This is a genomic window from Brevibacterium daeguense, assembly GCF_021729135.1.
GTDB classification, from domain to species: domain Bacteria; phylum Actinomycetota; class Actinomycetes; order Actinomycetales; family Brevibacteriaceae; genus Brevibacterium; species Brevibacterium daeguense.
In genome coordinates, this window is record NZ_JAJTWW010000004.1 from 283,846 (window position 1) to 338,726 (window position 54,881).

Consider the following 54,881-nt stretch of genomic DNA (forward strand, 5'->3'; position numbering starts at 1 on the left):
AATATGGCAGACGAACGATCCACCGCAGACCATCCGGACGAGCCCGATGAGAGCACCCCGGGGCTGGCTGCTCTCATCGAGCAGAAGAACAGGCAGCGATCGCTGGTGCCGATCGGGCTGGCCGGCGCAGCCGCTGCCGCCGTGATCGGGTTCGTGATCCTCGGCGGGACCTGACCCCCGGCATCGCGCGACCTGACCGGCATCGCGGGGGCTGACCCCCGGAGTCGGGGCCGGCCCTACGCGCTCAGAGCGTAGTGCTTTCCGGTCACCGCATCCATGATGATCTCCATCTGACGGCCGCGATTGCTGCCGGTGATCCACCAGTTCGGCTTGCCGAAGCACAGCAGCGGCCCGACCCGCTGCACCCGCCCCGGCCCGCCCAGCCGACGGGTGCGCAGCAGGATGCTCTGGACCAGCCGCCGGGCGGCGGCCTCTCCCTGCTCGTCGGTGAGGGTGCGCGCCGGCGCGGCGATCGTCGCGCTCTGCCCAGCCGTGCCGAGCGGTTCGAAGGCGACCCGGTTCCACGGCTCTGCCGCGTACGCACGTCCCCCGACGAGGTCGACGATCACATGGACCCTCTCCACCGGCTCGACGCCTCGGCGACTCTCGAACACGACGCCGAGCATGGGCGAATGATAGAGCTCGGCACGGATGTCGCGAGCGCCGGAGAGCTTCCGGTCCACCCAGCTCAGCGCCTGCTCACGGCTGATCTGGACGGGCCAGGCGACGGTGGGCGCAACGAGGCCCGCCGTCGCCGCTGCGGCCTGCGTCACGAAGCTCCGTCCCCTGCCCGCGAATCGCGGTCAGCGGTCACCGGCCGCTGCGTCGACAGGCGCTCGTCCTGGCCGATCACCAGGTGCTTGGGGATCGGGGCCACACGCATCGACTCCTCGACGGCGGCCAGCACCCGGGGCGGGACCGGATGGGACTTCTGGGTGGCCAGCGACACCACGATGATCGCCAGCACGGACGCGATGATGCCGAAGCCCATCGGGTCCAATCCGATCGAGCCGGCGGTGTCGAACAGCTGAGCCGCGACCGCACCGGCGGCGCCGGCGAGGATCGAGGCGATCGCCCCCGGTGTATTGGCCTTCTTCCACCACACCGCGCACACGTAGGCCGGGACGAAGGCGGCACCGAGCACGGAGGTGGCGAAGACGACGATGTCGAACACGCCGGGCGGCTGGATGATCGCGATGATGAGTCCGACGATCGCGAGGACGAGGATCACCGCGCGCGAGATGTTCACGGCGGTCTTCTCGCTGAGATTGCGCAGCAGCGTGCCGCCCAGGTCCTGGGAGGCGATGGTGCCGGCCTGCAGCAGCAGCGAATCCGCGGTCGACATGATCGCCGCCATGATCGCGGCCATCACGATGCCGACCGCGAACGACGGCAGCACCGTCTGGGCGACCTCGAAGATCGCCAGTTCCGGGTTGTCGATGTTGGGGACGATGAGCAGGCCCATCATGCCGACGAGGTAGGCCCCGGGGATGAACAGCAGGTTGAAGCCGGTGGCGTAGAGACCAGCCTTGCGCGCGATCGAGGGCCGGCGCATCGACATGTGACCGACGTTGACGTGCGGGTAGCCCATATAGCCGATCGAGAAGATCAGCAGCGCGCCGATGATCACGCCCCACTCGCCGAAGTACTGGCCCTCCGCGCCCCACATCGTCAGCAGGTTCTGGTTGAGCGCGCCCAGCTGCTCGTGGCCGGACGTGAGCCCGCCGACGTGCTGCAGGGTGGCGATGACGATCCACAGCATGCCGATGACCATGATGATCGCTTGGAAGAACCCGGTGTAGGCAACCGCGAGGTAACCGCCGAGGAACGTGTAGATGAGGATGACCGACACGGCGACGATGAGGGCGACGTTGAGGTCCATCCCGGTCACCGAGGCCAGGCCCTGACCGCCGGCGAGCAGCTGGGCGAGGACGTAGAGGAAGATGCAGATCAGCGCGATCGGCGCGGCGACGAGCCGGGTCCAGATCGAGGGATAGCGCCGTTCGAGGTAGCCGAGCGAGGTGATCGCGCCGAGCAGGTGGGACAGCTTGCGCATCCGCCGGCCGATCACCGACAGGCTGATCACGCCGCCGCCCAGATCGCCGAGCGCGTACCACATGGAGTAGTAGCCCTGGCTGTACCCGAGCCCGCCGGCGCCCAGGAACATGTACCCGGACATCGAGGTGCTCTGCATCCGCAGAGCGGTGACCGGTGCGCCGAGGCGCCGACCACCCAGGAGGTAGCCTTCCCGATCCTTGGAGCTCGTCTTGGTGACGGCGATGCCGATCCCGATGACGATGGCGAAGTAGACAAGGACGAAGAACAGTTCGACAGTCATCGGGCCTCCCCCTTCCCGGTGAGCGGATCAGCGCCGGGTTCATCGACCGAGCTCGTGGAGTAATCGGCGTCCTCGACCACCCAGTCCGCCGTCCGCAGATAGAAGACGATCGTGTAGACGACCCAGAACAGCATCACGCCGCCCATGATCAGGGTCGTACTGAGGGGAAGTCCGAACATGCAGTGCTCCTTTGCGTTGCCTGTGACGGGTCCAACATACCCGCATCGACATCTCAGGCAACTCGCAGGCCTGTTGATCTCATCAGGCGAGCCGATGGAGCGCCCGCAGCGACTTCAGCTGCCGGCCGGCAGCGTCGAAGTTCGCCGGGTCGAGCCAGTCCTCGAACGCCGCACGGACTGCGGGCCAATCACGGTCGATGAGCGCATACCAGGCGGTGTCCCGGTTGCGGCCCTTGGTGACCACGGCCTGCCGGAAGGTGCCTTCGTAGGTGAAGCCGAGCCGTGCGGCGGCCCTGCGCGAGGGCGCGTTGAGGCTGTCGCACTTCCACTCGTACCGGCGATAGCCGAGCTCGAAGACGTACCGCATGAGGAGGAACTGCGCCTCGGTGGCGGCCGGCGTGCGCTGAAGTGCTCGCGACAGCGCCACCCAGCCGACCTCGATGACCCCATTGGCGGGGTCATGCCGCATCAGGGCGAGGGTGCCGAGCGCACGGCCACTCGCGTTGTCGACCACGGCATAGTGCCGGGGGTCGCGGCTCTGCGCCGCCGCGGCTGCCCAGCCGCGGTAGGACTCCGGCGTGGGGAAGGGGCCGACGGACATGTACGTCCAATCCCGGCCTTCGGGGGCGGCAGCGTAGGCGGCATGGAGATCGGCCGCGTGCCGCCCCGGATCGAGGCGTTCGAGCGTGCAGTATCTGCCCGCAAGCACCTCGGCGTCCGGAAGCGGGACCGGCACCCAGCCGGGAACCGGATCACCGATCGGCTGCTCGTACTCGTTCGTCCTCGTCATCGGCGCTCCTGGTCTGTCATCGGCGTTCCTGGTCCGTCAGCGACCATCGGCGCTTCCGGCCGGAGCGGCGCGACGGGCCGGTGCGGCGTCATAGGTGACCCAGTCCGTCCGCGTCGCGACCTTGTCGTAGAGCAGCTGCGCCTGCTGGTTGTCCTCCGCGGTGATCCACCGGACGATCGAGCGTCCTTCTGCCCCTGCGATCTCGGTGAGCCGCTGGATCAGCGCCCGTGCCGCCCCTCTGCCGCGGTCCTCGGCATCCGTGAAGAGGTCGTCGAGCCAGATGCCGACCGTGCCGGTGGAGGGACGCGAGAAGCGGCGGAAGTGGGCGATCGCCACGATGCCGGGCTCCGCCTCGGCGACCAGGCCCTGACACTCATGCGTCGGGTCCATCAGCCATCCCCACACCCGCGACACGACGTCCTCGGACTCTTCCAAGCGGTAGAAGTCGCGGTAGCCGCGGAAGAGTTCGCGCCATCGTCCCTCATCGGCGTACTCGAGCGGACGTACGGAGACGGTCGGGGCCTGCGACATGGTCGGACCGCGCCTTTCTGGGTTGCCGGAGGATCTTCTGGGCTGCGAAGGACAGGAGTGCGAGCGACGCGCCGGACGAAGTCGCCTGCATTCACGGTATCCGGGCGAGGGGTCGCGGCAACCCTGGCGAGCTGATTCAGTGGGGTGCGTCGCCGGATTCGGCTGCGGTCCGGAGCTTCACCATGTCGACGCGGCCGTCCCGGAACGGCACGCCTTCCGCTTCGAGCAGCGCCCGAGCCTGTCCTCCGCGGCACATCGCCGGCGTGCCGTCTGCGTAGACGACCCGCCACCACGGCACGTCGCCGTCGAGCAGGGATACCGCCCGGCCCGCCTGCCGAGGACCGAGGCCCACTGCCCGCCCGACTTCGCCGTAGGCCGCCACTCGACCTGCCGGAATCGTCGCCACCACGGACCGAACTCGTGCCACCACGTCCATGCTCATCCTCCTTCTGATCCCAGTATCCAAGGGGTCCTGCCGAGTGCCGGACCGAATCAGTGCAACATCGACCGAGGAGGCCGTAACCCCTGCTGAAGTCGTCCGTCTGCTTCGGGTGATCGACGATGCGCTCGTTGCAGCCCAACATTAGACGGGCTCCGACTTATCGAAACGCTGTTCTCACAGGTCTTGTTGGCTGAACTCCGCCGTTCGAGGTGCCCGGCGCTGTGAAATCCGGGGAGCGGCCGAGATCTTGAGCTGCTTTCCACACGACCTGAGCCCTCCAGATCTCCTGGAGGGTATCGGGAACCCGGGTCGGGGAATTTCAGGGCAGCTTCGACACCGTCTTTGCGCTCTTTGATGCCTTCACCCGCACCGAGCAGGGCCACCATGCTGACGAGCGGCACATTGACGAACCTGAGAAAAATCTCTTCAAAAACTTTTTGACAGTGATTTGACAACCTGTAACTGAAGAATTAATAATAGTTTTACTGCGGTACCGCAGTTATTATTTACATTGAATCTAAGGAATCTTCATGGCTTCTGACGCCTCATCCTCCTCCTCTCGTTCCCGCCGTCTTCTGGTGCCGCTGGCGGTAATGGGCGCTGCCGCTGCTATCGCCGTCGGGTCCGGCGCGAGCTTCACCTCGACGACCTCCTCGGCCCCGAATGTTGTCACCGCCGGCGCGTTCAGCCAGACAAACACCGCCGAGGGCTCGGCGATCTTCACCCTCGACGCGGCGATGCCCGGTGACACCACCACGGGCACCGCGACGGTGACGAACACCGGCGACTTCGCCGGTGAGTTCACCCTCGTCGAGAGCGACGACACGACGACCTTCCCGGCCGGCACGCTGGACCTCGTGGTCACCGACACCACCGATTCCGCCTCCCCGGTCGAGGTGTACAACGGCGATCTCGGCGGACTCGAAAGCCAGACGCTGGGCACCATCGCCCCCGAGGAGTCGCGCACCTACACCTTCGATGTGACCTTCGATGAAGCCGCCGGCAACGACGCCCAGGGCGCCCAGGCGTCCGCCGCCTACACCTGGAATGCCGTCCAGACGTCCTGATCGTCCCTGACGATCAGACGGCCGGGCCGACTGCGAGTACCTTCCCCCTCCCAGTCGGCCCGGCCTGCCCTTCCTCTCTTCCCCACCCATTTCTTCCCCGCACCCGAAATTCCCGGCACCGGAGGACATCGTGGCCCACACCACCGCATCGCGCCGCACGGACCCTGCTCGGTCGACGATGCGCGTCATCGGTCGCCGGTTGATCGATGTCGCAGCCGTTGCCATGCTGGCGATCGCGCTGGTGCTCATCGTGCCCGGCTTCTTCGGCATCCAGCGCTACGTCATCACCGGCGGATCGATGTCGGGATCCTTCGAAGTCGGCGCGGTCGCCTTCGCCCGTCCCGTCCCGGTCGAGGATCTCCAGGTCGGTGACATCATCACCTACCAACCACCCGCCGAAGCCGGCATCTCACAGTTGGTCACCCACCGCATCAGCCACATCGAAACCGACCCCGACCACGGCCAGATCTTCACCACCAAGGGCGACGCCAACGCCGCCGACGACCCCTGGCAGTTCCAGATCGACTCGCCCACCCAGCCGACCGTCGTCCACGCGATCGACTACCTCGGCTGGCCGATGATCTGGCTGGCCGACCGCACCTGGCGCACCATCCTCATCGGCGCACCCGCCGCCGCCATCTTCCTCATCGCCGCCAGAGAATTCCTCGCAGCCCTCCGCCGGCCCGCACCCGCTACTGCACACCCAGACCGAGCATGAGGGCCGTGCGAACCGCCGGCCTCCTGGCGATCGTCCTGACCGTCGCCGCCGCCCTCCACCTCGGCCAGTTCTCCGACGCCACCTTCACCTCGACCTCCAGCAGCGCCACCAGCACCGTCAATGCCGCAACCGACTGGACACCGCCCCAGCTGACCCTCGCTCACCCCGGCTCCCCAGTCACCGGCACCATGACGCTCAGCGCCACCGCCAACGACCTTGAAGACCCCGACGTCACCATCAGCATCGACCTCTCCGCATCCGGCGCGAACGCCTGGTCGCAGCTGTGCAGCCCATCCCCATCGCCGGTCACCTGCACCTGGGACACCACCGCCCATAAGGACGGCACCTATGACATCCGCGCCACCGCCACCGACACCTCCGACAACGCCACTGTCGAAACCATCACCATCGAAACGATCACGAGCGAACCCGCCACCACGGCGGCCGAACCTGCTACCAGCGAACCGACTCCCAGTGCGCCCGCCACCAGCGAGCCCGCAACAGACGAAACCTTCGCTGGCGAGAACTCCGCTTCCTGACGCCTCGCCCGAGTCCGGCACGCGATACCCCGCAGGAAAACTCTTGAACAAGAGTATTGTTAAGACGCATTGCAGGGATTATGTGAAGGTCTTTCAACCGAGGCAGAGAGGGTTCGACAATGACATACGAAGAGCTGAGAGCACAGGTTCAGGACAATCACGGCGTGCTGACCGTGGAGGCATGGGTGCTCCGTGATGCCCAGGGGGCAGGCCGACTGACCCGCGGAGTCAACGAAGCGATCTGTGAGACCTTGGCTGCCCACGGCATGGGCGCCATACCTCACACCCCTGACCTCATGCCCACCAACCAAGACGACCTGGTCCGCGTGTACACCAAGGAATCCGCGGTCGGGAAAGTGCTCGAGATCGCCAACATCCCCGGAGAGGACAACGACCGACTCATCATCGAGAGCGTCGACGACCACGCTTCCGACATCGTCCAGAAGATCCGCATGCTCGTCGCCTGAACGTGCGCATCTCGCTCAAAGGGGTGACGAGCTGGAACTCGCGTCCCTCTGCGATACGGTCACGTGGACGAGCTGGCTGCGCAACAGGCTGGCGAACTCCGGGTACTTTAACGCCTGCTGAGAGTCTTGTGCCCCGAAGCGGTCGTGCGCCCGTGGATTCCGGACCCCCAACATCGACCCCGGAAGATGTCCGCGAAACCTTCTTGTTCGTCCTTACCGCTTTGACCCGGCGCTTTGGCGACAGAGACCTGCGGAGCCGAACCGCCGAAAGCCTCGCAGATGAGCTTGACGTGTGATTGAGCCCAACCCGTCATCGTCCGCACTCGAACCTTGACGTGATCCACCCCTCTCCCGATACGAAATTGCAGGGGCGGGTCTACTGCCGGAGTTTCCGGCGCTGAATCTTCCCGGTCGGAGTCATGGGCAGTTCGTCCACGAATTCCAGGATGCGGGGGTACTGATAGAAGGCGAGCGTGGCCTTCACGTGCGCCTGCAGCTCTTGGCGGAGCTCTTCCGTGGGAGTAATGCCTTCGCGCAGGACGACGTAGGCCGCGACGACCTCGCCGCGGGTCTCGTCCGGCTGGCCGACGACCGCAGCCAGGGCGACGTGAGGACTCTGCATGAGAGTCTCCTCGATCTCGCTCGGACCGATCCTGTACCCGGCGGAGGAGATGACGTCATCCGTGCGTCCGCTGAAGTAGACGTTGCCGTCCGCGTCCATCGACCCCAGGTCGCCGGTGCGCAGGTAGTCCCTGTGGTACTTTTCCCGGGTCTTCTCCGGCTGGTTCCAGTAGCCGAGGAACTCCCCCGGGTTCGGTGTGTGCACGCAGATCTCGCCGGTCTCCCCGACTGGAGTCGCGGTCCCGTCGGGATTCAGGATGCGCACGGAGAAGCCCGGCACGGCCCGTCCCATCGACCCTTCGGCGGGCTGCCAGCGGGAGCGGTCCTGGCCGATAAAGATGTTCATCTCGGTCTGGCCGTAGAACTCGTTGATGTGGCAGCCCAGGTGCGTCCTCGACCAGACCTGGAGTTCCGCGCCCAATGATTCTCCGCCGGAGGCGAGGCTCCTGATCTGCCCGCGGCCGATGGACACGCCGGCCGCCCGGAGGTGCTTCAGGGCAGTCGGCGGCATAAAGCTGTTGCGTACCTTGAGTGTGCCGAACATGTGCCGGGCGAGCTCGGGAGTGAACTTCTCCTGGCAGGCCACCACGGGAACGCCGCACGCGAGGCTGGGGAAGAGCACATCGAGCAGGCCGCCGATCCAGGCCCATTCCGCCGGGGTCCACATCCGGTCGCCCGGTTGCGGGAAGTCCTCGTGGGTGGAGCGGACGCCGGGCATGTGCCCGACGAGCACGCGGTGAGCATGCAGGGCACCCTTGGGATTACCGGTGGTGCCGGAGGTGTAGATCAACAGAGCCGGGTCATCCGGGTGCGTGTCCTGCGGCGCAAAGACACCCACCTCGCCGCCCGCCAACGCGTCGGACATCGGGAGGATGGCTTTCGTCGACTCCTGGCCGAGATCACCAGGGTCATCGCTGCACACGACATGGGTGAGGTCGGGGGCGTCGCTCCAGCCCGAGGAGACCCGGGTCAGGTCGCCGCGGCGGCCAAAAAGCACCCGGGAGGATGAGTCCTCGAGGCGAAAGCGCACGGCATCGGGACCGAACTTCGTGGTCAGCGGCACCACTACGAGCCCGGCGTAGTACGCGGCGCAGTGCGCGACGACGAGCTCCCAGCACTGGGGCAGGAAAACTGAGATTCGATCGCCCTTAGCCAGCCCCTGGCCTTGCAACCATGCTGCCAACGACCGGGAGCGGTCCCGCAGTTCCCCGAAGCTCACCACCAGGTCCCGTGTACCGGTCTCGATGATGGCCGGGGCGTCGGCATCCTGGGAGTCCAGGCTGTCGACAGCGATGTTGAAGCGCACCGGGACGTGCCAGGCGAAATCCTCTGCATCCAGGTCCTGCCACCAAGCTGGTCTCTTCATCCGCAATACCCGCTTCTAGTTTTCGTTCTCGTGTCCCGAGACCGCAAGACGCCGTTCAAAGTTGGTTCTGGAACCAGGCCAGTGCTTCTCCGCTGGACAGTTCGAAGGCGTCCACATAAGCATCGAAGTGTCCACCGGGCAGAATGATCATCTTCTTTGGTTCAAATGCCTTTTCGTAGGCGGCAATCGCGAATCTGGTGGGGGCAAGAACGTCGTTTTCGGCTGGCATCAGGAGCAGCGGCGTGGGACTGACTTTGTCGATGAATGACTCGGGGATGTACTCGGAGAGGTATTCCAGGCTTCGTTGGGTGACCTCGTTGCGCCAATTGGGTGCTCGCGTCTCCCCAGTTTTCGTGAACCATTCGTAAGAGTCTGGCGTGGGAAGCGCTGACGAGGCCAGAGGATCTTCGTCCACGACAGGGACCATGACCGGTTCTTCGCCTCGGAAGCGGTTGAGGCGGTCCTCATCGAACGAAGCCCGAAGCCCATCGATGAAATCGGGCCTAACCAAAGCGCGAAGGTTTTCGTACCCATTGATGAGGGGAACTTGGCTGACGACGGCCTTGACGCGACTGTCGATGGCACCGAGCACAATAGCGTGACCGCCGGAGAAACTGGAGCCCCATACCCCGATTCTGCTGGGATCAGTTTCCTCCATGGTGCATGCGTAGGTGATCGCGTCCCGGTACCCGCGCACCTGGAGCCAAGGATCGATCTCCTGGCGCGGCAATCCGTCACTGTCGCCGAAGGACTTGTTGTCGTGGACCAGCACGTTGAGCCCGTTGGCCGCGAAATGCTCCGCATAGCGGTCCAGATACATTTCCTTCACGGCAGAAAACCCGTGGGCCATCACCACGGTGGGCAATTTTCCATTGGCATTGTCTGCAGGATAGAACCACCCGCGCAGGGTGGTGCCCTCGGACGTGAACTCGATATCTCGACGAGACATAACTGGCCTCCTAGCCATGGATGGGTGATGAGCGATGAAATGCACTCGTTTGGTGGTGGTGATGCCGCTGATTGCGTAGCCGTCGATGGAGCTGCGTTGACTGACGGTTACGATGCTTCGGCGCGTACCGCGGAGGGCGTGCGCCCGAACTTTTCTTTGAACAATCGGCTGAAGTGGGAAGAGTCGGCAAAGCTCCAGCGCTGGGAGATCAGCCCCACCGACTCTGTGCTGAGAGCCACATCGGCATATGCGCAATCGAGTCGGCGTTGGCGCACGTGGTGGGTGAAAGTCTCTCCGACTGCCGCGAAGAGACGATTGATGGTGCGCACTGAGACGTGATGGATCCGCGCTACCTTCTCAGGACTCAGATCCGGATCCCGCAGGTGCTGGTCGATGTATCGGACCACAACGGCGAACAGCGCTGACCCGGTCTCCTCGGTTGCATCGCGCACGGCCAGGTCTGGTCGAGCCGCGCCTAGGAACAATTCCAATGCTGCCCGTCCCGCGTTTTCCCGAGCACCAGCCTCCAGACGCGTGCCAGTCCTGCTCAGGATGTCCACGTAGTCGATGAACAATTGCACACCGGGGGCGCGTCGTTCCATGGTGTACCCAGTTCGCGCCGCGTAGGGCTGCTTCGTGCCCTCCAAGATCCGCCGGGGAATGAACAAACTGCGCTTGACATACCAGTCGTGGACTTCGAACGTCGCGGGAGAACTGGTATCCCAGACAACGACGTCACCGGGAGTCAAGGTGAAGACGTTCCCTCCCTGGGATACAGATTCCCGGCCAAAGCGATTGACCAGTACCACCACGTAGTCCTCATCCGACGAAGCAATTTCGCGAGCGTCTCGTCTGCCGGCGCTCGGCCCGCATTCAAAGTCCACCAGCGTAAGATCACCGAATTCAGTCCGGGTGGCCCGACCAGATTTCGCCCAGCCGTCCCGCGTGGTGATCCTCGTGCGGAAGGTCAAGTGGGTTTCGTTGAGCATGCTGCTGAACCCATCGGCCAACTCGTGGTCAAGGTCGACTGTCCACGTTCTCGTCGGCTCATCCATTTCAATCTCGTGCAATGGTTCGCCCCTTCCTGCACGCTGCGCCTCGGTCGGCCAGAGCTGGACTCTCCCCAAAGCGCGAGGCGGCGTCCTCCGGTACAGAGCAATGCGCGTCTGGCAACCGCTTGCCTTCAGTCTGCTAAGAGTATGCCGTAAATCACATAACGCCTGCGACGCCTCGATGAACACACGCGACACCGATGGATCCCTCCCCTCATGACCTGCCGTCGTGGGAGACATGGGGGACTATGCCCAGAGCGGTATCGGAGGTGCCAGAATGACCGTCCAGCTCGATGGGGTCCGAAGATCAGCGACCGCCGGTTCAGCTTCTGGGTATGCTGATGGTGACAGGTGCGAACGGCCTGCCTTCAACGACGAAGGAGACGACATCATGTCGACGATCACGCGTGCCATCGAATCCATCGAGGCCAGTAAGCGGCTGGATCCGATCGCCGGACGGATATCCGGGTGGGTTCAGAAGGCAACAGCATCATCAGTGGTCAAGAGCGGTCTGTCCGGGACTTGGATCGGCCACCCGCTTCACCCACCCCTGACCGACCTGCCGATCGGTGCGTGGACCATGGCCAGCCTGCTCGATATCACCGGCAGGGGATCGATGGAGGCCGCCGCCCAGCGCCTCGTCGGCGTCGGTGTGCTCGCCGCTGTGCCGACGGCCGCCTCGGGCGCTGCTGACTGGTCCGACGCGTACGGCAAGGAACAGCGAGTCGGCCTGGTCCACGCCGTCGCCAACTTCGCGGGCACTGCATTGCAGGCGGCATCATGGGTAGCCCGGCGCAACGGTCGCCACCGGCTGGGTGCAGCACTGTCCCTGGCCGGGCTGTCCTCGACAGCGGCCGGCGGCTACCTGGGCGGCTACCTGTCGTTCGGTCTGGGGCTCGGGGTCGATCACACAGCCTTCGAGCATCCGACTGCCGAATGGACGGATGTCGCGGCGACCACGGAGGTGTCCGAGGGCCAGATCATCAGGGTGGATGCCCAGGGCACACCGGTGGCGCTGACCCGCCGTGACGGTCAGCTCCGCGCGCTGTCCGCCACCTGCGTCCACGCCGGCGGCCCCCTCGACGAAGGCCGCATCGACGGCGACTGCCTGGTCTGCCCATGGCACGGCAGCAAGTTCCGCCTCGCCGACGGCACGCCGGTGCGAGGGCCGGCGACGATGAAGCAGCCCACCTGGCAGACGAGAAGCACCGACGGCAGGATCCTCGTCAGACGAGAGGGCTGACCCGAGCGCCGGACAGCTGAACCCGGCGGCCCGGCGGCTTACCCGGCCACCCGGCAACTCACCGGCGGCCCAACGGCTGGCCCGGCGGCCCGGCGGCTCACCCGGCCACCCGGCCGCCGGGCGTCAGACGAAGGCTGCGGACGCCTCGGCGAGCTGTGCCACCTGCTCGTCGGTCAGCCGCAGTGAAGCGGCCGCGAAGAGCTGATCCAGCTGAGCGAGCGTGGTCGCGGCTGCGATCGGCGCGGTGATCGTGCCGTTCGCGACAGCCCAGGCGAGTGCCACCGACGCGGGATCGGTGCCGTGGGCTGCAGCGATGTCGTCGAGCACGTCCAGCACCTTCAGGCCGGCCGGGGTGAGGTAGCCCTTGACCGCGCCACCGCGGGCGCGGCCCTCGGTGTCGGCCTCGGAGCGGTACTTCCCGCTGAGGAAACCGCCGGCGAGCACCTGGTAGGGGAAGACGGACATGCCGTGCCGCTCAGCGGCACCGGCGAGCTCCTGCTCGTACTGGCGGGTGACAAGGGAGTACTGCGGCTGGAGCGCGACGGGCTTGGCGAAGCCGTTCTCCTCCGCCGCGCGGAACCACTCGTCGATGGCCTGCGGGGAGAAGTTGGACAGCGCGACGGCACGGATCTTGCCCTCGGTCACGAGCTGGTCGAAGGCAGCAGCGCTCTCCACGATCGGAGTCTCGTCGTCCTGGTTGTGGGCGTAGTACAGGTCGATGTGATCGGTCTGCAGGCGGCGCAGCGACTCCTCTGCACCCCGGACGATCGTCTCCGGCTTCAGCCCGAGCAGGTCCGGCTTGCCGGACACCTTGGTCGCGACGACGATGTCGTCGCGGTTGCGCCGCGACTTCAGCCACTGCCCGATCACCGTCTCCGATTCGCCGCCGGAGTTGCCCGGCACCCAGTAGGAGTACATGTCGGCAGTGTCGAGGAAGCTCCCGCCGCGCTCGACGAAGCCGTCGAGGACGGCGTGATATTCCTCCGGTGCGGCCGGGTCGTTGAACGTGTTGGTCCCCAGGACCAGCGGGTGGATGCCCAGCTCGGAGCCTCCGATGCGGACGGTGGCGGTCGATGGCGCAGTCATATGGTCCCTTCCCTGTCGTCGTGGACGGCAGCCGGCGGGCCCGTCTGCTCGCCCCACGCGCACGTGCACTCGGTGTTCCTTCAGCCTAGATGCGCCGGGTCCACCTGGGCGTACTCGCCGATCTCCACCGACGCGAACGCGAGCTCTGCCCGTGCCGCCGTGCGCACCGCCGGCCAGTCCTCGCGTGCCACCTCGGCCACCGGGATCGCGGCACCGCCGATCTCCGCTGCGGCCAGGCAGCCGGAGACGATGATCGCGTCGGGCTCGGTCACGATGATCGCCGCCGGCGCGCGACCGCGCATGATGAGCTCGGCGAGCACGCTGGAGCCCGACGACGAGCCCTTCGACGCAGGAAGCACGAGGACGGTGCCGCTGATCGAGGTTCCGCAGTGCGGGTGGTGGACGTCGCTGATCGTGCCGTGCTCGTCGACGCCGCCCCAGAACGACACCGGCTCGATGACGAGCACCGGACCCTCACCTGTGCCCGGGTGGAGCACCCGGGCACGCACTCCGGAGTCGGTTCGCGCGGGCCGGTCCCGTCCGCGGCCCGCTTCCCCTGCCGAGGCGCCGCCCCACTCCGCCTGCTCACTCACCCGGCCACCGCCTCGGCGACGCAGTCCCGCAGCGAGGCGAAGACGACGTCCACGCCGATATTGCCGGGAGCGTAGTGCGCCCACTTCGCCGAATTCGTCATCACGACGCGCACCGAGTCGGCCATGAACGGTGTCAGGTAGTTGCAGGTGTCGGTGAGGATCGTGACCTCGGCCTGCCGCAGCGTGCTGTGGTCGTCGGGGTGGTCGACCTCGAGGGCGTGCAAGGTGGACCGCGCGGTGTTGACCCAGATGGGAATCCGCGGCTTCCCGTCGGCTCGGCCAGGAGACTTCAGCTGCCCCGCCGGCCCCGGCTGCCGTGCTGCCCCCGGTTGCTGTGCTGCCCGCTGGTGTCGCCGCAGCTCGGCCGCCAGCTGCCGCAGCTCCGCCAGCGAGGCGTGTGGGGTGCCCAGACTGACCGCGTCGATCCGCCGCCGGCCCTCGACGGTCGACAGCTCCCGCTGGGCGCCCTCGAGGTCCACGTTCCGCAGCCGCACCGTTCGGACCGTCGCAGGGTCACAGACGTCCGCCAGGTTCGGCGCCTCGGGGGTCACCCCGACGATGTGGAACAGGCCCACTCCGCCGGAGGACGCAGCAGCCGCACCGAAGGCCTTGAGCTCGTCCTCCCCGACGTCCGCGGGCACGCCGGTGAGCACCGGAACCCCGTTGCCGGCCGCGCCTCCCACCAGGTAGCCCAGCAGCGGATACACGTGCTCGCCGCTGAAGTCGGCGCCGGTGAGGTCGGCGGCGTTTCCGAAGCCGGTACCACCGAAGTCGACGCCGCTGCAGTCCACGTGCAGATCCGCTCGCCGGTGCTCGTCGAGGTGCAGCCCCGCCAGCGGCACCAGACCGGTGATCGCGGCGCAGATGTCGAGGAAGTCCCCGTAGCGGTCCGTGCGCGCGCCGAGCACCGAGTTCGCGAACACGATCGCGTTCGACTCCGCCCAGGCCACATGCTCACCGAACCCGGGCCGCACGGGCAGCTGATACGGCGCGCACGTCCACGTCTCCTCGACGCCGAGGCGCCGGTACAGCTCCATGAGCTCCGCCCCGTGGGTGCGCAACTCCTCCGAGCGCGGCCGGATGCCGGGGTGGATCAGGTCGACCGAGCCGACGTTCGTGGTCGCCCGCACCCGGCACTGACCGCCCAGATCGACGAGCTTCCGCGCGAAGTCGATCCCCGACCGACCGAGGTACAGGCAGGAGTCGATGTGAGCGTGGGCGATCTGCACCAATCGCTCGGCCCGCTTCACCCGGGCGATGCCCACCACCATCCGCATCGCCATCGCGACGGCAGGACCGTGCTCGCCGTCCAGCATCGCCTGCTGCTCGCGTGTGAGGCGGAGCGTCACGGGCTCTCCTCCCCTCCCGAGGCGGCCGCCGGCTCCGGCCGCTTGAAGTAGTACAGGTTCGTCCGCACCAGCTCCGCCGCCGCTTCCGCGTCCCCGGCCGCGATCAGGTCGACGAGCTCGCGGGCCTCCTCGGCGCTGCGCTGATTCACCGCAGCGGACTTGTCGCCGACCTCGCTCAGGCGGCTCTGGTCGCGCAGCTGGAGGCTGATCTCCGCCGCGCGGTCGCCCAGGCCCTGCCGCAGGAGCACCTCGTAGAACGCGCGGTCGGCCAGGAGGAAGGCCGCCCGATCCTGCCGCCGGGCAGCCGCCAGCGAGGCGTCTGCCAGCTCCCGCATCTGGTCCAGCTGCTCCGGTGTGCCCGACTGCGCCAGCCGCTCTGCTGCCGGCACCGCGAGCAGCACCCGGATCATCACGATCTCCTCCAGGTCGGCCTCCGTCACCGGCACCAGCCGATAGCCGCGGTTGGGCACCGCCTCGACGGTCCCCTCGGCGACGAGGGACATCATCGCCTCGCGCACCGGACTCAGCGAGATGCCCAGCTGCTTGGCCAGCCCGGCCGCGGAGTAGACCGTGTGCTCGGCGAGCTCGCCGACGGTGATCGCCTGCCGGATCTCCGCCAACGCGTGCTCGCGCAGCGACGGTCCACGTTCAAAACGTCTCATCGAGGATCGCTCCCTCCAGACCCGGGCCTTGACAGACATGTGATCCAGTTCACACAATCAAGGGTAATCGATTACCGATCACAATGCCCGGATCAACAACACCCCAAATACCCGACGTCCCGGATGCTCTTCGCGGCCCGTTCGCCGTTCGCCTTGCACAGGAGCCAGGCGCCCGGCGAGCAGACCGGGAAGGCGGGAGGAAACCATGAAGGCCGATCCCCTGCTCCAGCCGTACCGGCTCGGGCCCCTGACGCTGCGCAACCGCATCATCTCCACCTCTCACGAGCCCGCCTACACCGAGGACGGGATGCCCAAGGACCGCTACCGCCTCTACCACCTGGAGAAGGCCCGCGGCGGGGTCGGGATGACAATGATCGGCGGCTCGGCGATCGTGTCCCCGGACTCCCCGGCGGCCTTCGGCAACATCGACCTGTCCACCGACGAGGTCGTTCCCTGGCTGGCCAAGCTCACCGACGACTGCCACACGCTGGGGACGGCGGTGACGATCCAGGTCACACACCTCGGCGCTCGCACCACGAGCTATGCCGGCGACTGGCTGCCCACCGTCTCGCCCAGCCGCTACCGGGAGCCCGCGCACCGGTCCTTCACGAAAGCCGCGGAGGACTTCGACATCGAGCGGATCGTCGCCGACTACGCCGCCGCGGCCCGGCGGGTGGCGGCCGCAGGCCTCGACGGGCTGGAGCTGCAGCACTACGGACACCTGCTCGACTCCTTCGTCACACCGTGGCTCAACCACCGCGACGACGAGTTCGGCGGCTCGCTGGAGAACCGGCTGCGCTTCCCGCTCATGGTCATCGACGCCGTGCGCGCCGCGGTCCCGGACGACTTCCTGGTCGGCATCCGCATGAGCGTCGACGAACACCGCCCCGACGGCATCACCGAGGCCGACGCCGTCGAGATCCTCAAGATCTACGCGGCACACGGCATCGACTTCCTGTCGCTGACCGCGGGGACGATCGAATCCGACCGGACGCTGGCGGCGACCATTCCCGGCATGGGCACCCCTTCCGCCCCGTTCCTCGACGCGTGCAAGCGGGTGCGGGCGCAGATCCCGATCCCGGTCCTGCACGCCACCCGGATTGCCGACGTCCCGACCGCGCGGCACGCGATCGCCGACGGCTGCGTCGACCTCATCGGCATGACGCGCGCGCAGCTGGCCGACCCGTACCTGGTCGACAAGATCGCGAGCGGGCAGGAGGACGACATCCGACCCTGCGTGGGGGCGAACCTGTGCCTGGACGGGATCTATGCCTCCGGCTCGGCGACGTGCATCCACAATCCGGCGACCGGGCGTGAGCAGACGCTGCCGCAGGTGCTTCCCGTCGCCGGGGCGGGAGCCGCCACCCGCCGAGTGGTGGTCGTCGGTGCCGGGCCGGCCGGGCTCGAAGCCGCCCGCGTGTGCGGCGTTTACGGCCACGACGTCACCGTGCTCGAGGCGGCGGCCACCTACGGCGGTCAGGTGCAGCTTGCGGCGCGGTCGCCGCGCCGGCGGGACCTGATCGGGATCGTGGACTGGCGCTATCAGCAGGCGCTCAAGCACGGCGTGAAGTTCCGGTTCAACTCGCTGGCCGACGAGGCGCTGGTCCGCGGCCTGAGCCCGGACGTGGTCATCGTCGCTACCGGCGGGATGCCGGACTCTGAGGTGGGCGCCGGCGGCCGATTCGTCCATGACGTGTGGGACGTCATGACCGATCAGGTTCCGCCGGGCCGCGTGCTCGTCTACGACGACCACGGCCTCTACCCCGCCCTCGACGCAGTCGAACGGCTCGCCGAGCGCGGTTCCGAGGTCGTCTACGTGACTCCGGAGCGGATGATCGGCATCGACGTGGGCGCGATGAACTCACCGGCCTACCTCGAGGCCTTCGGACGCCACGGCGTGCAGGTGCGGCTCACGGAGCGGGTCACGGAGGTCGCGCGGGGCGGCAGGAGCGGCCCTCTGCGGGTCACCGTGCGCAACGAGTATACGGACGCGGAGACCGAGCTCGAGGTCGACGCCGTGGTCGTCGACCACGGCACCGTCCCGAACGACGAGCTCTACTTCGCGCTCAAGGAAGCCTCCGCCAATCGCGGGTTCGTGGAGCTCGAGAAGCTCCTGCGACCCCTGGCATACGCACGCGGTTCCGCAGGCGTGGAGGACCCGGCGACCCAACGGGCTCCTGCCACGGCAGCAGCGGAGGCGGAAAGCTCCGCCGCGACCGCCGCGGTGCCCGCCGGCGCCTCGTCCGCGGAGTCCGAGTTCCAGCTGTTTCGGATCGGCGACGCCGTCAGCAGCCGCAACATCCACGCCGCCGTCCTCGACGCGCTCCGAATCGGGCTGCTGGTCTGAACTGCTGGGCAGCGCCGACCTCGCTCACCTGCTCGTGTCGCAATCACTCGGTGACAGGGCCGCGACGAAGTCCCGGTACGAGTCCGACTCCTCCATCAGCTCATCGTGGGTGCCGCGAGCGATGACCTGGCCTCGCTCCACCAGCACTTCGTCGGCGTCGACGCCGGTCGGCAGCCGGACCGGCTCGAGGACCAGTTCGCAGCTCGTCGTCGCCTGCTCTCCGTTCTCCCGCAGTAACGAGTCGCCGCTCTCCCCTGCGACCGGCCTGCCGTCTTCCGCCACCGGCGATCCGCCGCTCTCACCCACCAGAGACGGTTTCGGCCGACTCCGGCTCCTCCATTTCCCGGACACGGCCGACCGCCGCAAACCCGGACTGGAGCATGTCCATCCTGTGCGGCAGATGGAGGAAGTCTGCGCCCGGAAGGAGAAGGGCGAGGCCTGAATGCGCCGGGCGGCCGGGGCCACCGGTGGATAATCGGCCCATGGCTACTACTACCTGCCCCTATTGTGAAAATAAGGCCCACATGACGCCCCGGTGGGGACGCATCAGCAAGAATGACGACCGGATCCAGTTCGCGGCTAGCTGCGACTACTGCGCAGGCCTAGTCGTAGCCGAGACTGGGTTCTTCACCAACAGTTTGGGCGAGAACTCTACGCAGCTTGGGCACGTTCAAGCACTTATCGAAAAGCACCCGGGAATCAATTGGTCTTGGCGCCCGCGCCCGGAACTCCACGTCTCATTCGAGCACGCGCCGGAGCACATTGAACAAGCCGCGGTTGAAGCGCATTCCGGTCGCCACTACGGCAACTACATGTCAGCAATCCTGATGGCCCGAACCGTAATCGAAGCAACGGCAAAGCACCTGGAGAAGGACAAGGCGAAAGGCAATCTCTTCGAGAAAATCGACATGCTGCTCGAAAGCGGCCACATCACCAAGCGAACAGCGGAGTTCGCGCACGCGATCAGGCAGATCGGCAACGACATGGCCCACGGAGATATCTCCGAGCCCGTCGAGGCCATCGACGCTGAGCAATCCTTGCGCTTGATGGATGAGGTGCTAGCCGACGCGTTCGAGTATCCGGCGATCCACAGCGATCTCCTCGAGACCTACCGCGAACGGAAGCAGCAACGAGGGCAACGCTCGTGAGTTGGTGTCGAGACCTTACTTTGTCTCAACGTCAGGCTCTTGCTCGTCCTTCGGTGGCTGAAGGCGTCGCATCAGGTCGTCGGTCCGGCGACGCTGTTCTTCGGCGGCCTTGAGCTTCGCCTCGTGGCGTTCGGGAGTCAAGGCAATTTCGAGCGTCTCGGCGATGCCACTTAGTCGCCTGTCGAGTACTCCGCGCTGATTGTCGGTCGCATTCCGGACCTGCTTGATCCGCTGCTCCACGTCGTGGTCCGAATGGACCGTGCGCACCATCCCCTTCAAGTGCTTCACGGAGAGAGTGAACGGAACCTCATCCTCACCGAATCGCACATCGCGCTCGGGGCCAACGTAGCCGAGCGTCACCGTGAACGTATCGGGAATCGGAACCTCATCCTCATCAACGGTTCGGAAGGCGATTACAGCTCTCCATTCCTGGCCTGGCGCAAACACCGGTATCCGATGGCTGAGCGCGCTCCTCAGCATTGCTCCGAGGTCGTCGAGAGTCGGCTCGCCGTGGCTAACTAAGTCGTCGAAGCTCACGTCGAGATCGAGCGCTGGGGTAAGCCCGTAATTCTTGAGCACGAACTCGATCTTCCCCGACCTGACATCAGCCTCGATCGTGGGCACGACAACGGGCCGAGCGGAGTCTTTCGCTATCCGCTTTTGTGCGTTGAGGGACCGGATGGCCATAACTGCCGTCACAACTGCTGCCAGCGCCGCTATTGCTGTCCACATGCGAGATCCTTTCGCTCTACCAAGCAACCCACTTCAACCGAGTTTCGCATGACCCGTTACGGCGTGTACGTGTCTTCTCTGACGTTGGAACCATGCATTTCAGAGACCTCACCTCGACCACCTCGGCCGGTCGATCAGCCTCCACCAACCCGCGGCTGCCAGACCGGCGCCCTCCAATGGTTCGACCTCACGTTGACCAACGGGGCCAGCCTCATCCTCAACGGCCACCTGATGTTCGCCGACCTCCACGGCCCCATCACCGAGTCCAGTTCCGCCAGCGACTCCTCCGACAGCTCCTGCGCTCTGGCGATCAGCGGCCTGCACACGGCGAAGAGGAGAACGACGATGGCGGCTGAAGCTACTGCGACTCCCAACAGCCGGACTTCGAGGAGCGCCATCAGCGCGAAGGTCCCGATGAGCAGCACGGATCCGTTAACCAGGCCGACCACGCTGGACGACGCCGCCTCCCGCAGGAGCGCCGAATCACTCGTCACCCGTTTGATGCTCCGGCGACCGATGTAGCAGCGACACGGCCCGACCTGCTGACGCCTTTCGTCCTCGCGTCGGGGACGACGCCCCTGCTCTCGACGCCCCGCGCTCTCACCGACGATCGCGTCGGGGACGACCCCCTCGGCTCTTGCCGCGATCCTGCCGGCCACCCGTGCATTAGGCGAAGAGGAGATCGTCCCGTAGGCTAGTCGCAGAAGTAGTCGTAGCAGTAAGTCCGTCACATTGCGGACCGGACGGCCCCTGTGGGTCGAACGGGGCGTCGATAAGCGGTTTGCAACATGCCGCTTCGCCCCCGCTGGAACCCCGGCGGGTTTACCCCCGAAAGAAAAGAGGCCACCATGGCCACCGGTACTGTCAAATGGTTCAACTCCGAAAAGGGCTTCGGCTTCATCTCCCCGGACGACAACTCCGCTGACATCTTCGTTCACTTCTCCGCCATCGAAGGCTCCGGCTACAAGGAGCTGCAGGAGGGCCAGAAGGTTTCCTTCGAGACGACCCAGGGCCCCAAGGGCCTGCAGGCCTCCTCGGTCAACCCGGCCTGATCCAGCCCGGCGCTGAAAGCGGCCGCTCTCCCTTCGGGGAGGGCGGCCGCTTCGCTGTCGATGGCAGGGCCGTCCCACCGGACCCGTGCGCCGGTCGCCCTCCGACGCGTGACGGAAGAACGCGATCCCCTCGCCGGGCAGCCGACGAAGTCAGGCCCGGTGTCCCCGCTCTGATGCGCGGGAGTAGGCCGTGGCCGTCCAGAGCTGCATGAGCGCGTAGGCACGGTAGGGCCGCCACGGTTCGGCGAGCGCCTCGGCCTCCCGGGGAGTCACCTGCTCGCGGCCGGTCCGTTCGGCGATGGCCCGGCGCACCACGAGATCACCGGGCACGAACGCGTCCGCGTCCGAGGTGCTGCGCAGCATGAGGTAGTCCACGGTCCACGGGCCGATTCCCGGCACTGCGAGCATCCGCTCGCGCCACTCGCGGGAAGCACTGTGCATGGAAGACGTCCCCGCGGGGACGCCCCCGCAGTCCTCTGCCGGTCCCGGCCTCCATGCTGCCGGTCCCGGCGCCCATGTGGGAATACGCCGCCCCTCTTCCGGCGCGGAGGGCTCCCAACTGGGGACGCGCGCGAACTCCGCGGCCAGTCCCACGATCGCCCTCCCCCGCATCCGAGGCATCCCGATCGTTCTGGAGACTTCCTCCGGATCCAGCGCGGCCACCTCGGCGGGAGTCGGGAAGCGGACACCGTCGGGGCTGTACTCCGCATGGAAGCGCGCGTCCAGGACGCGTGCGCGCGCCAGCGAGATCTGCTGGCCCAGCACGGCGAAGACCGCGGTCTGGAACGAGTCGAAGGTGCCGGGAACGCGGATGCCGGGCTGGGCCGCGACGAGTGATCCGATGACCGGATCGTCGGCGAGTGCCGCTGTGATGGCGGCCGGGTCGGCGTCGAGGTCGAGGAACTGCCGGACCTGGGCGAGCACCGGCTCGTGATGGTCCGGATCGCCGCCGAGGCGCACGACCGTCACGCTGTCGTCCTCGCCGGGCAGGTCGATCTCGAGGGGAATCGGACCGCCGGGGGCCACGAGGACCCGCGAGTACGTGCGACCGTCGAGCGCATCGACGCCCTCGACCGCGTGAGCGGCCAGGAATCCTGCGAATCCGCCGGTGTCGAACGGTGGATGGAAGACAAGCCGGTGTTCGATCATGATTCCCACCCTGTCACGGGTTCCGAGCGGGGCCGCCGACTGTCACAATTCAGGGACCGAATCCGGACCACAGCTCCCAGGGAGGCCGACATGGCCGGCTCAGACGCTCCCAGCCCACACACTCCCGGCATTCCCGGTGCCGGCGCACCCGTTCCCGGCACTTCCGATGCCGGCACTTCCGATGCCGGCGCACCCGCTACCGCCGCGGCCACGCTGACCGAACGGCTGGACGCGGGCCCGGTGATCTGCGCCGAGGGATTCCTCTTCGAGCTCGAGCGCCGGGGCTACCTGTCGGCCGGCGAGTTCGTCCCCGAAGTCGCGCTCGAGCACCCCGAGGCCCTGCGCGCCCTCCACCTCGACTTCCAGCGCGCGGGGTCCGACATCGTCGAGGCGTTCACCTACAACGGCCATCGCGAGAAGATGCGGGTCATCGGCAAGGAGGAGCTGCTCGAACCCCTCAACCGGGCCGCTCTCCGGATCGCGCGCGAGGTCGCAGACTCCAATCCCGGTGATCTCGTGGCCGGGAACATCTCCAACACCAACATTTGGGATCCCGCCGATCCGCGCAGCCAGGCAGACGTCCGCGCGATGTTCGACGAGATGGTCGGCTGGGCCGTGGAGGAGGGGGCGGACCTCATCATCGGGGAGACCTTCTACTACGCCGGAGAGGCTCTCGCCGCGCTCGAATCCGCGCAGGCGAGCGGGCTGCCCGTCGTCGTGACCGTGGCCCCGATGGCGTTCCAGGAGATGGCCGACGGGGTCGGCGTCGTGGAGACCGCCCAGCGGCTCGAGCAGGCCGGCGCGGACGTCGTCGGCATGAACTGCTTCCGCGGCCCGGCGACGATGATGCCGTTCATCAGGCAGATCCGCGAGGCCGTCGCCTGCTATGTGGCCGCACTGCCCGTCCCCTACCGGACGACGGATGAGGAACCCACCTTCTTCAACCTCAGCGATCCTCACGCCCCTGTCCCCTCGCCGCACGGCCGCGCCTTCCCGACGGCGCTCGACCCGCTGGCCGCGAACCGCTACGAGATCAGGCGATTCGCGGAGGACGCGTACGCTGCCGGGGTCCACTACCTGGGTGTGTGCTGCGGCGCCTCGCCGATGCTCATCCGTGAGGTCGCCGAGGCGGTCGGCCGGGTGACACCGGCCAGCCGCTACTCCGAGCGGATGGAGAACCACTTCATGTACGGCACCAACGCCCGCCTGGCCCAGCACATCGTGGACCTGGGCGACCGCGCCTGAACCGGTTCCCGGGCTCCGAGGCGCCTCGGTCGCCGGGCGGGGCCGCGGCCAAGGCCAGTGCCCCGGGCACGGGACAGCCCCGCCGGGCTGTCTCTGGACCCCCGGCGGGGCTGTTCTGGGTGCCGGCGAGAGCCGATCTCCGGATCCCGCGAGTCCCCTGGAGACGATCAGGCGGCGGCCTTCTCCTCCTTCGCGTTGTCGATGATCGCCTGTCGCTTGGCGTCCCGGACCTTCTCCTCCTTCAGGGTGGGCCGCAGCAGGAGCATCGCGATGCCGATGACCAGCAGCACCGAGGCCTCGTGGACGAGCATGCCCAGCGACATCGTCACGCCTCCGAAGAGGACGCCGGCCAGCAGGATGGCGACCGTGAACAGTGCGATGCCGATGTTGACCCGCATGGTGCGCACCGTGCGCTGCGCCAGGCCGAGGGCGTGGGGCAGGCGCGGCAGCCGGTCGGCCATGAGCGCGATGTCGGCGGTCTCGATCGCGGCCGGGGAGCCGGCGGCTCCCATCGCCACGCCGATGTCGGCCTGCGCCAGCGCCGGGGTGTCGTTGACTCCGTCGCCGACCATCGCCACGGTGTGGCCCTGCGCCTGCAGCTCCTTGACGATCGTGAGCTTGTCCTCGGGCATGAGCTCTGCGCGGACCTCGTCGACACCGAGTTCAGCTGCGACGTTGCGGGCAACCCGTTCGGCATCGCCGGTGGCCATGATGACCTTGACGCCCCGGTCGTGCAGCGCCTTGATCGCTTCGGGGGCATCGGCGCGAATGGTGTCGGCCACGGCGACGATTCCAATCGCCCGGCCGTCGACGCCGACGAACATCGCGGTCCTGCCCTGCTCGTTGAGCTCCAGGATCCGGGTGGGATCCGGGGCGGCACCGGAGCCGTTGGTGATGAGGTCGGCGGACCCGACGGCCACAACCCGGCCGTCCACCTCGGCGCGGATGCCCTTGCCGGCGACGGGCTCGGCGTGCTCGACCGGGACGACCCGCAGGCCGCGGTCCTCGGCGCCGCGGATGATCGCCTCGGCCAGGGGGTGCTCGGAAGCGGTTTCCGCACGTGCGGCCAGCGTGAGGATCTCCTCAGGCGTGTAGGAGTCGTCGATGACGTCGACGTCCGTCAGCTCGGGGCGGCCGTTGGTCAGCGTGCCGGTCTTGTCGACGACCACAGCGTCGACCTTGGCGGAGGTCTCCAGGTATTCGCCGCCCTGGATGAGGACGCCGTCCTTGGCCGAGCGGCCGATGCCGGCCACGATCGACACCGGGATGGAGATGACCAGGGCGCCGGGGCAGCCGATGACCAGCAGCGTCAGGGCGAGTTCGACGTCCCAGGCGATCAGGCCGACCGCGAGGGCGGCGAGCATGACGCCGGGGGTGTAGTACTTGGAGAACTTCTCCATGAATGTCTGGGTCTTGGCCTTGTCGTCCTGGGCGTCCTCGACCCGGTGGATGATCTTGGCCAGCGTGGAATCGGAGCCGATTCCCACCGCCTCGATGCGCAGCACACCCGACCGCAGCCAGGTGCCGGCGAACACCTCGGAGCCCTCCGACTTCTCGGCCGGCACGGATTCGCCGGTGATGGTGGCCTCGTCGACGCCGCCGTTGCCGGTGATCACCCGACCGTCGACGGGCACCTGCTCACCGTTCTTCACGAGCACGACGTCGCCGGGGACGAGTTCCCAGATCTCGACGGTCTCCGGCTCGCCGTCGCGCAGCACGGTGGCGGTCTCCGGGGCGGCCTCGACCAGGTCCGACAGCGCCTTGCGGGTCCGGTTGAGGGTGGCCTTCTCCAGCGCCTTGCCGAGGGCGAAGAGGAAGGTGACGGCGGCGGACTCCCAGTAGTTCTGGATGAACAGGGCGCCGGTGGCGGCCACCACGACCAGCAGGTCGATGGAGATCATCTTGATGCGCAGCGCCTGCCACGCGGAGACGGCGATCGGCCAGCCGGCGACGACGGCTGCCGCGATCATGAGGATGTCCCAGCCGGTGATGAGGGCGAGCACGATCAGCACGCCCGAGGCGGCGACCACACCCCACGTCTTCCAGGTTTTCATGGTGGTTCCTTCCGTTGAAAGCGGTCCCTGTCAGGATTACCTCCAAGCTACGGCCCGGCATGGGATTCCACCTTGACGCGGATCAAGTCCTGGAAGACCGCGCGGGATTCACGTCCTCAACCGGGTGCGGCCCACGAGCCCGCCCGCCAGCAGTCGGTTGAGTCCGGGCAGGTTCATCAGGCGCAGCATGAGGAGCCGTTGCCGCCGACGCGCCTGGGACAGCGGGAGGAACCATTCGGCGCCTCGCCGGCTCGCTTCCTGACGCGCGGTGACGACGGGCCGCCACTGCCGTTCGTACCGGGCCAGCGCGACCGGCACCGACGGGGCCGAGGCGAGGTGCCCGGCAAGCAGATGGGCCCCGGCGACCGCCAGCGAGGCGCCCTGTCCGGCCAGGAGAGACACCGCCTGGCAGGAGTCGCCGAGCAGGGCCACATGTCCGCGGTGCCAGCGGGGCAGTTCCACCTGGGCGACCTGGTCGTAGTAGAGCTCGTCGTTCGGGGGACACTGCTCCAGCGCGTGGGGAATCACCCAGCCCAGCCCTGCGTACCGGTCCAGGAGCGCCGCTCGCGGATCGTCCGGCAGCGCCTGCTCGGCGCTCGTGTGCGCCGCGAAGGCCGCCACTCGGCCCTCGCGCAGCCCGTAGAGCCCGATGACGCGGTCCACCGTGTCGGTCATCACGAACCGGGAGCCCAGGGCCGCGTGCACCGCCGGGTCGGAGAAGATGAAGGCCGCGGTGTGGAGCCCCAGGTAGCGGAGCTGATTCGTGCCGAGCAGCAGGCTGCGGATGCGGGAGTGGATACCGTCGGCGCCGACGAGCAGGTCCACGTGACGGCGTGAGCCGTCGTCGAGCTCGACCGCAACCCCGTCGCCCTCCTCGGAGAAGCCCGAAACGGTTCGCCCGTAGCGGATATCGGCTCCGCTGCCGACGGCTGCCCGGAGCGCCCGCTCCAGGTCCGGTCGCATGATGCTGAGCAGTCGCCCGTCGAGCGCCTGCGAGAACTTCGCGTAGCTGAGGCCGGCACGGGTGCGGCCACGGTGATCCACGTATGCGAGGGCCTTCACGTCGTAGCTCAGCTCGCGGAGGCGGTCGAGGATTCCCATCCGCTCGGCCGCCACGTAGCCGGGCCCGAAGAAGTCCATCATGTAGCCCTGTTCGCGCGGGCCCGGCGCGCGCTCCACGATGGTGACGTCCCAGCGGTGACGCACCAGCTCGTGGGCCAGGGACAGTCCGGCGATGCCGGCCCCGCAGATGACTACGGACCTGGCCATGCAGCCTCCTTCCTATCCGCAGAACCTGCTGTATCTCCCGTGACCCTGCTGTACTTCCCGTGACGATGTCCCGAACCGGCCACTTTCAGCCACGGGAAGGCGGCGCCCCTCGCGCCTGACGCGGATCACGTATCGAGCATCTGGATGGCTTTCTCGCGCATTTCGACCTTGCGGATCTTGCCGGTCACGGTCATCGGAAATTCGTCGACGACGTGGACGTACTTGGGGATCTTGTGGCGCGCGAGTCTGCCGTTGGCGAACTCGTGCAGCTTCTCGGCGGTCAATTCCGCAGCCCCCGGCTTGAGCCTCACCCACGCCATGAGCTCCTCGCCGTACTTGTCGTCCGGGACTCCGATCACCTGTGCGTCGACGATGTCGGGGTGGATGTAGAGGAACTCCTCGATCTCGCGCGGGTAGATGTTCTCGCCCCCGCGGATCACCATGTCCTTGATCCGGCCGGTGATCTCGACGTAGCCGTCAGCATCCATGACCCCGATGTCGCCGGTCTTCATCCATCCATCGACGATCGCCTCTGCGGTCTTGTCCGGCTGCTCCCAATAGCCGAGCATCACCGAGTAGCCCTTGGTGCAGAACTCCCCGGCTCTGCCCCGCGGGAGGGTCTCCCCGGTCACCGGATCGACGATCTTGATCTCCAGGTGCGGGCCGACCCGGCCGACGGTGCCGACACGGCGGTCGAGTGAATCGTCGGTTCGGGTCTGTGTCGATACCGGGGAGGTCTCGGTCATTCCGTAGCAGATCGACACCTCCGACATATTCATGCGCTCGATGACCTCGCGCATGGTCGTCGAGGGGCATGGCGAACCGGCCATGATGCCGGTTCGCAGCGTGGCCAGGTCGTAGGAATCGAAGTCGTCGAGCGCAAGTTCGGCGATGAACATGGTCGGCACGCCGTAGAGGCTCGTGCATTTCTCAGCCTGCACGGCCCGGAGGGTTGCCCGCGGTTCGAACGCCTCCGCCGGGATGATCATCGTCGACCCGTGCGAGGTGCACGCGAGGTTGCCCATCACCATGCCGAAGCAGTGATAGAAGGGAACCGGGATGCACACGCGATCAGCTTCGGTGTAGTGAATCAGCTCACCGGTGTTGAAGCCGTTGTTGAGGATATTGCGGTGCGAGAGCGTCGCGCCCTTGGGGAAGCCGGTGGTGCCCGAGGTGTACTGGATGTTGATGGGGTCGTTCGGCTCCAGGCCGGTGCCGACCTCCGCGAGCACGCCTGAGTCGACCGGCTCCGACATCAGCGACTCCCAGGTCTCATCTCCGAACAGCACGACGAATTCGAGTGCCGGGCAGCTGGGCCTCACCTGGTCGAGCATCGCAGCGTAGTCGGAATCCTTGAATCGGGACGCGGCGACGACGGCACGGATGGACGCTTGATTGAGCACGTACTCGAGTTCGTGACCGCGATAGGCCGGGTTGATGTTGACGAGGATGACGCCGAGTTCCGCGGTCGCGTACTGCACCATCGTCCATTCCCAGCGGTTGGGTGACCAGATCCCGAGCCGGTCCCCCTTGCGCATGCCGAGGCGGTGCAAACCGGAGGCCAGCTGCCGGACGTCCCTGCGGAACTCGCTGTAGGTCCACCGGCGGCCGGCACGGACGTCGACGAGCGCCTCGCGGTCCCCGAAGCGCTCCGCAGTGGCGGCCAGGTTCTCGGGGATCGTCTGCTCCAGGAACTGCGTTTCCGTGGGGCCCCTGGTATGCGAGAGATTCGGGTCGAGGTCTGAGTTCGTCATTGAACATCCTCCGCGCTGTCGGTATCCCGCCGGGAGCCCGGATGGAAGCTCCCAGTCACTTGCCACAAGTGTAGAGAGTTCGAGGGACAGCGCAGAGAGGGAAGAATGCCGCCCTTGATGCTGTCACCTCCCCGATGACCTTCGGCGGTTATGACCATCAGCGGTCGATCAGCATTGCACTGCTGTTCGACCGCCGAATCGGCCCATCCACGCACAGACCCGCCGCATCAGCCGTTGGGCAGATGCGGCGGGTCACGTTGCCTCAGCGAGGTCTCAGCGGGCCACGCCGAGCGATGGGGTCTGCGTCAGATCGCGGACGGCTTCGCGGTGTAGCCGACCTCCGCGACAGCGTTCACGAGGTCGCGCACCGACACCTTCTGAGGATCGTGTTGGGCGATGATCCGGCCGGAGGAGAACTTCACCTCGGCCGACTCCACGCCTTCGAGTCCGTTGAGCTTGGTCTCGATCTTCTGGATGCACGACGGGCAGGAGAACTCGTCCGAACGCAGGGTGGTGGTCTTCAGGGTGGGGGTCGAGGCAGTCATGGTCTTCCTCATTCCTTTCGTCGGGGTCTTCTTGATGACACCCTCAATGTACGAAGGATCGGCCGAGGTCTCCTTGACATGAATCAAGCCGGCCGGGAATCTTCGAAGGAGAGGCGATCGAATCACCGGCCGCCCCGAATCAGGGCCCGACCGCCGCTCAAGGAGCAGATGGAGATGTTCAGCAGATCGGCGCTGCTCACCATCGATGTCCAGCAGGACTTCATCGCTGGGTCGGCCACAATCTCCGGGACGGCCGAGTGCGTTCCGGCGATGAGCCGGGTGGCCGAGGCATTCCGGGTCACAGGTCGGCCGATCATCCATGTCGTCCGCCTGTACCTGCCCGATGGCTCCAATGCCGAGGCGGTGCGCCGGTCGGCAGTGACGTCGGCGAGCATTGTTCGCCCGGGTACGAGGGGAAGCCAGGTCGCGCCGGAACTGCTGCCGCCTCGGGCACCAGCTCTCGATCCCGAGGTCCTGCTCAGCGGGCGGTTGCAGCAGATCGGGCCTACGGAATGGTTCATGTACAAGCCCCGCTGGGGCGCGTTCTACGGCACCGCGCTGGAGAATCACCTGCGGGGGCTGGAGATCGAGGACGTCGTGTTCGTCGGCTGCAACTTCCCGAACTGTCCGCGCACCAGCCTCTACGAGGCCGGCGAACGCGACTTCGGAACGATTCTGATCAGCGACGCCGTCAGCGGCGTGTACCAGCGCGGCCTGGACGAGATCACGAGCATCGGCGCGACCGTGCTGACGAGCGATGAAGCGGTCGCCGGCTTCACCTGAGTAGGGCGGGCGGGCAGAGCCCTCATCGCACTATGACTTCGCAGCTGGGCTGCAGGCGTAGAACCGCATCAGGTGAGCGCAGAACGCCGTGCTCACGGTGATGCCTGTGAATCCGTCTGCCCTCAGCGCATGCTTCAGTTCCTCAGGTGCGAGGATGCGGTGCGGTGAGCCGTCTGCCCGATGAACCCAGTGGGCCAGACGCGTGTCTGTGAGGTCGTAGCCGATGAACGCACCACCGGGCTTGAGAACGCGCTTCACCTCGGCAACCGCGGCGCGCCAGTCGACGACGTGGTGCAGCATCAGGAACGACGTCACCGCATCGAAGGTGCCGCTGTCGAACGGGAGCGCCGTGACGTCAGCTGCCTGGACGGTCACATTGCGGTGTGCTGCGAGCCGCGTACGCGCAGACTCAACCATCGCGTCGTCGACGTCGGTCACAGTGAGCTGTACTTCGGGATTAGCACGCGCGACCCCTGCCGCCATGGCTCCACTGCCTCCTCCGACCTCGAGCACATCACCATGCAGCGCGTGACCGTCAAGTGCCCACGGGAGGACGCCTCGACGAGCGAACGATCTCCAGGCCGCGCTGCGGCAGACCGCGCTCTCGATCGCTGACATGATCGGCATGGTTCTCTCCGGGCGGCTACCGGCTGAGAAACCAGCCGTATTCAACCGCCTCAATGTAGTCCCGCTTGATGAACCCAGGGTGTTCCCGGCTGAGTCGTTGGACAGCGTCGGTCTCGGACAGGTCGCAGCGCCTCCCAGCCTCCAACAGGCCATCAGCAGCGGCAATCGCCTCCTCGATTGCTTTGGGTGGGTGGAGGTCACCGAGCACCTCGTAGACATTGAAGGGCCCCAAGCGGTCTGGGCTGCCGAGAGGACGGTCGGTGAAGTGCCGAAGCATGAACACGGCGTGGAACAGCGGCTCTGCCCTCGCTCGGGCGGCGAATTCCTCCCGGTATCGCCGCTGCTCCCGTCGACGCCGGATCGCGGTCGCGAACCCCCTGCCGACCGCTGCGCGGTACTGCTCCTCCGTGAAGCCGGGGACTTTTTCCCGGACCTTGTCGATGACCGACTTCAGATCCCTGCCCTCCATGAGGAAAGCGGCCTGAAATGCCGCGGCCCCTTCCAACCGAGAGGCGCGCTCCTCACGGGGCTCCTCCCCTCGGCCACGATGGGCTGGTCGTTGAATCATATTCGGCTGCCCTCCTGGTGCGGTTCCGGCGGCTGACTCCCACTTCGGCGCTGATGCCTCACTACGGGATGCTCAGCCAAGTCAGCTGACGGCGACCGGCTCGGGTTCGCGGGCCTTCTTCCGCTGATCGATGGTGCGGCACACCGTCGCGAAGATGGCGCCGGAGACGTTGTGCCAGACGGAGAACACCGCGCCGGGCAGCGCCGCGAGCGGGTTCATGTACTGAGCCGCAAGTCCCGCGGCCAGGCCGGAGTTCTGCATTCCCACCTCGATGGCGGTCGTGCGCTTGACCGGGACCGGGAGCTTGAACAGCGCCGCGGCGCTGTAGCCCAGAGCCATGCCGAAGAGGTTGTGGAGGATGACGGCGGCAAGCACCAGCAGGCCGGCCTCGATGATCTTGTCGGCACTGCCGGAGACCACGATGGCCACAATGATGGCGATCGTCAGCGTGGACAGCCACGGCAGGATCGGGGACAGGCCCTTGACGAGCCCCGGCAGCAGGCGGCCGACCACGATGCCGAGGACAACCGGCACGAGCACGATCTGCACGATGGTCAGCGCCATGCCGGAGGCATCGAGCGGCATGTACTGCCCGGCCAGCCACAGGGTGAGCATCGGGGTGAGCAGCGGAGCCAGCAGCGTCGAGACCGAGGTCATCGTCACCGACAGGGCGACGTCGCCGCGGGCGAGGAAGGCGACCACGTTCGAAGCTGTGCCGCCCGGAGCACAGCCGACCAGGATGACGCCGGCGGCGATCTCCGGGGGCAGCTGGAGCAGGAAGACGACGAACAGGGCCATCAGCGGCATGATCACGTACTGGGCGATGACGCCCAGGATCACGGGCAGCGGGCGCTTGAACACCAGCGCGAAGTCGACCGGGCGCAGGGTCAGGCCCATGGTGAACATGACGATGCCGAGCAGGGGATTCACGAGACCGCTGGCCGAGGAGACCGGTCCGGCCGCGAAGTAGCCGACGAGTCCGCCGATGATGATGAGGACGGGGAAGACGAGGACGGCGATGTAGCCGCTGCGCTCGGTCTTCTTCGCCTGCTCCGCCGGCAGCTCGGTGGTGGTCTCGGACATGGTTCTCCTCTGGTTCTGAACGGGTCAACGGACCTGCGGACGGCAGGCGCAGAACGGCTCCGAAAGAGTGTACGCGGCGGTCCGGTTTTCGAGATGTGCCACCCGTCATCTGAGACGTTTCAGGCTGACCCGGTTGCCTACGTCAGCAGCTCCTCGGCAGCATCGCGTGCGCGAGCGAGCACCTCCGTGCGCGGGAGGAGCCGCGCGACGGAATCGATCCGGTTCGCACGGTCGGGCCCGAGTCCCGCGCGCACCCGCTCCCGGAGCCGCCGGTAGCGTTCGATGTCTCCACCAGCCAGCCCGGGCGCCGATGCTGCGGCCTCGGCGGCGGCCAACACCAGTTCCGCAGATTCGAGGCGGCCTGCCGCAGCGAACGACTCGGCGAGGATCCGCAGCGTGGTCCACAGCTGCGGCCAGTGACCACTCCGCTGTTGCAGGCCGAGCAGGATGCGTGCCAGGTCGGCCGCTTCCCGCGTCCGCCCGCTGCGGGTCAGCACGGAGAGCAGCGCCACCCGGGCGACGCCTGAGATCTGCTCGGCACGCACCCGATCTGCCAGCCGCGCCGCCTCCCGCAGGACTTCCGCGGCGGCCTCCGGATCGGTGATGAGCAGCACCTCGCCGCTGGCGTAGAGCGCGAACGCGATCCGCGCCGTCGCACCGCTGCGCTCGGCCGCCTCGCGTGCGGCGGCGGCCTGCTCGTCGGCCTCGCGGAGCTCGCCGGCGGCGGCGAGCACCAGTGCCAGGGCACCGTGGGCGTCGACCCGGTACCCGTCGTCGAGTCCCGCGATCGCGAGCACCTGCCGCCAGTTCCGGGTCGCGGCATCCCGGGTTCCGGCATACACGGCAGCGATGCTCAGCGACGTCAGCGCGAGGAACCGTTCGCGCGGGGTCCGGGCAGCGCGCTCGGCGTCGATTCCGAGGCGGTTCGCCCGGGCGAGATCCCCGCGTTCGACGGCGGCGAGCGCAGCGGCGCCCAGGGCCAGTGCTTCAGCTGGTGCGCCGGGGAGGTCGGGATGCTCGCCGACCTGCAGCATCACCTCGGCCAGGGCCGGTCCGGGAACCCAGTGGGTGCACAGGCCGAGGTGCCCGACGATCCGCGCGGCCGATGTGACCCGTCCGGCGATCAGTGCAGAGGAGGCGGCGGAAGCGAGGTCCGCACGAGCACGATCGAGCCGGGTCAGCGCCTCCTCACAGCGGGGCCCGACTGCCTCCGCCGCCCACCGCTCGCTGCAGTCGGCCGCCCACTGCCAGTACATGCCGGGCGCGGCGGCATCGGCGTGTTCCGCGGCGAAGGCCCGAACGATGCCGAGAAGGCGATGGCGCATCCCTGCTCCGTCGTCGACCGGAACCACCAGCGAGGCGCGGACCAGTCGGGAGAGGCCGGCGCGGGCCGCCGATCCGGTCGGTGCGACCTGCTCGGCGTCGGTGAGGTCGAAGGCGCCGACGAAGACCGACAGCCGGCCGAGGAGGGCGCGATCAGGGGCCGACAGGAGATTGTGCGAGCGCGCGACGACCGATCGCAGCGATCCGCGCACGCCGTCGGCAGGGTCGTGACCCGCGTCGAGCTCGTCGAGGACGGACCGGACACCGAGCACGGCCGCCTGCGCGGCGGCCAGCTCCAGTGCCAGGGGAAGGCCGTCGAGGCGGCGGCACAGCTCGCCGATCATCGCCAGCACCGGCGCCGTGAGATCCGCCCCTGGCCGCAGCCGACGCAGTCGGTCGGCGAACAGCCGTGTCGCCGGGGCCAGGGCGGCCCGTTCCGGCGCCTCGGCGGCGTCGGGCGCCGGCAGCGGAGCGAGGGGGATCACCTGTTCGACGCCGGGACTCAGGGATTGTCGGCTGGTGACGACGATGTGCACCCGCGCCGCCGTGCGCCGGACCGCCTCGACGAGGCTCTGGACCTCGGTGAGCACTCGCTCACAGCCGTCGAGGACCAGGATGAGGGCCGAGGCGGAGAGGTATTCCAGCACCGCGGGCCGTGGCCCGAGCGCCGTGCCCAGCCCGAGCACGGACGCGACTCGGGCCGCGACCTGCCCGGGGGCGGCATCGTCGAGCTCGACCACCGCGGCCGGTCTGCCGAGCCGTCGGGTGAGCTCCGGCAGCGCCTCGGCGACGAGGCGGGTCTTGCCGACCCCGCCGGGCCCGGTGATGCACACCAGGCGGTGGACGGCAACGGCGGCCACCAGGTCATCGATGTCCGCTTCCCTTCCGATGAAGGCACCGGTCGCGCCGAGGAATGCGCGGGTGGCGGATTCCCCGGCGGGCGGCGTCGCGTCAGATGTCGGCGAGGGTGAGCGCAGCGGCAGGTCGTGGCCGAGGATGCGCAGCTGCAGGTCGCGCAGCGCCGGCGAGGGGTCGAGGCCGAGCTCCTCGGCCAGGGTGCGGCGCAGCAGCTGGTACTGGTCGAGCGCCTCGGCGGGTCGACCGCAGCGGTAGAGCGCGGTCATGAGCAGGCCGTGGGCGTGTTCACGCACCGGCTGCTCGGCCACGAGGCGCCGCAGGGGGACGACCGCCTCGGCGGCGCTGCCGAGTTCGAGCGACACGACCGCCCGCTCCTCGACGGTCTTCATGCGCAGCTCCTCGAGCCGGGCGGCTTCGGCGATCGCGAAGGGACGGTCGGCGAACTCGGCATAGGCGGGGCCGCGCCACAGCGCCACGGCCTCGTCGAGCAGGGCTGCCGCCCCGGACGGGGTGCGGTCTGCGGCTCGGCGGCGGAGGGCTTCGAAGCGGGCGGCGTCGACCGCCTCCGCGGGCAGGGCGAGGCAGTATCCGGCGGGCCCGGCCTGCACGGCATCGGCGCCGAGGACGCCGCGCAGCCGGGACACGACGGTGTGCACAGCGCCGCGCGGGTGGTCGGGGACGTGTTCGCCCCACACGGCGTCGATGAGGGCGTCGACGGAGAGCGGGTGGGGAGCCTGGATCACGAGCGCGGCGAGGGCGGTCCGCGGCCGCGCTCCGCGCAGCTCAACGCGCGCCCCGGCCCGCCGGATCTCCAGCGGGCCCAGGACGCCGATGTCCACGGGCGGCTCCGCCATGACTCCATTGTCCATCGCGGGCTCGGCGCGGTGAAGGTGCGCGGTGGGGGCGCATCGGGAGGTGCTCCGCGGTGCGCGGTGGGAGGTGCTCGCCGGGGCGCGGCGGGAGAGTGGCGGGGCCGGTTGGGAGGGCCGCAGGCGAAAAGGGCGCGCACGTCCACGTGAAAGGTCCGTGAAAGCGCCTGCGAGGACAGTGGACGCAAGCAACGACAGAGGAGTCGCCATGACCGCCCATGACCTTGATGCCGCAGTCGCGCAGCACGCGCAGGAGCTGCTGATGCAGGCAACCGCCACCGCGACGACCGCGATGATCCTCGTCGGCGACCGCCTCGGGCTCTATCAGGCCCTGGCCGACGCCGGTCCGGTGACCTCATCGCGGCTCGCGGAACACGCGGGCTGCAGCGAACGATATGTCCGGGAGTGGCTGGCCCAGCAGACCGCGGCAGGGGTCCTCGCCTACGACCCGGCTGACGAGACCTTCTCGCTGCCGCAGGTGCGGGCCGCCGTGCTCACCGACCCGGCGCTGGTCGGCGCGTGCATGACCGCCGGCAGCATGTTCCGGGACCTCGACGCGGTGCTGCACGCGTTCCGCTCCGGGGAGGGGATCCCGTGGGGCGAGCACGATCCGATGGTGTTCGCGGCCACGGCCCGGTTCTGGGGAGGACAGTACCGGGCCCACCTGGTCACGGAGTGGATTCCTGCTCTCGACGGCGTCGCCGAGGCGCTCGCCGCCGGCGCGAAGGTCGCCGACGTGGGCACGGGCCAGGGCGCTGCTCTCATCATCCTCGCCGAAGCGTTCCCGCGGTCGCGGTTCATCGGGTTCGACCCGCACGAGCCGTCGATCGAGGCGGCCCGGCAGCAGGCCTCTGCTGCCGGCGTGGCCGACCGGGTGGCGTTCGAGGTCGACGACAGCAGCGGGTATCCCGGCCGGGACTACGACCTCGTGACCTTCTTCGACACCTTCCACGACCTCGGCGATCCGGTGGGCGCGGCGGCGCACGCTCTCCGCGCCCTCGCCCCTGGAGGCTCGCTGCTCCTCGTCGAGCCGCAGGCCGCTGACGACCTCGCCGCGAATCTCAGCAATCCGGCGGCACCCATCGGCTACGCCGCCTCGACCACGATGTGCACCGCCAACTCCCTGTCGCAGCCGGTCGGCACCGCCCTCGGCGGGCAGGCAGGGGAACGACGGCTGCGTGCGGTGCTGGGCGAGGCCGGCTTCGGGGAGGTGCGCCGGGCGGCCGACAGTCCGTTCAACCTGGTGCTCCAAGCGCGGAGGTGAACCCGAGGCGGTGGAGCCGGTTCGCGCCCCCGGTGCGGTTCGTGGCCCCGCGGTTCGAACCTCGCGGAGGCCGGGAGACGAGGCACGATCACAGCCGAGTGAGACCAAAGACAAGTGAGAGGAGCAGACCCATGGACACCACCGACAGCGTCGTCATCGTCGGCGCAGGACCGTCCGGCCTGGCGACGGCGGCCGAGCTCACTGCCCGCGGCGTGCCTGCCGTGGTGCTCGAGCGCGGTCCGCAGATCGGTGCCGCATGGGCAGGGCGCTATGACGGGCTGCGTTTCAACACGTCCCGCCGCAGCTCCGCCCTGCCCGGTGCTCCATTCCCGCGCGAGTTCGGCCAGTTCCCCACGCGTGACCAGTACGTGAGCTACCTTCGGCGCTACGCGGCCGAACGCGGGGTCACGGTGGAGACCGGGGTGGAGGCGACGCGCATCCGTCCTGCCGTGAACGGCGACTGGACCATCAGCACGGTTGCACAGGGTGATCGTGCGGCCGATGGCGAACGGCGTGCCCGGCACGTCGTCACCGCCACCGGCGCTTTCGCCCGGCCGAGGCTGCCGGCCTGGGCCGATGAGCGGTCGTTCACCGGCGCGATCCTGCACTCCTCGCGCTACCGCGGCCCAGCCCCTTTCGAGAGCAAGACAGTGGTCGTCGTCGGGGCGGGTTCGTCCGGGATGGAGATCGCCTACCAGCTGGCATCCGGAGGTGCCGGCCGCGTGCTGCTCTCGGTGCGCACGCCGCCCAACATCCTGTTCCGAGAGATCAACGGGGTGCCCGGTGATCTGCCGGTCCCGCTGTTCCTCCGCCTGCCGCCCGGGTTCGTGGACCGGCTGATGTTCGCCATGCAGCGGCGGGTGGTCGGCGACCTGAGCGCATATGGTCTGCCGGCACCGACGACGGGGGCGATGACAAATCTCAAAGTCGATGGACCCGGTCCCGCCGTCGTCGATCCGGTGGTCATCGACGCGATCCGCAGCGGCGCCATCGAGTGTGTCCCCGCGGTTGTCGGCCTGGACGGTGACAGCGTGATCGTGGCCGACGGCCGACGGATCCGTGCTGATGTGGTCGTTCTGGCCACCGGGTACACGACAGGTCTGGAGGACCTCGTCGGCGGACTCGGCGTGCTGACCGAGCGCGGGATGCCCCTCGAGCGCACCGGCGCCGAGGTGCTCCCCGGCCTGCGGTTCGTCGGCTACGTCGCCCGACCCGGCATCACCGGCTACGTCGGCAAGATCGCCAAGCGGGTGGCGCGGGAGATCGCCGGCCAGCGGGCGCGAGAGGCGATTGGGGCGATCGCATGAAAACGCAGACCGGGCGCCACAGCAGGACGATTCTTCAGCGAGGAGAGCAAGGAGGGGATGATCATGCCGTTCACGAATCCTTACGGTGGGATGATCCAACAGCAGAACTGGGAGATGTACTGGGAACCCAGCTATGTCGACCTGTACGCCAGCTACCGGTTCAGAGTGCGGGTCGATCATGGAACCCGATCCGTGTGCGTCAGCGGCGCTGTCGGCAACAAGGGCACCGTGGTCGCAACGCAATCCGTCAAGGTCGCGCTCGGCGTCACTGTGAGAATCGACGGCGTGCTGCGGAGCGCGGAGAGGATCTACACGATGGGGCAGGGGATCCGTCCCGGTGATCTCGTGTACACCGAGCCGTGCATGGCCGTGCCGTTGCGCTACCTCGACGAGGACGCAGACGCGAAATATAGGTTCGAGCTGCTCGTCGACATCTATGGCGAAGCCTTCTCTGACTGGGGTCCGGGCAACAACCATTCGTGGGTCGACTGGTTCACCTTCAGCCCGCGCGCGCTGGAAACGGATCAGCGGTTCGGGGACCTGCCGGAACCGGAGGGGCATGGTCACTGAGCAAACCGGGACCGAGGTCGGACATCGCCTCGGGCAAGGAAGGCGACCAGGTTCGAGGCGGTGCTGCCCGGGGCAAAGCCGACCACACGCGGCTGCGAGCTCAGCAGGGAGGTCAGCGCCCGTCAGCCGACTGCTGACCGAAGCGCGGCAACGAGCTCGTCATCGATGTCGAGTGGGTCTCCTCCAGTGGAGGAGGCAGAGCGGCGTCCCGGGACGTACACCCCATACTCGCCGCCGAGCGTCCGGAGGTGAGCGCCCAGGCGTGCTGTGAAATCGCCCCCGAACCGACGGGGGTCGATCGCTATGAGGAACATTCCGACGCCGGGGCTTCGAGCGCCTTCCTCGAAGCTCGGTGCATTCACTGACCAGTTCCCTCCGGCCAAGCCCGCCAGCACCTCCACCAGCAGGCCGAGGTTTGCGCCCTTGTGACCCGCGATCGGCAGCAGTGCTCCAGTGAGTGCTGCTTTCGCATCCGTGGTCGGCCGACCATTCTCATCCACGGCCCAGCCCTCGGGAATCCGCTCGCCGCGTGCTGCGGCGTCCCGGACAGAGACGTACGCGGCGTAGCTGACCCCTTGATCGATCACGAGGGGGAGTCCATCATCTGCCGGCGCGGCCAACGACATCGGATTAGTTCCAACGACTGGTCGACCCGACTCACCCAGCGCGACGAGTGCCGGCGAGTTGGAAACGGCCAACGCTACAACCCCCTCCAACGCCAGGCACGACGTGTAGTACCCGAGCTCTCCGACCGTGTAGGAGTTGCGCATCGCCATCACGGCGGTCCCCTGGTCCGCCAGGACCTCCCGGAGAAGTGGCAGGGCCCGGTGGAACGCTGTCTGGGCAATGCCCTCTCCAGCGTCCACCTGCACGATCGCGCCGTTCCTCTCCACAACCGGTTCCGCCCCACCGTCGACGGCGCCCGACCTCAGCCCTGCCAGGTAGTCGAAGAGGTGGACGACGCCGACGGCGGGATGGCGCCGCCTCTCCGCGTGGACGGTCGCCGCTGCCAGCCACTCGGCGTGCTCGGCCGAGGCGCCGGCGCCTCGGGCCGCGTCCGCACAGAGGCGATGAAGCTCGGCCGGCGTGAGCTTCATCGCGCCACACCCCACAGCGTCACGACGTCCTCCTGGCATCCTCGAGGACGCGCCCCGCGATCCGCTCTCCGGTGATCGGGCCGAGCACCAGCCCCCACATTCCGTGTCCTGAGACGACGTACCCGCGATCATCGACCCTGTCGAGTATCGGTCGGCTGTTCGGACTCACCGGTCGCGGTCCCACCCAATGATCTGTCGAATTTCCGAGGTCGAGACCCTCGACGAACGGCGCGAGTGCAGACGAGATCGATGTGATCCGCTCCGGGCGAAGAGGCGCGTCGGGCGGCAGGAACTCCATGGTGCCTGCGACCCGCACTCCGGTTCTGTAGGGCGTCAGCACGGTCCGCTGCTCCGGTAGGTAGACGGGACCGGCGGGCAGGTGACCCGGGTCCACCTCGACGGTGAACGAGTACCCGCGACCGCTGGTCTGACGGATGCGAGTTCCGGCTCCGAAGACCCGGCCCAGCACCTGGTTCGACCAGGCGCCCGCCGCGACGACCACGGCATCGGCGGTATACGACTCACCGCGAGCGTCGATCAGGCTGATCCTCGAGGTGCCGGAGTGCCCGGATGCCACCTCCACACCTTCTCGGAGATCGACCCCAGCCTCACGGACCACGCGAGCCAGGTCCGCGCAGTAGGCCCCGGGATCGATGTAGGCCTGGCCGGTGATCGTCAGCGCGTGCTTCACGCGATCGGAGAAGTAGGGGAACTCCGAAGCGGAGGCGTCGCGAACTCCGACGTCCACCCCGGCGGCGGAGATCTGCCCGACCTCCTTTCGGAACGCCTCGACCGTGGCCTCGGAATCGGCACCGATCACGTAGTCGGCGCGAATCAGCGGCGCGCTGACGCCCGCGGAGGCCAGCCGCTCGAAGGCCGGAATCGCCTCGCGGGTCAGCTCCGCGTTGGCAGCGATGGAGGCGGCGAATCGGCGGGGAGTCATCTGCCCTGCGAACCGAGCGAGGAAGTCGGCGACCTCCGGTGTGAGCTTCGGGACGGCCAGGGGAGCGTTGGCGTCGGTGAGCGCGCGCAGCCCGTGTCGCCACCCGCCGGGCTCCGCCAGCGGCGCCACGAGTCCCGGGCAGACCCAGCCCGCGTTGCCCCAGCTCGCACCCCCGGCAACACCGGACCGGTCGAGCACCGTGACCTCGGCTCCCCCGCGGTGGAGGTGATACGCGGTGGCAAGGCCGACGATCCCGGCTCCGACGACTACTACCTGCATGATGGCTCCTGATTGTCCTTGCCTCCGCGTCGCTCGCCGTCGCACTGACTCTCGTGCTCCGGGGCAAGCCCGAGGATTGCGCAGCGCCTACAGATGCCGCGCCATCCGCTTCTCCAGGAGAACGGAGAGCCACGTCGCCGGGATGGAGATGACCGCGTAGAGCAGGCCGGCAAGCACGAAGACCGTCAGGTACTTGAAGGTCGAGGCGCCCAGCGAGTACGCCTGGCTCATCATCTCCTGCACAGTGACCGTGTACGCAAGCGACGTCGCCTGGAACAGGATCACCGCGAATCCCATCAGCGACGGCAGGGCGATCCGCCAGCCCTGCGGGATGATGATGTACCGCAGAGTGTCGGCGGTGGTCATGCCGAGGGCTTGAGAGCCCTCGATCTCGCCCGCTGGAACCGCGGACAGTCCTCCTCGGAGGTATTCGGCGCAATATGCAGCGGTCGTCCATGTGAGCGCCACCGTAGCCGAGGCAAGCGCCGACAGGGTGATCCCGACGTCCGGCAGCCCGAAGTACATGAGCTGCAGGAGCACCAGCGCCGGGGCACCTCGGCCCACCTCGACGATCGCGATGGCGATCAGGCGCGCCACCCGGTTCTTGGACATGATCCCGAAGGCGAGCACGCCGGCCAGCGGGAGACCGAACAGCAGCGACAGCAGAGTGAGGATCGCGCTGACCTGCAGGCCGTTCAGCAGCACCGGCAGGAATGCCGCGGCATCCGTGAAGAACGTCATCTCGCCACCACCGCACTGAGCTTCTCGTCGGCCTTCCTGGACAGCACTCCGACGGGCACACTGACGATGACGTAGATCGCCGCAGCGACAAGGAACACCGTGATCCCCTCACCTGTGGTGCGCGCATAGGAGTTCGACCTGAAGACCATCTCCGCCACGCCGATCGTCGACGCGATCGAGGAGTCCTTGAGCAGTCCGATTCCGTACGTGGTGTAGCCCGGGATCGCGACCCGCCACGCCTGCGGGCCCACGATGTCGCCCCATACCGCTCGTGGTGTCATCCCGAGCGCTCTGGCTGCCTCGTACTGGCCGGCCGCCACCGAAGAGATCGCACCGCGGAAGATCTCCGCGAGGTAGGCGGCTGACACGATGCCCAGTCCCAGCACGGCTGCTCCGAACGCGGACAGCTTTGTGCCCCCGATGGTCACGCCGTAGAAGAGGATGAACATCCACACGACGATCGGGATCCCGCGGCACAGATCGATGATTCCCCGCGCGATCAGCCACACCAGCCGGTTGCCCGACAGGATGCCGAACAGGAGCGGCAACGAGCCGATCGTGCCGATCACCAGAGCAACAGCAGTCACCGAGATGGTCAGTGGTATTCCTGCAAGGACCGTCAGCAGCATGCCGTCACCTCTGCAGCACTGCGCGCAGGAACTCCTGCGTGCGCGGGTGTGATGGTTCGGCCATGATCCTCTTCGGATCGCCCTGCTCGATGATTCCGCCGTCAGCCATGACGATGAGGTCTTCGGAGACGCTCCGGGCGAACGACATCTCGTGCGTGACGACGATCATCGTCATACCGGATGCAGCGAGCTCCTTCATCACCTCGAGGACCTCCAGTCCCACCTCCGGGTCCAGCGCCGAGGTGGGCTCGTCGAAGAGCATCACCTTGGGATCGAGGGCGAGGGCTCTCGCGATCGCGATTCGCTGCTGCTGGCCGCCGGAGCACCGGTTGGGATACTGCTCCCCCTTGTCGGCCAGCCCCATGCGAGTCAGGAGCGCCATTGCACGCTCGTCCGCCTCCCCCTTCGAACGTCCCAGGACGCGCTGCTGGGGCAGCGAGACATTCCGCAGGACAGTCATATGAGGAAACAGGTTGAAGTGCTGGAACACCATGCCCGCGCTGCGGCGAAGCGCGAAGAGCTCCCTATTGCTGAATCTCCTCTCGGCGTCGATGACATGCCCGTCGATCTCGATCGTGCCCGAGTCCGGCCGCTCCAGCAAATTCATGCATCTGAGAACGGTCGATTTGCCTGCCCCCGAGGGACCGATCATGGCGGTCACGGTCCCCTCGAGAACAGTCAGGTTGACGTCGGACAGCACGGTGTTCTCACCGAACGACTTCGCGAGGTTGCGGACGCGGACAACCTCGCGGCGTCCTGGCAGTCGGTCCTGCGGATTCTCAATCACTCGAACTCCTTCACGGGTAGGACATGCGCGCCTGCTGGCCGCCGGGTCAACCGATCAACCGCGGTTCGCCCGTGTCCGCGGCGCTCTCGGGGAGGCCGTTGTCAGCGAGGATCTGGGCGATCGTCCCGTCCTCGTGCATCTCGTTGATCAGCGTGTCGAAGGCCTCGAGCATCGCCGAGTTGTCCTTGGTCATGGGGAAGCCGATCTGAGCAGGTTCGATGGAGGCCGCGACACGCTCGTCTTTCTGGACTTCGGCGATTGTGTAATCGTCGTCCTGGTGACGAGCCTGGGCGGCGCCGAAGCTGTCGAGGCCCACATCGATGCGACCGGCCTCCAGGTCAGCCTCCATCTCCACGGACGAAGGGTAGATGGTGAGGTTGTCGCCCATCACGTCCTTCATGTCCTGCACCCAGAGATAGCCGTCCACCGTGCCGACCTTCATCGACTCCATGTCCGGGATCGAGTCGACACCGTCCTTCGAGATCGAGGCCATCGAATCCGTGTAGATCGGCGCAGTCAGAGCCGCGACCTGTGCGCGCTCCTCCGTGCGGTAGAAGCACCCGAGGGTCAGGTCGGCCCTGCCGTTCGACACCGACGGCACCGCGCCTGCGTAATTCGCCTGCTGCCAGTTGACGGTCAGACAGTTGGCTTCAGCGAGGTTCTTCGCGACCTCCACGTCGACGCCTTCCGGGTTGCCGTTGTTGTAGGCCGAGAAGGGGACGAGGTCGGGGATCGAAATCGTGAGCTGTCCGTCATTGATGGTCTCGAACTCGAACCGCGGTTCGCAGTCCGAAGCTACGTCGGACCCACCGGTCGCGCTTTCGCAGCCGGTGAGGGCCAGGCCGGCGATCAGGACTATTCCGGACAGGGCGGCGAACTTCTTCATGTCAGTTCCTTCTCTCGTTGCACCGTTCGGACCCGGGAGCGGGCCGAGCATCTTCTTTGATTGCGGGCATTGCTGGTGAGATTGGGGTTCTCATTCTCGTTCGCGGCTTCACAGGAGCACGTCAGTGAGCTCGCGGGCGTCCGCGAACGCCGAGGCGACATCGCGGGGCCGTGCCGCATCCCCGACGGTCGTCATCGGACCGGGCAGCGCCGGTCCGCCGACCAGCCGGTTGGGCACGAGCAGATCGAGGTTGATGTAGGCGTCGCACTGGATGCGCGAGTCCGCGCCCCCGAACGATCCGGACAGGCACAGCGATCCGTCGGAGACCTCTTTCAGCTCGACCTGGGAATGGGTCTCGATTCCGAGCTCTGCCACGCGGCGAAGCGCCGGGTACAGGGTGCTGACGCCCTCCCCCTCGCCCGCATGCAGTCGGCTCGTGGTGATGACCGGCGAGGCGCCGCGCTCCTTCAGCCTCTCCGCCAGCCAAACGGCCCCCAGCCGGCCCATGACATCGTGGACGACGATCCGCCGCCCGCTGACCTCGACGTTCTCCAGGTCCTGCAGGGGCAGGAGCTCGACCGAGGCGTCGCCGGGCACCGCAGACTGCCGCATGGCAGCACCGGCCGCAGCGACGATGTGATCCGGTTCGACCTCCCGCACCACATCGGCGGAGAATTCCGTGCCCAACCGGAGCGTGACGCCGAGCTCCTCCAATCGGTCCGCCTGCCACGTGATGATGTCGCGGAATTCGCGCCTGCTCACGGAGTTGGTCCACTGCAGCATGGCCCCGCCGAGGCGCTCGTTCCTGTCGATGAGTGTGACCTCAGCGCCTCTGAGCGCCAGCCGCCGGGCTGACTCCAGCCCGGCCGGCCCACCGCCGACCACAAGCGCTGATCGACCTGACAGGGACGGCAGCTGCTCGACGAGCCGCGAATCCCCCACATCCGGATTCACCATGCAGCGCAGCGGCTTATCGGCCAGCAGGGTGTCGACGCAGACGTTGGCGCCGACGCACGGGCGCACCTTCGCGGCCTCCCCTTTCAGGGACAGCGGGATCAGCTGCGCATCTGCGATCTGAGCCCTGACCATGCCCACGAGGTCCGCGTCGCCGGAGCGGATGATGTCATCGGCCATGGAGAGCTCGGTGATCCGCCCGACGATCGCGACGGGCTTGGACACCTGCCGGCACACTTCACGTCCGACGTCGCGGAATCCCCCGTGCTCCATCGGGGTGGGCGCCCAGTGCTTGACCCTGGCCTCGCGCCGGTTGTTGTTCCCCACCATGACGCTGATGTAGTCCACCTCGGGCTCAAGGGCCCTCGCCACCTCGGCCGCCAGCTGGGGAGTCATTCCACCGGGGACAAGATCATCTGCTCCGAGCCGAATGCCCAACGCCATATTCGGGCTGATCGCCTCCTTGACGGCTCGCAGGACTTCTCGGGGCAGGCGCAGGATGTTCTCGAAGCTTCCGCCGTACTCGTCGTCCCGATGATTCATCAGCGGCGACAGGAAGGCGCCCAGCAGCAGGCCGTGGGCCATGCTGATCTCGACGCCGTCGAGGTTCCCCTCCGCGCACCGGCGGGCTGCCGCCGCATAGTCGGCGACCACCTTCGCGAGCTGCTCACGAGAGGCGGGCACCGCCACCTGCTGGCTCACTTCCGAGAAGTCGAGCGAAGGGCCGAACACCTCGCGCCCTTCGAACTCGGTCGGCCCGGGGTGGGCCAGCTGAGCCAGGAACAGCCCTCCTTCTTCGTGCACCGCCTGCGCGACAGCGCGATACCCCGGGATGATGGAGTCGTCGATATTCCACAGGCAGATGCCGCTCCACTCGGCTGAGGGACTGATGGGATTGGCGCCCGTCACCTGCATTGCCGCACCAGCTCGGGCGCGGGCTCGGTGGTAAGCGATGTACTCCTCAGTGGGCTTGCCGTCCTTGGCCAAGCCCGGCTGGTGCGCCGGGAGATAGACGCGGCGGCGCAGCTGAAGCGGCCCCACCTGAAGCGGCTGCTCGATGTGCTCGTACAACTCAAGGCCTCCTTGCCTAGAGACAGCCTCGACTATGCTGTAGGTCACATAGTAGGTTACGGATAACCGATAAGCCATGGACGGATTTCCAGCTTTTCGGATTGTGCGGGAATCCACTCCAGGATCCGCCGGCGTTGTGACAAAGGAGCCGCGATGCCTGACGAGAGCATTCCGCTCGGTGAACACCTGACCCTGCGAGAGAAAGCCACGCAGTTCATCAAGGGCGAGCTGCTCAAAGGCGAGGTCCGCGCCGGCACCATTCTCTCGGCCAACTCCCTGGCCCGCGATCTTGGGATCTCCAACTCGCCGATGCGCGAGGCCCTGATGGACCTCGTCGCTCAGGGCCTGCTCGAAGTGGTGCGGAATCGCGGCTTTCGGGTCAGAACCATGACCCGGCACGACCTCGATGAAGTCCGGGAGATGAGAGCGATCCTCGAAGTTGCCGCAATCCAGAAGCTGGCAGAGCGAGGGCTGTCTGCCTCAGAACGTCGACGGGCGGAGCAGCTGTATGCACGATCGAAATCGATCGCTGAGTTCGACGATCGGTTCGCCATTCTTGACGCCGACCACGAGTTCCACATGTTCCTGGTCTCCCTGCTCGGAAATCGGAGGCTCGCAGAATGCATCAGCAACCTGCGCGACCAGACGCGGATCTGCGGTGCATTCGATTCGACCCCGATCGACGATCTGAAGGCATGCGCCGAAGAACACGGGGCCATGCTGGAATCAGTCGTGTTGAAGGATCATGTTCGCGCGGTCGCGCTCATGACGCAGCATTTGGAGTACTCGGAATTGTCCGCCAAGTGAACTGCTCAACATCAGCTTCTTCCGGGCGCCTGTGCCGCCTCGGCCCGTGGATCCACTGCGAACAGCCCGAGCTGAAGCAACGTGCAGTTACCATGACGCAATGACGCGGATCGCGGTCATCGGCACTGCAGGCTCGGGGAAGTCGACGATCGCCGCCGCCATCGCCCAGACGCTCGGAGTCCCCCGCCTCGAGCTCGACTCCCTGCATTGGCAGGCGAACTGGACACGGGCACAGCCCGACCAGATGCGTTCCGAGGTCGCGGCGTTCATGAGCGAAGCCGTGAATGGCGGCAGCTGGGTGATCGACGGGAACTACCGCGGGATCCTCGGCAATCAGGTGCTGGACGGCGCCGATACCGTCGTCTGGCTGGATCCCATCCGCTCGCGCATGATCACCCAGTCCGCCCGCCGCTCGATCCGCAGGACGGTGACCCGCGAGGAGCTGTGGAACGGCAACCGCGAACCCCGCGCGGACTTCTTCCTGGCCTGGCGGGACCACTCGGTCCTGACATGGTCGCGAGCGATCGTCGACATGAACCGGCCGCGCTACCTCCGTATCCTGCAGGCGCCGGAGAACGCGCACCTGACAGTGGTGCGCCTCCGGAACCGCGCTCAGACCGACGGCTTCCTTGCCGATCTGCGGCGCAGCGCCGGGATCGAGTCTTCTCAGGAGTGAGCGAATCGAATCACCTCAGGAGTGAGCGTAGAATCCCCGCCCACCGGTCTGTACTCTCGAAAGATGAGACCGCTGAGGTACTCCATCAACGTCACCGTCGACGGCTGCTGCGATCACCGCGTCGGCATTCCGGACGAAGAGCTGCACCAGCATCATGCAAACAACATCGCCCAGGCCGATGCCCTTCTGTTCGGCCGGGTGACCTACCAGATGATGGAAGAGGCGTGGCGGCTCCCCCAGGCGCTGGAGACCATGCCCGAATGGACTCACCCCTTCGCGCGGACGATCGACGCCGCACAGAAGTACGTCGTCTCCAGCACCCTCGACCAGGTCGACTGGAACTCCGAGCTCGTGCAGGGTGACCTGCAGGAGGCCGTCCAGCAGCTCAAGCGCGAGCCGGGGAACGGGATCTTCGTCGGCGGCGTGACACTCCCTCTGGCACTGGCCGAACTCGGCCTGATCGACGAGTACGAGTTCGTCGTGCACCCGCGCGCCGTCGGACACGGGCCGACCCTGCTCGCAGGGCTGTCCGCACCCCTCGAGCTCACGCTGGTGAATCAGGTGACATTCGCCTCGGGCGCTGTGGCGCTGCAGTACGAGGCGGCTACTCGCCGCTCTTGACCATCCCGCCCAGCCGGACGCGCATGCGGCGGCTGGCCTGGTTGAGTCCGACGATGTCGACGTGCTTGCCGTAGTTCTCGTACTTGTCGGTGACGGAGTCCAGTGCGGCGATGGTGGAGGCATCCCACAGGTGGGACTGGTGCATGTCGATGATGATGTGCTCGGGGTCCTCGGCATACTCGAACATCGTGTACAGGTCATTCGACGAAGCGAAGAACAGTTCGCCCTCGACGGTGTAGCGGGCGGTCGACCGCCCGTCCTCCTCGATGAGCTCCCGCCTGACTGTCACGAAGTGGGCCACCCGGTTGGCGAACGCGACCATCGCCACCAGCACGCCGAGGGCGACGCCGATCGCGAGGTTGTTGGTCCACACGGTGGCGATCACGGTGGTCAGCATGACGGTCGTCTCCGACTTCGGCATCCGGGCGAGCGTGCTCGGGCGGATGGAGTGCCAGTCGAACGTCGCCCAGGACACGAAGATCATGATCGCCACGAGCGCGGCCATCGGGATCAGCGCGACGATGTCACCCAAGGCCACGACCAGGATCAGCAAGAACACGCCGGCGCAGAACGTCGAGATCCTGGTGCGTGCGCCGGAGGCCTTGACGTTGATCATGGTCTGGCCGATCATCGCGCAGCCGCCCATGCCGCCGAAGAAGCCGGTGACGATGTTCGCCACACCCTGCGCCCAGGATTCACGCGTCTTGTTCGAGCGGGTGTCGGTGATGTCGTCGACGAGCTTGGCGGTCATGAGCGATTCGAGCAGTCCGACGACCGCCATCGCCAGGGCATAGGGAGCGATGACCTGCAGCGTCTCCAGGTTCAGCGGCACGTTCGGGAAGAGCAGCGAGGGCAGCGATTCCGGGAGCTCGCCTTTGCTGCCGACGTCGGGCACGTCCCAGGAGAAGATCACGACCAGCAGCGTGAGCACGATGATCGCGACCAGCGGCGCCGGCACCGCGGAGGTGAACCTGGGCAGCACGAACACGATGACGAGGCCGAGCAGGCACAGCGGGTAGACGAGCCAGGGCACGCCGATGAGCTCGGGCACCTGGGAGATGAAGATCAGGATCGCCAGCGCGTTGACGAAGCCGACCATCACGGAACGGGGGATGAAGCGCATGAGGCGGGCCGCGCCGACCAGCGCGAGGACGACCTGGAAGATGCCGGCGAGGATGACGGCGGCGATGAGGTAGTCGATGCCGTGGGAGTCGACCAGCGGGGCGATGACGAGCGCGACCGCGCCGGTGGCAGCGGAGATCATCGCCGGCCGACCGCCGAGGATCGCGGTGGTCACCGCCATCGTGAACGAGGCGAACAGGCCGACCCGGGGGTCCACGCCGGCGATGATGGAGAAGGCGATCGCCTCGGGGATGAGCGCCAGGGCGACCACGAGTCCGCCGAGGATCTCGGTCTTGAGCCAGCCCGGGCGCCGCAGCGTCAGGCGGACGCTCTGGCGCTCCTCCGGGGTCGGAGCGTCCCGCGCACCGGCACGAGTCAGGGATGTGGACACAGGGGGTCTCCTAGGAGAAGGGAGAGCAGGGAGACGTCAACCTTCACGGCGCGTCAGAGTTCGACGACAACCTTAACGGCGCCCGACGGCCCTGAGCTATTCGACCGCGGAGCTGGGCGAGCAGCTCACCCAGCTCGACACCCTGCGCGCCCGGCTCAGGTGCGCACACGCCCGGCTCAGATGTGCACGCGCCCAGCTCAGCTGATTGCGCTCAAGTCGTCGTCGCGGTTCCCGGCTGCGTCCCCGGCTGCAGCCGCGGGTCCACCGTCCAGCGCCGCGTCGCCCGCCGCCACCTGCCCAGCCTGATCGACCCCAGGAACACCCCGCCGACGATGAGCACGGCGCCGCCCAGCTCCTGCCAGGACACCGTCTGGCCCAGCACCAGCCACGCCGCCGACATCCCGACCACCGGCACCAGCAGGGAGAAGGGCGCGACGACCCCCGCTTCGTGCCGGGCCATGAGCCAGGTCCAGATGCCGGTCCCGATCACGGTGCCGAAGGTCACCAGGTAGGCCAGGCCCGCAAGCGCGAGCAGCCCGGTCTGCGTGCCCACCCCGGCGAACGCCTCGGCGATCTCGGCCGGCCCCTCGACGGCCAGCGACAGGGCGAGCATCGGCACCGGTGGGACGATCGACATCCACATCGTGAGGCGGACCGGCTCGGTCGTGCCGGACTGGCGATTGCAGATGTTGCCGAACGCCCAGCCGAAAGCGCCGGCGAGCGTGAGCAGGAACGGAACCACGCTCGCGGTCTCCCAGCGGTACCAGCCGACAACCGTCAGCCCGCCGACTGCGATGAGGATTCCGACCACCTGGATGCCGGTCAGCCGCTCGCGCAGGAAGACCATTCCGAGCAGCACCGTGAAGGGAGCCGACGACTGCAGGACCAGCGACGCCAGGCCGGCCGGCATGCCCTCCGCCATCGCCCAGAACAGGAAGAGGAACTGCAGGGTCCCGAATCCCAGGCCGTAGCCGATCAGCCACTTCCACTCCACCTGCGGACGGGGAACGAGCAGGAGCGTGGGAATCGCGATGACGGCGAAGCGCAGTGCGGCGAGCAGGAACGGCGGGAAGTGCTGAAGCGCGGCGTCCATCGCGATGAAGTTGATCCCCCACATCACGACGACGGACAGCGCGAGGAGGACATGGCGGACCGGCATGCCTCGATCATCGTGCAGGAGTGGCGCAGGGCACAATCGACCGTCGACAGACGCCGGTGCGGCTTCGGCGAAGTCGACTCAGAACTCAATGCTCAGCACTCAGCCCGCAGCCCGGGTCCCACCGCCCAAGGAGGTCGCGGATATGAGCAGTCGAACCGCCTCGGCACTGCCGACCACGCGAATCTCCGGGAGCTCTTCGAGCGCCGCTCCCCCGATCACGCACGCCTTCCAGTCCTTGGTGGTGGCAGACACCTCGGCGTCAGCGGACTCCGGCATCAGCGTTCTGCGGATGGTCGTGGCTTCCTCGGTCACTGCCGCGAGGTAGGTGACCGGCTCGGAATCCCCAAGTCGGGAGTCGGTGAGGCTGAGCAGGACACGCTGCCCTTCCCGTGCCCCCGAGGAGGCGCGGGCGTGCGCGCGCATTGCGAGCACCACCGTGTCCGGACTCATGTCCGCCTCGATCGGCAGTGCCGGGGATTCGACCGCCCAGAGTGACAGCGCAGTGTTGACGGACTCGAGCCCGCTGCCCCACTCCGTGAGCTCGTAGACATCTGCTCGTGCCGGCGCCGGCAGCTGTCGCCGCCGCACGATCCCGTGGCCTTCCAGATCATGCAGGCGCTGCGTCAGCACGGTGGGTCCGATCCCGATCACGTCCCGCTGGATGTCGGTGAAGCGCTTGGGCCCCAGCAGGAGCTCGCGCACGATGATCATCGTCCACCGTTCACCGATGAGATCGAGGGCATGAGCCGCCGCACAGCCGTCGTTGTAGGAGCCATAAGAACGCCGAGAAGCCATTGACACATCCTACTCTCGATAGAGTAGTGTCAACTACAGTTTCAGTAGTCATCCCATCCCATTGACCACCATCCGACGAAGGAGCCGGCATGCACGGGTCAGCAATGGCAATCTGGCAGACGGTCCATTCCGTACGACTGCAGCTCGCAGCGGATCTCTCCGACCTGGACCACGATCAGTGGCGCACACCTTCTCTCTGCCCGGGGTGGGACGTCCATGACGTCCTGGCGCACCTGGTGGATACGGCCCGGACGGGTCGCCTGTCCTTCGTCCGCGAGTTGATCGCCGCGCGGCTGGACTTCGACCGAGCGAACGAGCGAGGCATTGCCCGGGAGAAGCGCTCGGACCCGCTGGAGACGGTCGCCGCGCTGCGGGACTCAGCGAACCTCACCCGAACCCCACCCGCCAACCTCGCGACGCGTCTGGTCGAGGTGATCGTGCACGGCGAGGACATCCGCCGGCCACTGGGTCTCGTGGGAAACTACCCGGCGGGCGCGATCGCGGAGGCCCTCGAGTATCAGCTGCGCACGCCCGTGTCCTTCGGCGGCGGGCGGGAGCGAACGGCCGGTGTCCGGCTGATCGACCGGAAGACCGGAACCAGTTGGGGAGCGGGAGACGACGGGGAGGGCGAGGTCGAGGGCGACGCCATCGACCTGCTGCTCGCGGTGTCAGGACGACAGGTCGATCCCCAGCGGCTGACGGGAAGTGGGGCCTCCCGGCTCGCGGCCGCAGCGGGGCCACCGGCCGACCGGGCGCCTCGGCGCCGACGAGTGAAGAGGTGACCGGCATGAGCAGCAGACAGAAGGACCAGCTGTGGGAGTTCATGCGCGGCGAGCGAGCCGCCTTGACCGAGGATCTCGCACAGCTCAGTCCCGCGCAGTGGCGGCACAGCACCCTCTGCGAGCAGTGGGATGTCGAAGAGGTCGTCGCCCACCTCACCTCTGCGGCGACGATGAACCAATGGCGGTGGCTGCGCAGCATGATCGGTGCTCGATTCCGACCCGAGGTGCACAACCAGCGGAGGCTGAACGAGCACCGGGGAGGGACACCCGGTGAGACGCTGGAGCGCTTCCGCGCCATCGTCAGCAGCACAACCGCCCCCTCGGGGCATACGGCGGCCTACCTGGGCGAGATTGTCGTGCACGCCCAGGACATCCGCCGCTCGCTGGGCCTCACGCGCACGCCCGAGGTCGAAGCGCTCACGCCCGTGGCCGAATTCTTCGCCGCACGTGACTTCGCCGTCGACAGCCGCACTCATGCTTCCGGTCTGCAGCTGCGCGCCGCCGACGGTCCGTTCGCCGCGGGCACCGGCCCGCTGGTCACGGGATCGACGCTCGCGCTCGTGATGAGCATGGCCGGGCGAACCGCATACCTCGACGAACTCGACGGTCCCGGTGTGGATCAGCTGCGGCACAACCTCGAGCGCACCACTGCTTGATGGAACCTGGGCGACCGAGGAGCCGGCCGGTGGGTCCTCGGTCGGCTTCTGCTTGAGGGCAGTTCGCCGCGCCCACATCCTGAGCACAGTTTCCGGCGCCGTCACTCCGCATGGGGCGAGATGCCCACCTCTCGCAGGTTCCGGTCCGCCGCGCTGTCCGGGTCGAAGGGCTTGCCGGCGGTGAAGATCACCCGCACGTTCTCGGGCGTGACCACTTCGACATCGACGGTGTTCCAGGCAGTGTTCCGCGGGCCCGAGGTGCTCCCGGGTCGGGCAGACTCGCTCGCCTCGGCGATGGTGTCGACCTGGCTGAGCACGCACGCGAAGCTCACGGTCAGGTGCGGGAGCTCCCCGGACGGCTGGGTGGCTGACAACTGGTCCATGGGCACCAGCAGCACGTCCTGGAAGGCCCACCGGCGCAGGTGCGTCAGCCGCCCCGGGATGCTGAACAGGTCGAAGAACCCGAAGGCCCGTTCCCAGAAGGCCGCCGACTCCGCGAGGTCGGGTGTGGGAATGGTGACGAACATCGGCATCCCGTAGATCCCGCGGTACAGATCAGGCGGCACCGCATCCAGCGCCGGGACCGGGACGGGGCTGACGAACTCAGCGGTGCGGTCGGGCTCGATGGAGTCAGTGAGCTTGTTGGACGGTGGCGTGCCGGCCGGGCCGACGGCGCTGGGATTCTCGTTCATGCCACCACCTTCGCCCCTCACGCAACGTGAGGGTCAAGCCCCTCCTGTGGGGAACTTTCCACGTGAGTTCCTGCGCCGACCTGTCGATTACGCCGACGCCGAGGCGAGCGCGGCCAGCAGTGCCACCTCGGTCCCGGCCAGGCCGCAGGAGAGATAGACGCGCCTGCCGCTGGTCGGCGCAGCCATCGCGCCGGCCGCGACCTGCCCCAGGGCGAGGACCGCCTCGGGCCCGGCCGGCGGGAACAGCGGACCGTCCTCGGCGAGGTGCTGCCCCGGGGAATCCGAGACGACGAAGGCCTGGCCGAGGAGGTCGGCCGGGATCTCGGAGGCGTTCTGCGTCTTGGTGCCGAGCGTGTGGACGAGGACGTCGGGGGCCAGCCACGCGGTGTCGAGTACCGGTGCCGAGGCGGTCGTGGCGAGGATGACGATGCTCGCCCCGCTGACCGCTTCCTCGGCCGAGGCGACCGCTCGCGCCTCAACGTCGAAGTGGGCGCGGGCGTGCTGGGCCAGGCGCTCGCGGCGGTGGGCGCGAGGCGAATGGACGCGCACCTCGACGACGTCGAGCACACCGGTGATCGCCCACAGCTGGTTCCGCGCCTGAACCCCGGAGCCGATCACGGCGATCGCATGCGGTCCCGGCCCGGCGAGCAGGCTCGCCGCCGCTCCCCCGAGCCCGCCGGTGCGGCGCGGGCCGATGAGATTGCCGATCGCGAGCGCCTCGACGGCTCCGGTGGTGGCGCTGTGCGCGACGACGACCTGTTCGAACTCCGGCAGGCGTCGGGTGTCGTAGGACCGGTAGCCGAAGTGGGCGGGTGTGGCACCGGCGGTGAAGACCAGGCGTCCGCCGTCGCTGCCGAGGTCAGCCGTGAGGTCAGCGGTGACGCGCGGAGGAGCGGCAAGTTCGCCTCGGCCGTGGGCGGCGAGCGCCTCGAGCATGGCCGTCACCGCCAGCTGCGGAGTGAGGAGGGAGCGGAGATCGTCGTCGGTGAAGATGCGGGGCGGCATGCTCCGACCGTATCGCTCCCGGCACCGGTCCTGATTGTCGCGCAAGGGCGAGTCCCTGCGCCACGGGCGTACCTGCCCGCGCGAGGCCAACACCCCGCAGGGCGCCACCGTCACCTGAAGCACGGCATTCTCACATACACTTCACATGTGAGTCCGGGCGGCGGTAGGCACTCCTGCCGGCCCTGCCACCGCTCGCCACGTGTCGTCACTGTCGTCGACCAAGGAGATCACGATGTCTCAGCAGACCAC

The 54,881-nt window shown here is 67.6% G+C and carries 59 protein-coding genes (2 of these 59 only partly in view); 21 read left to right on the forward strand and 38 right to left on the reverse strand.

What is annotated here, in order from left to right; translation table 11 throughout:
- Position 1 carries a 1-nt sliver of an HAD-IA family hydrolase gene (locus LXN01_RS06125; protein WP_236863730.1) on the forward strand. The gene continues 731 nt to the left of window position 1, outside the view, so only 1 of the gene's 732 nt is visible here; the start codon falls outside the window, past its left edge; the stop codon is cut by the window's left edge — 1 of its three bases falls inside, at position 1.
- A 2-nt stretch (positions 2 to 3) separates the two neighbouring features.
- Positions 4 to 174 (forward strand): hypothetical protein, encoded by a 171-nt coding sequence (locus LXN01_RS06130; protein ID WP_236863731.1) that lies wholly within the window; start codon positions 4 to 6, stop codon positions 172 to 174.
- 62 nt (positions 175 to 236) lie between these two features.
- On the opposite strand, the gene LXN01_RS06135 is transcribed toward LXN01_RS06130, so the two are convergent.
- The 6 genes from LXN01_RS06135 to LXN01_RS06160 form a co-directional block, all read right to left on the reverse strand.
- On the reverse strand, positions 237 to 773 hold the full coding sequence (locus LXN01_RS06135; protein WP_236863732.1) for a hypothetical protein: 537 nt from the start codon (positions 771 to 773) through the stop codon (positions 237 to 239).
- Positions 770 to 2,338, reverse strand: coding sequence for a sodium/proline symporter (locus LXN01_RS06140; RefSeq protein WP_236863733.1), 1,569 nt, complete (start codon positions 2,336 to 2,338; stop codon positions 770 to 772). Before LXN01_RS06140 ends, LXN01_RS06135 begins: the two co-directional genes overlap by 4 nt.
- Positions 2,335 to 2,517 (reverse strand): hypothetical protein, encoded by a 183-nt coding sequence (locus LXN01_RS06145; protein WP_236863734.1) that lies wholly within the window; start codon positions 2,515 to 2,517, stop codon positions 2,335 to 2,337. The genes LXN01_RS06140 and LXN01_RS06145 overlap by 4 nt, the downstream gene beginning before the upstream one ends.
- An 82-nt stretch (positions 2,518 to 2,599) precedes the next feature.
- Complete coding sequence (locus LXN01_RS06150; RefSeq protein ID WP_236863735.1) at positions 2,600 to 3,307, reverse strand: GNAT family N-acetyltransferase; 708 nt, start codon at positions 3,305 to 3,307, stop codon at positions 2,600 to 2,602.
- 36 nt (positions 3,308 to 3,343) lie between these two features.
- Complete coding sequence (locus LXN01_RS06155; RefSeq protein ID WP_236863736.1) at positions 3,344 to 3,838, reverse strand: GNAT family N-acetyltransferase; 495 nt, start codon at positions 3,836 to 3,838, stop codon at positions 3,344 to 3,346.
- Positions 3,839 to 3,974: 136 nt separating this feature from the next.
- On the reverse strand, positions 3,975 to 4,274 hold the full coding sequence (locus tag LXN01_RS06160; RefSeq protein WP_236863737.1) for an MGMT family protein: 300 nt from the start codon (positions 4,272 to 4,274) through the stop codon (positions 3,975 to 3,977).
- A gap of 536 nt (positions 4,275 to 4,810) precedes the next feature.
- On the opposite strand from LXN01_RS06160, the gene LXN01_RS06165 reads away from it, so the two are divergent.
- From LXN01_RS06165 to LXN01_RS06180, 4 genes are all read left to right on the forward strand, one after another.
- Entirely contained in the window at positions 4,811 to 5,347 is a 537-nt protein-coding gene (locus LXN01_RS06165) for a hypothetical protein (RefSeq protein ID WP_236863738.1), read from the forward strand.
- Positions 5,348 to 5,477: 130 nt separating this feature from the next.
- Positions 5,478 to 6,065, forward strand: a complete 588-nt coding sequence (locus tag LXN01_RS06170) for a signal peptidase I (protein ID WP_236863739.1) — start codon at positions 5,478 to 5,480, stop codon at positions 6,063 to 6,065.
- A 5-nt stretch (positions 6,066 to 6,070) separates the two neighbouring features.
- Positions 6,071 to 6,604, forward strand: coding sequence for an Ig-like domain-containing protein (locus LXN01_RS06175; RefSeq protein ID WP_236863740.1), 534 nt, complete (start codon positions 6,071 to 6,073; stop codon positions 6,602 to 6,604).
- A gap of 119 nt (positions 6,605 to 6,723) precedes the next feature.
- Positions 6,724 to 7,071, forward strand: coding sequence for a hypothetical protein (locus LXN01_RS06180; protein ID WP_236863741.1), 348 nt, complete (start codon positions 6,724 to 6,726; stop codon positions 7,069 to 7,071).
- A gap of 107 nt (positions 7,072 to 7,178) precedes the next feature.
- On the opposite strand, the gene LXN01_RS16535 is transcribed toward LXN01_RS06180, so the two are convergent.
- The 4 genes from LXN01_RS16535 to LXN01_RS06195 form a co-directional block, all read right to left on the reverse strand.
- Positions 7,179 to 7,415, reverse strand: coding sequence for a TIGR02391 family protein (locus LXN01_RS16535; RefSeq protein ID WP_486303593.1), 237 nt, complete (start codon positions 7,413 to 7,415; stop codon positions 7,179 to 7,181).
- Positions 7,416 to 7,447: 32 nt separating this feature from the next.
- Positions 7,448 to 9,058, reverse strand: a complete 1,611-nt coding sequence (locus LXN01_RS06185; protein ID WP_236863742.1) for an AMP-binding protein — start codon at positions 9,056 to 9,058, stop codon at positions 7,448 to 7,450.
- Positions 9,059 to 9,113: 55 nt separating this feature from the next.
- The gene (locus tag LXN01_RS06190; RefSeq protein ID WP_236863743.1) at positions 9,114 to 10,007 is read right to left on the reverse strand and encodes an alpha/beta hydrolase; all 894 of its coding nucleotides are present in this window, start codon (positions 10,005 to 10,007) and stop codon (positions 9,114 to 9,116) included.
- Positions 10,008 to 10,114: 107 nt separating this feature from the next.
- Positions 10,115 to 11,077, reverse strand: a complete 963-nt coding sequence (locus LXN01_RS06195; RefSeq protein WP_236863744.1) for a helix-turn-helix domain-containing protein — start codon at positions 11,075 to 11,077, stop codon at positions 10,115 to 10,117.
- A gap of 373 nt (positions 11,078 to 11,450) precedes the next feature.
- Between LXN01_RS06195 and LXN01_RS06200 the strand changes: the two genes are divergently transcribed.
- Entirely contained in the window at positions 11,451 to 12,302 is an 852-nt protein-coding gene (locus tag LXN01_RS06200; protein WP_236863745.1) for a Rieske (2Fe-2S) protein, read from the forward strand.
- A 123-nt stretch (positions 12,303 to 12,425) separates the two neighbouring features.
- Here LXN01_RS06200 and LXN01_RS06205 read toward each other — a convergent pair whose 3' ends face one another.
- The 4 genes from LXN01_RS06205 to LXN01_RS06220 all read right to left on the reverse strand — a co-directional run bounded on the left by LXN01_RS06205 (position 12,426) and on the right by LXN01_RS06220 (position 15,992).
- Complete coding sequence (locus tag LXN01_RS06205; RefSeq protein WP_236863746.1) at positions 12,426 to 13,388, reverse strand: aldo/keto reductase; 963 nt, start codon at positions 13,386 to 13,388, stop codon at positions 12,426 to 12,428.
- 80 nt (positions 13,389 to 13,468) lie between these two features.
- Positions 13,469 to 13,981, reverse strand: a complete 513-nt coding sequence (locus LXN01_RS06210) for an aconitase X swivel domain-containing protein (RefSeq protein ID WP_236863747.1) — start codon at positions 13,979 to 13,981, stop codon at positions 13,469 to 13,471.
- Positions 13,978 to 15,330: an aconitase X gene (locus tag LXN01_RS06215; RefSeq protein WP_236863748.1), complete on the reverse strand. Its 1,353-nt coding sequence runs from the start codon at positions 15,328 to 15,330 to the stop codon at positions 13,978 to 13,980. The genes LXN01_RS06210 and LXN01_RS06215 overlap by 4 nt, the downstream gene beginning before the upstream one ends.
- The gene (locus tag LXN01_RS06220; protein WP_236863749.1) at positions 15,327 to 15,992 is read right to left on the reverse strand and encodes a GntR family transcriptional regulator; all 666 of its coding nucleotides are present in this window, start codon (positions 15,990 to 15,992) and stop codon (positions 15,327 to 15,329) included. The genes LXN01_RS06215 and LXN01_RS06220 overlap by 4 nt, the downstream gene beginning before the upstream one ends.
- 205 nt (positions 15,993 to 16,197) lie before the next feature.
- Here LXN01_RS06220 and LXN01_RS06225 point away from each other — a divergent pair, with 205 nt between their 5' ends.
- Complete coding sequence (locus LXN01_RS06225; RefSeq protein WP_236863750.1) at positions 16,198 to 18,339, forward strand: oxidoreductase; 2,142 nt, start codon at positions 16,198 to 16,200, stop codon at positions 18,337 to 18,339.
- Positions 18,340 to 18,363: 24 nt separating this feature from the next.
- On the opposite strand, the gene LXN01_RS06230 is transcribed toward LXN01_RS06225, so the two are convergent.
- Complete coding sequence (locus tag LXN01_RS06230; protein WP_236863751.1) at positions 18,364 to 18,645, reverse strand: hypothetical protein; 282 nt, start codon at positions 18,643 to 18,645, stop codon at positions 18,364 to 18,366.
- A gap of 176 nt (positions 18,646 to 18,821) precedes the next feature.
- Between LXN01_RS06230 and LXN01_RS06235 the strand changes: the two genes are divergently transcribed.
- The gene (locus LXN01_RS06235; protein ID WP_236863752.1) at positions 18,822 to 19,487 is read left to right on the forward strand and encodes a DUF4145 domain-containing protein; all 666 of its coding nucleotides are present in this window, start codon (positions 18,822 to 18,824) and stop codon (positions 19,485 to 19,487) included.
- Positions 19,488 to 19,502: 15 nt separating this feature from the next.
- Here the strand turns inward: LXN01_RS06235 and LXN01_RS06240 are convergent, their stop codons facing one another.
- Positions 19,503 to 20,219 carry a DUF8453 domain-containing protein gene (locus tag LXN01_RS06240; RefSeq protein WP_236863753.1) on the reverse strand — a complete coding sequence of 239 codons (717 nt, stop codon included), beginning with the start codon at positions 20,217 to 20,219 and terminating at the stop codon, positions 19,503 to 19,505.
- A 134-nt stretch (positions 20,220 to 20,353) separates the two neighbouring features.
- Positions 20,354 to 20,713: a 6TM ABC transporter family protein gene (locus LXN01_RS06245; protein ID WP_236863754.1), complete on the reverse strand. Its 360-nt coding sequence runs from the start codon at positions 20,711 to 20,713 to the stop codon at positions 20,354 to 20,356.
- A 354-nt stretch (positions 20,714 to 21,067) separates the two neighbouring features.
- Here LXN01_RS06245 and LXN01_RS06250 point away from each other — a divergent pair, with 354 nt between their 5' ends.
- The gene (locus LXN01_RS06250) at positions 21,068 to 21,271 is read left to right on the forward strand and encodes a cold-shock protein (RefSeq protein WP_236863755.1); all 204 of its coding nucleotides are present in this window, start codon (positions 21,068 to 21,070) and stop codon (positions 21,269 to 21,271) included.
- A gap of 150 nt (positions 21,272 to 21,421) precedes the next feature.
- Here the strand turns inward: LXN01_RS06250 and LXN01_RS06255 are convergent, their stop codons facing one another.
- Entirely contained in the window at positions 21,422 to 22,420 is a 999-nt protein-coding gene (locus LXN01_RS06255) for a DNA-3-methyladenine glycosylase family protein (RefSeq protein WP_236863756.1), read from the reverse strand.
- Positions 22,421 to 22,510: 90 nt separating this feature from the next.
- Here LXN01_RS06255 and LXN01_RS06260 point away from each other — a divergent pair, with 90 nt between their 5' ends.
- Positions 22,511 to 23,665, forward strand: coding sequence for a homocysteine S-methyltransferase family protein (locus LXN01_RS06260; RefSeq protein WP_236863757.1), 1,155 nt, complete (start codon positions 22,511 to 22,513; stop codon positions 23,663 to 23,665).
- A 167-nt stretch (positions 23,666 to 23,832) separates the two neighbouring features.
- On the opposite strand, the gene LXN01_RS06265 is transcribed toward LXN01_RS06260, so the two are convergent.
- From LXN01_RS06265 to LXN01_RS06280, 4 genes are all read right to left on the reverse strand, one after another.
- On the reverse strand, positions 23,833 to 25,719 hold the full coding sequence (locus LXN01_RS06265) for a heavy metal translocating P-type ATPase (RefSeq protein WP_236863758.1): 1,887 nt from the start codon (positions 25,717 to 25,719) through the stop codon (positions 23,833 to 23,835).
- A gap of 108 nt (positions 25,720 to 25,827) precedes the next feature.
- The gene (locus tag LXN01_RS06270) at positions 25,828 to 26,988 is read right to left on the reverse strand and encodes an FAD-dependent oxidoreductase (RefSeq protein ID WP_236863759.1); all 1,161 of its coding nucleotides are present in this window, start codon (positions 26,986 to 26,988) and stop codon (positions 25,828 to 25,830) included.
- A 125-nt stretch (positions 26,989 to 27,113) separates the two neighbouring features.
- Positions 27,114 to 28,742 (reverse strand): AMP-binding protein, encoded by a 1,629-nt coding sequence (locus LXN01_RS06275; RefSeq protein ID WP_236863760.1) that lies wholly within the window; start codon positions 28,740 to 28,742, stop codon positions 27,114 to 27,116.
- A 305-nt stretch (positions 28,743 to 29,047) separates the two neighbouring features.
- Positions 29,048 to 29,287 (reverse strand): heavy-metal-associated domain-containing protein, encoded by a 240-nt coding sequence (locus LXN01_RS06280; RefSeq protein WP_236863761.1) that lies wholly within the window; start codon positions 29,285 to 29,287, stop codon positions 29,048 to 29,050.
- A 174-nt stretch (positions 29,288 to 29,461) separates the two neighbouring features.
- Between LXN01_RS06280 and LXN01_RS06285 the strand changes: the two genes are divergently transcribed.
- On the forward strand, positions 29,462 to 30,070 hold the full coding sequence (locus LXN01_RS06285) for a cysteine hydrolase family protein (RefSeq protein ID WP_236863762.1): 609 nt from the start codon (positions 29,462 to 29,464) through the stop codon (positions 30,068 to 30,070).
- A 30-nt stretch (positions 30,071 to 30,100) separates the two neighbouring features.
- Here the strand turns inward: LXN01_RS06285 and LXN01_RS06290 are convergent, their stop codons facing one another.
- The 4 genes from LXN01_RS06290 to LXN01_RS06305 form a co-directional block, all read right to left on the reverse strand.
- Positions 30,101 to 30,697: a class I SAM-dependent methyltransferase gene (locus LXN01_RS06290; protein WP_336885235.1), complete on the reverse strand. Its 597-nt coding sequence runs from the start codon at positions 30,695 to 30,697 to the stop codon at positions 30,101 to 30,103.
- A gap of 16 nt (positions 30,698 to 30,713) precedes the next feature.
- Entirely contained in the window at positions 30,714 to 31,202 is a 489-nt protein-coding gene (locus tag LXN01_RS06295) for a hypothetical protein (protein ID WP_236863764.1), read from the reverse strand.
- Positions 31,203 to 31,346: 144 nt separating this feature from the next.
- Positions 31,347 to 32,348, reverse strand: a complete 1,002-nt coding sequence (locus tag LXN01_RS06300) for a bile acid:sodium symporter family protein (protein WP_236863765.1) — start codon at positions 32,346 to 32,348, stop codon at positions 31,347 to 31,349.
- A gap of 137 nt (positions 32,349 to 32,485) precedes the next feature.
- Positions 32,486 to 35,383 (reverse strand): AfsR/SARP family transcriptional regulator, encoded by a 2,898-nt coding sequence (locus LXN01_RS06305; RefSeq protein WP_236863766.1) that lies wholly within the window; start codon positions 35,381 to 35,383, stop codon positions 32,486 to 32,488.
- Between the two features lie 223 nt (positions 35,384 to 35,606).
- Between LXN01_RS06305 and LXN01_RS06310 the strand changes: the two genes are divergently transcribed.
- From LXN01_RS06310 to LXN01_RS06320, 3 genes are all read left to right on the forward strand, one after another.
- Positions 35,607 to 36,662 carry a class I SAM-dependent methyltransferase gene (locus tag LXN01_RS06310; RefSeq protein WP_236863767.1) on the forward strand — a complete coding sequence of 352 codons (1,056 nt, stop codon included), beginning with the start codon at positions 35,607 to 35,609 and terminating at the stop codon, positions 36,660 to 36,662.
- Between the two features lie 131 nt (positions 36,663 to 36,793).
- Positions 36,794 to 37,969: a flavin-containing monooxygenase gene (locus tag LXN01_RS06315; protein WP_236863768.1), complete on the forward strand. Its 1,176-nt coding sequence runs from the start codon at positions 36,794 to 36,796 to the stop codon at positions 37,967 to 37,969.
- Between the two features lie 63 nt (positions 37,970 to 38,032).
- Positions 38,033 to 38,539 (forward strand): hypothetical protein, encoded by a 507-nt coding sequence (locus tag LXN01_RS06320; protein ID WP_236863769.1) that lies wholly within the window; start codon positions 38,033 to 38,035, stop codon positions 38,537 to 38,539.
- A 122-nt stretch (positions 38,540 to 38,661) separates the two neighbouring features.
- On the opposite strand, the gene LXN01_RS06325 is transcribed toward LXN01_RS06320, so the two are convergent.
- From LXN01_RS06325 to LXN01_RS06355, 7 genes are all read right to left on the reverse strand, one after another.
- Positions 38,662 to 39,636: an Ldh family oxidoreductase gene (locus LXN01_RS06325; protein ID WP_236863770.1), complete on the reverse strand. Its 975-nt coding sequence runs from the start codon at positions 39,634 to 39,636 to the stop codon at positions 38,662 to 38,664.
- Between the two features lie 19 nt (positions 39,637 to 39,655).
- Positions 39,656 to 40,858 (reverse strand): NAD(P)/FAD-dependent oxidoreductase, encoded by a 1,203-nt coding sequence (locus LXN01_RS06330; protein WP_236863771.1) that lies wholly within the window; start codon positions 40,856 to 40,858, stop codon positions 39,656 to 39,658.
- Positions 40,859 to 40,945: 87 nt separating this feature from the next.
- Positions 40,946 to 41,599 (reverse strand): amino acid ABC transporter permease, encoded by a 654-nt coding sequence (locus tag LXN01_RS06335; protein WP_236863772.1) that lies wholly within the window; start codon positions 41,597 to 41,599, stop codon positions 40,946 to 40,948.
- The gene (locus LXN01_RS06340; RefSeq protein ID WP_236863773.1) at positions 41,596 to 42,228 is read right to left on the reverse strand and encodes an amino acid ABC transporter permease; all 633 of its coding nucleotides are present in this window, start codon (positions 42,226 to 42,228) and stop codon (positions 41,596 to 41,598) included. Before LXN01_RS06340 ends, LXN01_RS06335 begins: the two co-directional genes overlap by 4 nt.
- A gap of 4 nt (positions 42,229 to 42,232) precedes the next feature.
- The gene (locus LXN01_RS06345) at positions 42,233 to 43,012 is read right to left on the reverse strand and encodes an amino acid ABC transporter ATP-binding protein (RefSeq protein WP_425547658.1); all 780 of its coding nucleotides are present in this window, start codon (positions 43,010 to 43,012) and stop codon (positions 42,233 to 42,235) included.
- A 49-nt stretch (positions 43,013 to 43,061) separates the two neighbouring features.
- Positions 43,062 to 43,901: a substrate-binding periplasmic protein gene (locus tag LXN01_RS06350; RefSeq protein ID WP_236863774.1), complete on the reverse strand. Its 840-nt coding sequence runs from the start codon at positions 43,899 to 43,901 to the stop codon at positions 43,062 to 43,064.
- A 108-nt stretch (positions 43,902 to 44,009) separates the two neighbouring features.
- Positions 44,010 to 45,926 (reverse strand): oxidoreductase, encoded by a 1,917-nt coding sequence (locus tag LXN01_RS06355; protein ID WP_236863775.1) that lies wholly within the window; start codon positions 45,924 to 45,926, stop codon positions 44,010 to 44,012.
- 153 nt (positions 45,927 to 46,079) lie between these two features.
- Here LXN01_RS06355 and LXN01_RS06360 point away from each other — a divergent pair, with 153 nt between their 5' ends.
- The 3 genes from LXN01_RS06360 to LXN01_RS06370 all read left to right on the forward strand — a co-directional run bounded on the left by LXN01_RS06360 (position 46,080) and on the right by LXN01_RS06370 (position 48,030).
- Positions 46,080 to 46,733, forward strand: coding sequence for a GntR family transcriptional regulator (locus LXN01_RS06360; protein WP_236863776.1), 654 nt, complete (start codon positions 46,080 to 46,082; stop codon positions 46,731 to 46,733).
- 100 nt (positions 46,734 to 46,833) lie between these two features.
- A complete protein-coding gene (locus LXN01_RS06365) occupies positions 46,834 to 47,409 on the forward strand; it encodes a P-loop NTPase family protein (protein WP_236863777.1) in 576 nt (191 codons plus the stop codon).
- A 63-nt stretch (positions 47,410 to 47,472) separates the two neighbouring features.
- The gene (locus LXN01_RS06370) at positions 47,473 to 48,030 is read left to right on the forward strand and encodes a dihydrofolate reductase family protein (protein ID WP_236863778.1); all 558 of its coding nucleotides are present in this window, start codon (positions 47,473 to 47,475) and stop codon (positions 48,028 to 48,030) included.
- On the opposite strand, the gene LXN01_RS06375 is transcribed toward LXN01_RS06370, so the two are convergent.
- From LXN01_RS06375 to LXN01_RS06385, 3 genes are all read right to left on the reverse strand, one after another.
- Positions 48,014 to 49,543 carry a SulP family inorganic anion transporter gene (locus tag LXN01_RS06375; protein WP_236863779.1) on the reverse strand — a complete coding sequence of 510 codons (1,530 nt, stop codon included), beginning with the start codon at positions 49,541 to 49,543 and terminating at the stop codon, positions 48,014 to 48,016. The two genes, LXN01_RS06370 and LXN01_RS06375, sit on opposite strands and share 17 nt — an antisense overlap.
- Positions 49,544 to 49,754: 211 nt before the next feature.
- Positions 49,755 to 50,702, reverse strand: coding sequence for an EamA family transporter (locus LXN01_RS06380; RefSeq protein ID WP_236863780.1), 948 nt, complete (start codon positions 50,700 to 50,702; stop codon positions 49,755 to 49,757).
- Positions 50,703 to 50,801: 99 nt separating this feature from the next.
- A complete protein-coding gene (locus LXN01_RS06385; RefSeq protein ID WP_236863781.1) occupies positions 50,802 to 51,497 on the reverse strand; it encodes a winged helix-turn-helix transcriptional regulator in 696 nt (231 codons plus the stop codon).
- 89 nt (positions 51,498 to 51,586) lie between these two features.
- On the opposite strand from LXN01_RS06385, the gene LXN01_RS06390 reads away from it, so the two are divergent.
- Positions 51,587 to 52,279: a maleylpyruvate isomerase family mycothiol-dependent enzyme gene (locus tag LXN01_RS06390; RefSeq protein WP_236863782.1), complete on the forward strand. Its 693-nt coding sequence runs from the start codon at positions 51,587 to 51,589 to the stop codon at positions 52,277 to 52,279.
- A 5-nt stretch (positions 52,280 to 52,284) separates the two neighbouring features.
- Positions 52,285 to 52,935 (forward strand): maleylpyruvate isomerase family mycothiol-dependent enzyme, encoded by a 651-nt coding sequence (locus LXN01_RS06395; RefSeq protein WP_236863783.1) that lies wholly within the window; start codon positions 52,285 to 52,287, stop codon positions 52,933 to 52,935.
- A gap of 101 nt (positions 52,936 to 53,036) precedes the next feature.
- Here the strand turns inward: LXN01_RS06395 and LXN01_RS06400 are convergent, their stop codons facing one another.
- Together LXN01_RS06400 and LXN01_RS06405 are read right to left on the reverse strand one after the other, a co-directional pair.
- Positions 53,037 to 53,627 carry a VOC family protein gene (locus LXN01_RS06400; protein ID WP_236863784.1) on the reverse strand — a complete coding sequence of 197 codons (591 nt, stop codon included), beginning with the start codon at positions 53,625 to 53,627 and terminating at the stop codon, positions 53,037 to 53,039.
- A gap of 87 nt (positions 53,628 to 53,714) precedes the next feature.
- A complete protein-coding gene (locus LXN01_RS06405; protein ID WP_236863785.1) occupies positions 53,715 to 54,632 on the reverse strand; it encodes a hypothetical protein in 918 nt (305 codons plus the stop codon).
- A gap of 232 nt (positions 54,633 to 54,864) precedes the next feature.
- On the opposite strand from LXN01_RS06405, the gene LXN01_RS06410 reads away from it, so the two are divergent.
- A protein-coding gene (locus LXN01_RS06410) for a short-chain fatty acid transporter (RefSeq protein WP_236863786.1) crosses the window boundary here: on the forward strand, positions 54,865 to 54,881 show its start. 1,357 nt of this gene lie beyond the right edge of the window; 17 of the gene's 1,374 nt are visible here — the first part of the coding sequence; the start codon lies at positions 54,865 to 54,867; the stop codon falls past the right edge of the window.

Excerpts from the sequence above, each read along its gene's own strand:
- LXN01_RS06235 (WP_236863752.1), top strand. The coding sequence starts at position 18,822 with ATGGCTACTACTACCTGCCCCTATTGTGAAAATAAGGCCCACATGACG.
- LXN01_RS06340 (WP_236863773.1), bottom strand. The coding sequence starts at position 42,228 with ATGCTGCTGACGGTCCTTGCAGGAATACCACTGACCATCTCGGTGACT.
- LXN01_RS06140 (WP_236863733.1), bottom strand. The coding sequence starts at position 2,338 with ATGACTGTCGAACTGTTCTTCGTCCTTGTCTACTTCGCCATCGTCATC.
- LXN01_RS06400 (WP_236863784.1), bottom strand. The coding sequence starts at position 53,627 with ATGAACGAGAATCCCAGCGCCGTCGGCCCGGCCGGCACGCCACCGTCC.
- LXN01_RS06265 (WP_236863758.1), bottom strand. The coding sequence starts at position 25,719 with ATGAAAACCTGGAAGACGTGGGGTGTGGTCGCCGCCTCGGGCGTGCTG.
- LXN01_RS06325 (WP_236863770.1), bottom strand. The coding sequence starts at position 39,636 with ATGAAGCTCACGCCGGCCGAGCTTCATCGCCTCTGTGCGGACGCGGCC.
- LXN01_RS06250 (WP_236863755.1), top strand. The coding sequence starts at position 21,068 with ATGGCCACCGGTACTGTCAAATGGTTCAACTCCGAAAAGGGCTTCGGC.
- LXN01_RS06260 (WP_236863757.1), top strand. The coding sequence starts at position 22,511 with ATGGCCGGCTCAGACGCTCCCAGCCCACACACTCCCGGCATTCCCGGT.
- LXN01_RS06405 (WP_236863785.1), bottom strand. The coding sequence starts at position 54,632 with ATGCCGCCCCGCATCTTCACCGACGACGATCTCCGCTCCCTCCTCACT.
- LXN01_RS06305 (WP_236863766.1), bottom strand. The coding sequence starts at position 35,383 with ATGGCGGAGCCGCCCGTGGACATCGGCGTCCTGGGCCCGCTGGAGATC.
- LXN01_RS06190 (WP_236863743.1), bottom strand. The coding sequence starts at position 10,007 with ATGTCTCGTCGAGATATCGAGTTCACGTCCGAGGGCACCACCCTGCGC.
- LXN01_RS06300 (WP_236863765.1), bottom strand. The coding sequence starts at position 32,348 with ATGTCCGAGACCACCACCGAGCTGCCGGCGGAGCAGGCGAAGAAGACC.
- LXN01_RS06385 (WP_236863781.1), bottom strand. The coding sequence starts at position 51,497 with ATGGCTTCTCGGCGTTCTTATGGCTCCTACAACGACGGCTGTGCGGCG.
- LXN01_RS06185 (WP_236863742.1), bottom strand. The coding sequence starts at position 9,058 with ATGAAGAGACCAGCTTGGTGGCAGGACCTGGATGCAGAGGATTTCGCC.
- LXN01_RS06205 (WP_236863746.1), bottom strand. The coding sequence starts at position 13,388 with ATGACTGCGCCATCGACCGCCACCGTCCGCATCGGAGGCTCCGAGCTG.
- LXN01_RS06315 (WP_236863768.1), top strand. The coding sequence starts at position 36,794 with ATGGACACCACCGACAGCGTCGTCATCGTCGGCGCAGGACCGTCCGGC.
- LXN01_RS06280 (WP_236863761.1), bottom strand. The coding sequence starts at position 29,287 with ATGACTGCCTCGACCCCCACCCTGAAGACCACCACCCTGCGTTCGGAC.
- LXN01_RS06350 (WP_236863774.1), bottom strand. The coding sequence starts at position 43,901 with ATGAAGAAGTTCGCCGCCCTGTCCGGAATAGTCCTGATCGCCGGCCTG.
- LXN01_RS06320 (WP_236863769.1), top strand. The coding sequence starts at position 38,033 with ATGCCGTTCACGAATCCTTACGGTGGGATGATCCAACAGCAGAACTGG.
- LXN01_RS06225 (WP_236863750.1), top strand. The coding sequence starts at position 16,198 with ATGAAGGCCGATCCCCTGCTCCAGCCGTACCGGCTCGGGCCCCTGACG.
- LXN01_RS06335 (WP_236863772.1), bottom strand. The coding sequence starts at position 41,599 with ATGACGTTCTTCACGGATGCCGCGGCATTCCTGCCGGTGCTGCTGAAC.
- LXN01_RS06330 (WP_236863771.1), bottom strand. The coding sequence starts at position 40,858 with ATGCAGGTAGTAGTCGTCGGAGCCGGGATCGTCGGCCTTGCCACCGCG.
- LXN01_RS06165 (WP_236863738.1), top strand. The coding sequence starts at position 4,811 with ATGGCTTCTGACGCCTCATCCTCCTCCTCTCGTTCCCGCCGTCTTCTG.
- LXN01_RS06160 (WP_236863737.1), bottom strand. The coding sequence starts at position 4,274 with ATGGACGTGGTGGCACGAGTTCGGTCCGTGGTGGCGACGATTCCGGCA.
- LXN01_RS06390 (WP_236863782.1), top strand. The coding sequence starts at position 51,587 with ATGCACGGGTCAGCAATGGCAATCTGGCAGACGGTCCATTCCGTACGA.
- LXN01_RS06360 (WP_236863776.1), top strand. The coding sequence starts at position 46,080 with ATGCCTGACGAGAGCATTCCGCTCGGTGAACACCTGACCCTGCGAGAG.
- LXN01_RS06310 (WP_236863767.1), top strand. The coding sequence starts at position 35,607 with ATGACCGCCCATGACCTTGATGCCGCAGTCGCGCAGCACGCGCAGGAG.
- LXN01_RS06395 (WP_236863783.1), top strand. The coding sequence starts at position 52,285 with ATGAGCAGCAGACAGAAGGACCAGCTGTGGGAGTTCATGCGCGGCGAG.
- LXN01_RS06255 (WP_236863756.1), bottom strand. The coding sequence starts at position 22,420 with ATGATCGAACACCGGCTTGTCTTCCATCCACCGTTCGACACCGGCGGA.
- LXN01_RS06130 (WP_236863731.1), top strand. The coding sequence starts at position 4 with ATGGCAGACGAACGATCCACCGCAGACCATCCGGACGAGCCCGATGAG.
- LXN01_RS06150 (WP_236863735.1), bottom strand. The coding sequence starts at position 3,307 with ATGACGAGGACGAACGAGTACGAGCAGCCGATCGGTGATCCGGTTCCC.
- LXN01_RS06365 (WP_236863777.1), top strand. The coding sequence starts at position 46,834 with ATGACGCGGATCGCGGTCATCGGCACTGCAGGCTCGGGGAAGTCGACG.
- LXN01_RS06370 (WP_236863778.1), top strand. The coding sequence starts at position 47,473 with ATGAGACCGCTGAGGTACTCCATCAACGTCACCGTCGACGGCTGCTGC.
- LXN01_RS06220 (WP_236863749.1), bottom strand. The coding sequence starts at position 15,992 with ATGAGACGTTTTGAACGTGGACCGTCGCTGCGCGAGCACGCGTTGGCG.
- LXN01_RS06275 (WP_236863760.1), bottom strand. The coding sequence starts at position 28,742 with ATGACGAACTCAGACCTCGACCCGAATCTCTCGCATACCAGGGGCCCC.
- LXN01_RS06240 (WP_236863753.1), bottom strand. The coding sequence starts at position 20,219 with ATGTGGACAGCAATAGCGGCGCTGGCAGCAGTTGTGACGGCAGTTATG.
- LXN01_RS06270 (WP_236863759.1), bottom strand. The coding sequence starts at position 26,988 with ATGGCCAGGTCCGTAGTCATCTGCGGGGCCGGCATCGCCGGACTGTCC.
- LXN01_RS06380 (WP_236863780.1), bottom strand. The coding sequence starts at position 50,702 with ATGCCGGTCCGCCATGTCCTCCTCGCGCTGTCCGTCGTCGTGATGTGG.
- LXN01_RS06290 (WP_336885235.1), bottom strand. The coding sequence starts at position 30,697 with ATGCCGATCATGTCAGCGATCGAGAGCGCGGTCTGCCGCAGCGCGGCC.
- LXN01_RS06285 (WP_236863762.1), top strand. The coding sequence starts at position 29,462 with ATGTTCAGCAGATCGGCGCTGCTCACCATCGATGTCCAGCAGGACTTC.
- LXN01_RS06145 (WP_236863734.1), bottom strand. The coding sequence starts at position 2,517 with ATGTTCGGACTTCCCCTCAGTACGACCCTGATCATGGGCGGCGTGATG.
- LXN01_RS06180 (WP_236863741.1), top strand. The coding sequence starts at position 6,724 with ATGACATACGAAGAGCTGAGAGCACAGGTTCAGGACAATCACGGCGTG.
- LXN01_RS06155 (WP_236863736.1), bottom strand. The coding sequence starts at position 3,838 with ATGTCGCAGGCCCCGACCGTCTCCGTACGTCCGCTCGAGTACGCCGAT.
- LXN01_RS06200 (WP_236863745.1), top strand. The coding sequence starts at position 11,451 with ATGTCGACGATCACGCGTGCCATCGAATCCATCGAGGCCAGTAAGCGG.